Below are 56511 nucleotides of genomic sequence, written 5' to 3'. Positions count from 1 at the left end.
GGTCGGCCTTGTTGACGACGTAGACGTCGCCGATCTCCAGGATTCCGGCCTTGGCCGCCTGGATGCCGTCGCCCATGCCGGGGGCGAGGAGGACGACGGAGGTGTCGGCCTGGGAGGCGATCTCGACCTCCGACTGGCCGACGCCCACCGTCTCCACGAGGATGACGTCGCACCCGGCCGCGTCCAGCACGCGGATGGCCTGCGGCGCGGCCCAGGCGAGGCCGCCGAGGTGGCCGCGGGTCGCCATCGAGCGGATGTAGACGCCCGGGTCGGAGGCGTGCTCCGACATCCGGACGCGGTCGCCGAGCAGCGCGCCGCCGGAGAAGGGGGAGGACGGGTCGACGGCGAGGACACCGACCCGCTTGCCCTGCTTGCGGTACGCCGTCACCAGCGCCGAGGTGGACGTCGACTTGCCGACGCCCGGCGAGCCGGTCAGTCCGACCACGTACGCCCCGCCGGTCAGCGGCGCGAGCGCCTCCATGACCTCCCTGAGCTGCGGAGACGCCCCCTCCACCAGGGAGATCAGCCGGGCCACGGCCCGCGGCCGGCCTTCCCTGGCCTGGGCCACCAGTGAGGAGACGTCCTGCATCACAGCTCCGTTCAGTGAGAAGTCGCAACCCGAGTCGTCGGCCGGTGACCCGAGGTCAGGCCCCGGGTACCCGCAGGATCAGCGCGTCGCCCTGGCCGCCGCCGCCGCACAGCGCCGCCGCTCCGACTCCGCCGCCACGCCGCTTCAGCTCCAGCGCCAGGTGCAGCACCAGACGGGCACCGGACATGCCGATCGGGTGGCCCAGGGCGATGGCGCCGCCGTTGACGTTCACCTTTTCGGTGGACACGCCCAGGTCCTTCATTGACTGGACGGCGACGGCCGCGAACGCCTCGTTGATCTCGATCAGGTCGAGGTCGCCGACCTCCAGGCCCTCCTTCTTCAGGGCGTGCTGGATGGCATGGGAGGGCTGCGACTGCAAAGAGTTGTCCGGGCCCGCGACGTTGCCGTGGGCGCCGATCTCCGCGAGCCACTCCAGGCCCAGCTCCTCGGCCTTGGCCCTGCTCATGACGACCACGGCCGCCGCGCCGTCGGAGATCTGCGAGGCGGAGCCCGCGGTGATCGTGCCGTCCTTGGAGAAGGCCGGGCGGAGCTTGCCCAGAGACTCGGCGGTGGTGTCGCCGCGGATGCCCTCGTCCTTGCTGAACAGCACCGGGTCGCCCTTGCGCTGCGGGATCCCGACCGGGGTGATCTCGGCGTCGAAGACACCGTTCTTCTGGGCGGCGGCGGCGCGCTGGTGGGACTGGGCGGCGATCTCGTCCTGGGCGGCGCGCCCGATACCGAGGCGCGTGTTGTGCTTCTCGGTCGACTCGCCCATGGCGATGTTCTCGAAGGAGTCGGTCAGACCGTCGTACGCCATGGCGTCGATCATCTCGACCGCGCCGTACTTGTAGCCCTCGCGGGACTTCGGCAGCAGGTGCGGGGCGTTGGTCATGGACTCCTGGCCGCCGGCGACGACCACGTCGAATTCACCCGCGCGAATGAGCTGGTCGGCGAGCGCGATGGCGTCGAGGCCGGAGAGGCAGACCTTGTTGACCGTGAGCGCCGGGACGCTCATGGGGATGCCGGCCTTCACGGCGGCCTGGCGGGCGGGGATCTGCCCGGCACCGGCCTGGAGCACCTGCCCCATGATCACGTACTGGACCTGGTCGCCGCCGATCCCCGCCCGGTCGAGGGCGGCCTTGATCGCGAAGCCGCCGAGGTCGGCCCCCGAGAAGGGCTTCAGTGAGCCGAGCAGCCGTCCCACCGGGGTGCGGGCACCCGCGACGATGACGGAGGTCGTGCCGTTCGTACCGTTCGTACCGGAAGTTCCGGGAGTTACAGGAGTTCCAGAAGACATGGGCTGCGGTCCCCTTTTCCGGCCCGCACAGGCCGAGGAGTGAACGAGGGTTTACTCGAATGTACTGAGCGGTATCCCGCCCGTCACCGGGCTGTCGGTGTGATCGCGCGCACGTTGCGTAACCACCTCCGGAGCGCTGCACTGAATTCATGCTGACGCGAATCGACCACATCGGAATCGCCTGCCGCGACCTCGACGCGACCGTCGCCTTCTACCGTGCCACCTACGGCTTCGAGGTGTTCCACACCGAGGTCAACGAGGAGCAGGGGGTCCGTGAGGCCATGCTCAAGATCAACGATACGTCGGACGGAGGAGCCTCGTACCTCCAGCTCCTGGAACCCACCCGCGAGGACTCCGCGGTCGGGAAGTGGCTGGCGAAGAACGGCGAGGGCGTCCACCACATCGCCTTCGGCACGGCGGACGTGGACGCGGACGCCGCGGACGTCCGCGAGAAGGGCGTACGCGTTCTGTACGACGAGCCCCGGCGGGGCTCCATGGGATCGCGGATCACCTTCCTGCACCCCAAGGACTGCCATGGCGTACTGACAGAACTGGTCACTTCGGCGGCCGTTGAGTCGTCTGAGCACTGACCCTCGTACATATGGGCCGGTAGGGTTGGGTGCGGTCGCCGCTCAGTCCAGGGTGACCCGGTCCCGTCGTCCGCGACGACGGGATCGCCGGGGTCGTGTTTCGGGGGGCTGACGACGGGGCAGCAGCACATGCTCCGCCGTTGATCTGACACCATTCCCCGGGGGCCCCGTTCGGCGGACGGACGGAGCTCGTTCGGGAAGATTTGCGACCAGGGGACGGATGGGACCGCGCAGTGCGGGGCTACGAGAGCCAGGAGCGAGAGCCGGCGGCTGACGTCGACCACCTCTCTCGGTTCGAGGCCGAGATGAAGCGGCTGAAGACCGAGCGGGAAAAGGCGATCCAGCACGCCGAGGACCTCGGCTACCAGGTCGAGGTGCTGCGCGCCAAGTTGCACGAGGCGCGGCGCACCATCATGTCCCGGCCCGCCTTCGACGGCGGCGACATCGGGTACCAGGCCGAGCAGTTGCTGCGCAACGCGCAGACGCAGGCCGACCAGCTGCGCGCCGACGCGGAGCGGGAGCTGAGCCAGGCCCGGGCGCAGACCCAGCGCATCCTGCAGGAGCACGCCGAGCAGGCCGCCCGGCTCCAGGCCGAGCTGCACCAGGAGGCGGTGACCCGCCGCCAGCAGCTCGACCAGGAGCTGGCCGAGCGCAGGCAGACCGTCGAGTCGCACGTCAACGAGAACGTGTCCTGGGCGGAGCAGCTGCGTGCCCGCACCGAGCAGCAGGCCCGCCGGCTGCTCGACGAGTCCCGCGCCGAGGCCGAGCAGGCCCTGGCCGCGGCCCGCACCGAGGCGGAGCGGCTGACCTCCGAGGCCCGCCGGCGGCTGCAGAGCGACGCGGAGAGCGCCCGGGCGGAGGCCGAGCAGATCCTGCGCCGGGCCCGCACCGACGCGGAGCGGCTGCTGAACGCCGCCTCCTCGCAGGCCCAGGAGGCCACCGACCACGCCGAGCGGCTGCGCACCTCCACCGCCACCGAGTCGGAGTCCACCCGCCGCGAGGTCCAGGAGCTGAGCCGGGCCGCCGAGCAGCGCATGTCCGAGGCCGAGGAGGCGCTGCGCAAGGCGCAGACCGAGGCCGAGAAGGTCGTCGCCGAAGCCAAGGAGGCCGCCGCCAAGGCCCTGTCGGGTGCCGAGGCGACCAACGAGCAGCGCACCCGCACCGCCAAGGAGCAGGTGGCCCGGCTGGTGGGCGAGGCCACCAAGGACGCCGAGAACACCAGGTCCGAGGCCGAGCAGGTGGTCGCGGACGCCCGCGCCGAGGCCGAGAAGATCGTCGCCGAGGCCGCCGAGAAGGCCCGCACGATCACCGCCGAGGAGTCGGCCACCCAGCTGTCCAAGGCGGCCAAGACCGCCGAGGACGTGCTGAACAAGGCGTCTGAGGACGCCAAGCGGACCACGAAGGCCGCCACCGAGGAGGCCGAGCGGATCCGCACCGAGGCCGAGGCCGAGGCGGACCGGCTGCGCGCCGAGGCGCACGACATCGCCGAGGAGCTCAAGGGCGCGGCGAAGGACGACACCAAGGAGTACCGCGCCAAGACGGTCGAGCTGCAGGAGGAGGCGCGCCGGCTGCGCGGCGAGGCCGAACAGCTGCGGGCCGACGCGGTCGCCGAGGGCGAGAAGATCCGTGCCGAGGCCCGCAAGGAGGCCGTGGCGCAGATCGAGGAGGCGGCGAAGACCGCCGAGGAGCTGCTCGCCAAGGCCAAGGCGGACGCGGACGAGCTCAGGCAGACCGCGACGGCGGACAGCGAGAAGGTCCGCACCGAGGCCATCGAGCGGGCGACGACCCTGCGCCGGCAGGCCGAGGAGACCCTGGAGCGCACCCGTGCGGAGGCCGAGCGGCACCGCGCGGAGGCCGCCGAGCGCGCCGACGAGCTCCAGGCGGAAGCCGAACGGGCCGCCCGCGAGCTGCGCGAGGAGACCGAGCGCGCCGTCGAGGCCCGGCAGGCGGAGGCCGCAGAGGAGCTGACGCGGCTGCACACGGAGGCGGAGGAGCGCCGCACCGCCGCCGGCGAGGCGCTGAGCGAGGCCCGCGAGGAGGGCGAGCGGATTCGCCGCGAGGCCGCCGAGGAGATCGAGCGGCTGCGCACCGAGGCCGCCGAGCGGGTCCGCGCACTCCAGCAGCAGGCCGAGACGGAGGCCGAGCGGCTGCGCACCGAGGCCGCCGCCGACGCGTCCGCCTCCCGCGCGGAGGGCGAGGCCGTCGCCGTACGCCTGCGGTCCGAGGCGGCGAGCGAGGCGGAGCGGCTGAAGTCGGAGGCGCAGGACAGCGCCGACCGGGTGCGGGCGGAGGCGCAGACCGCCGCCGAGCGCATCGCCGCCGAGGCGTCCGAAGCGCTGGCCGCCGCCCAGGAGGAGGCCGCCCGGCGCCGCCGCGAGGCGGAGGAGACGCTCGGCTCCGCCCGGCAGGAGGCCGACCAGGAACGCGAGCGGGCCCGCGAGCAGAGCGAGGAGCTGCTGGCCTCGGCGCGCAACCGCGTGGAGGAGGCGCAGGCCGAGGCGACCCGGCTGGTCGAGGAGGCCGACCGGCGCGCCACCGAGATGGTGTCGGCCGCCGAGCAGCACGCGCAGCAGGTCCGGGAGTCGGTCGCCGGTCTGCACGAGCAGGCCCAGGAGGAGATCACCGGACTGCGCAGTGCCGCCGAGCACGCGGCGGAGCGCACCCGGCGCGAGGCCGAGGAGGAGGCGGACCGGGTCCGCGCCGACGCCTACGCGGAGCGGGAGCGGGCGAGCGAGGACGCCGGACGGCTCAGGCACGAGGCGCGGGAGGAGACGGAGACCGCCAAGGCGCTGGCCGAGCGGACCGTGTCCGAGGCCGTCACGGAGGCCGACCGGATCCGCACGGACGTCTCCGAGCACGCCCAGCGGGTGCGCACGGAGGCCTCCGACGCCATCGCCGAGGCCGAGCAGTCCGCGGCGCGCACCAGGGCGGACGCCCGCGAGGACGCCAACCGCATCCGGTCCGACGCGGCGACGCAGGCGGACACCCTGATCACCGAGGCACGTGCCGAGGCGGAGCGGCTGACCACGCGGACGGCGGCCGAGACCGACCGGATCCGCACGGAGACCCTCGCGGAGGCGGAGCGCGTCACCGCCGAGGCGTCGAGCGAGGCCGAGCGGGTGCTGACCGAGGCGGCCACCGAGGCGGAGCGCCTGCGGACCGAGACGATCGCCGAGGCCGAGCGGGTGCGGACCGAGGCGAGCGCCCGGGCCGAGCAGCTGGTCTCGGACGCCACCGGGGAGGCGGAGCGGCTGCGGGCCGAGGCCGCCGACACCGTCGGTTCCGCCCGGCAGCACGCCGAGCGGACCCGCACCGAGGCCGAGCGGGTGCGGACCGAGGCGGCGGCGGAGGCCGAGCGGGTCACCACGGCCGCCCGCGAGGAGGCCGAGCGCACCCTCGACGAGGCCCGCAAGGACGCCAACAAGCGGCGCACGGAGGCGGCCGAGCAGGTCGACACGCTCATCACGGAGACCACGGCGGAGGCCGACAAGCTGCTCACCGAGGCGCAGCAGCAGGCCCAGAAGGCCACCGCGGACGCCGAGTCGCAGGCCGACACGATGGTCGGCGCGGCCCGCACGGAGGCCGACCGGATCGTCTCGGAGGCGACCGTCGAGGGCAACACCCGGGTGGAGAAGGCCCGTACGGACGCGGACGAGCTGCTGGTCGGCGCCCGCCGGGACGCGACCGCCATAAGGGAGCGCGCGGAGGAGCTGCGCGAGCGCCTCACCTCCGAGATCGAGGAGCTGCACGAGCGGGCCCGCCGCGAGGCCGCCGAGACGATGAAGTCGGCCGGCGACCGCTGCGACGCGCTCATCAAGGCCGCCGAGGAACAGCTCGCCAAGGCGGAGGCGAAGGCCAAGGAGCTGGTGTCGGAGGCCAACTCCGAAGCCGGCAAGGTGCGCATCGCCGCCGTCAAGAAGGCCGAGGGGCTGCTGAAGGAGGCCGAGCAGAAGAAGGCCACCCTGGTCCGCGAGGCCGAGGAGCTGAAGGCCGAGGCGGTCAGGGAGGCCCGGCACACGGTCGACGAGGGCAAGCGCGAGCTGGAGGTCCTGGTGCGGCGCCGCGAGGACATCAACGCGGAGATCTCCCGGGTGCAGGACGTGCTGGAGGCGTTGGAGTCCTTCGAGGCGCCCGGGAGCGCGAAGGACAACGGAGTGAAGGCCGGAGCGACGGTGGGCGCCCCACGTTCGGGTGGCAAGTCGTCAGACGGCTAGCTTCTGGGGCGGATTCGGTGTCTCCTGGAGACCTTTGGCCGAGTCCCGCCCGGAGCGTTGACCAGAACTTTGGCAAGCCATCCGCGGGTCAGCCACTCAAAAGAGGTGTCATTCTCCGTATCAAACGTGCATCCGCTCGATGACACACCGCATTGGCGCCTAGGATTCCCTCTATCACCTCACCCGGTCTCTTTCGACAGGAACCCCATGAGCGACACTTCCCCCTACGGCTTCGAGCTTGTGCGGCGTGGGTACGACCGCGCTCAGGTGGACGAACGCATCTCCAAGCTCGTCTCCGACCGTGACAGCGCTCTCGCCCGCATCACCGCTCTGGAAAAGCGCATCGAGGAGCTCCACCTCGAGACCCAGAACGCCCAGGCCCAGGTCAACGACGCCGAGCCGTCGTACGCCGGCCTCGGTGCCCGGGTCGAGAAGATCCTGCGCCTCGCCGAGGAAGAGGCGAAGGACCTGCGCGAGGAGGCCCGGCGCGCTGCCGAGCAGCACCGCGAGCTGGCCGAGTCGGCCGCCCAGCAGGTGCGCAACGACGCGGAGTCGTACGCCGCGGAGCGCAAGGCCAAGTCCGAGGACGAGGGCGTCCGGATCGTCGAGAAGGCCAAGAGCGACGCCTCCCAGCTGCGCAGCGAGGCGCAGAAGGACGCGCAGTCCAAGCGCGACGAGGCGGACGCGCTCTTCGAGGAGACCCGCGCTAAGGCCGCGCAGGCCGCCGCCGACTTCGAGACGAACCTCGCCAAGCGCCGCGAGCAGTCCGAGCGCGACCTGGCCTCCCGTCAGGCCAAGGCCGAGAAGCGGCTCGCGGAGATCGAGCACCGCGCGGAGCAGCTGCGCCTGGAGGCGGAGAAGCTGCGCACGGACGCCGAGCGCCGGGCCCGCCAGACCGTCGAGACGGCGCAGCGCCAGTCCGAGGACATCGTGGCCGACGCCAACGCCAAGGCCGACCGGATCCGTTCGGAATCGGAGCGCGAGCTGGCCGCCCTCACGAACCGCCGCGACTCCATCAACGCGCAGCTGACCAACGTGCGCGAGATGCTGGCGTCCCTCACGGGCGCCGCGGTGGCCGCCGGTTCGTCGGCCGAGGACGAGTCGGTCTCCCGCGGCGTCCCGGCCCAGCAGTCCCGCTGACGCGGTCGCACGCCGGGCGAGCACCCTGCGGAACGAGTGCGAGGCCTTCTGTCACCGGGGTGGCAGAAGGCCTCGTCACGTTCTAGCGTGGGCGCCATGATCGAGCTCGAGGGGCTGACCAAGCGGTACGGCGAGAAGGTGGCGGTCAACAATCTCTCATTCACCGTCAGACCCGGCATCATCACGGGGTTTCTCGGCCCCAACGGCGCGGGCAAGTCGACCACCATGCGGATGGTGCTGGGCCTGGACCGGCCCAGCGCCGGGGACGTCCGGATCGACGGCAAGCACTACGAGCAGCTCAAGGACCCGCTGACGTACATCGGCGCGCTGCTTGAGGCCAAGGCCTGGCACGGCGGGCGCAGTGCCTACAACCACCTGCTGTGCCTCGCGCAGAGCAACGGCATCCCGGCGAGCCGGGTACGCGAGGTCCTGGACACGGTCGGGCTGTCGGCGGTGGCCCGGAAGAAGACCAAGGGCTTCTCCCTCGGCATGGGCCAGCGGCTCGGCATCGCCGGCGCGCTGCTCGGCGACCCGCGGATCCTGATGTTCGACGAGCCGGTCAACGGCCTCGACCCCGAGGGCATCCACTGGATCCGCAACCTGATGAAGACGCTGGCCTCCCAGGGCCGCACGGTCTTCGTCTCCTCCCATCTGATGAGCGAGATGGCGCTGACCGCCGACCACCTGGTGGTCATCGGCCAGGGCAGGCTGCTGGCGGACACGTCGATGGCCGAGTTCATCGAGGAGAACTCGCGCAGTTACGTCCGGATCCGTACCCCGCAGCGCGAACAGCTGCTCGACGCGCTGCACGATGACGGTGTCACGGTCGTCGAGAGGGGTGACGGGGTCCTGGAGGTGGACGGCGACAAGTCGGAGGCCGTCGGCGAGCTGGCGGCGCGGCACCGGATCGTGCTGCACGAGCTGAGCCCGCAGCGAGCCTCGCTGGAGGAGGCGTTCATGCAGCTGACCGCGGAGTCCGTCGAGTATCACGCCCACGGCGGACAGCCGCCCGGCGCGGTGCAGCAGCAACCGCAGCAACCGCCTCCGCGGCAGCAGTGGGGCAGCGACTGGAAGAGGGGATGAGCATGGCGGCGACACAGGTCGTCCGGTCCGAGTGGACCAAGATCCGGTCGGTCGCGTCCACGGTGTGGACGCTGAGCCTCGCCGTGGTCGTCACCATCGCCCTCGGCATGCTGATCTCGGCGCTGTCGAAGAACGAGTTCGGCGACATGAGCGAGCGGGACAGGCTCTCCTTCGACCCGACCTTCATCAGCTTCGCCGGGACCAGCCTCGGCCAGCTGGCGATGATCGTGTTCGGGGTCCTGGTCGTGGGCAACGAGTACAGCTCCGGCATGATCCGCACCTCGCTGGCCGCGGTGCCCCGGCGCGGCACCTTCCTGTTCAGCAAGATCGCGGTGGCCACGGGGCTCGCCCTGGCCGTGGCCATGGTCACGAGCTTCGCCACGTTCTTCCTCGGACAGGCGATGCTCGGCGACCTCAAGGCGTCGATCGGTGATCCGGGAGTGCTCCGCGCGGTGATCGGCGGCGGCCTCTACATGACCCTCATCGCGATGTTCTCGATGGGCGTCGCCGCGATGCTGCGCTCGCCGATGCTGTCGCTGGGCATCCTGATGCCGTTCTTCTTCCTGATCTCCAACATCCTGGGCAACGTCCCGGCGACGGAGAAGGTCGGCCGGTTCCTGCCCGACCAGGCCGGCAGTAAAATTATGCAGGTGGTCACGCCGATCGACGACGACGTGCCGTACGGGCCGTGGGGCGGTCTCGGGATCATGGCCCTGTGGGTGATCGCGGCGCTCCTCGGCGGATACGCGGTCCTGAAGAGGCGGGATGCCTAGGAGGAGCGTTCGGGATCGGATTTTGCCCGGGCTTGAACGGAACCGTCAGCGCCCGGATATCCTCCTAACCCTTACGGGGGCGTGCGCCCTGCTGTCCTGAACCTTCCGATGGGTGCGGAGCATGATCGAGGCTGTCGGCCTGACCAAGCGCTACGGCGACAAGACCGCTGTGTACAACCTCTCCTTCCAGGTGCGGCCGGGCGCCGTCACCGGCTTCCTGGGGCCCAACGGCTCGGGCAAGTCGACGACGATGCGCATGATCCTCGGCCTGGACAACCCCACCGCGGGGCACGTGACGATCGGCGGCCACCCGTACCGCAGGCTGCCGAACGCCGCGCGGCACGTCGGGGCGCTGCTGGACGCCAAGGCGGTGCACGGCGGCCGGTCCGCCCGCAACCACCTGCTGAGCCTCGCCCAGCTCTCCGGCATCCCGGCCCGGCGGGTGGACGAGGTGCTCGGCGTGGTGGGCCTCCAGGACGTGGCCAAGCGGCGCTCCAAGGGCTTCTCCCTCGGCATGGGCCAGCGGCTCGGCATCGCCGCGGCACTGCTCGGCGACCCCCAGGTGCTGCTCTTCGACGAGCCGGTCAACGGCCTCGACCCGGAGGGCATCCACTGGGTCCGCAACCTGATGAAGGCGCTCGCGGCGGAGGGCCGTACCGTCTTCGTCTCCTCGCACCTGATGAGCGAGATGGCGCTGACCGCCGACCACCTGATCGTCATCGGGCGCGGCCGGCTGCTCGCGGACATGAGCGTGACGGACTTCATCTCGGCCAACTCCGCCGACTTCGCCCGCGTGCGGACGCCGGACACCGAGCCGCAGCTGCGCGAGAAGCTGACCTCCGCGCTGACCGAGGCGGGCGGCCACGTGCTGCCCGAGCAGGACGGCGCGCTGCGGGTGACGGGTCTGGCGCTGCCCCGGATCAGCGACATCGCGCACGAGGGCGACGTACGGCTGTGGGAGCTGTCGCCGCACCAGGCCTCGCTGGAGGAGGCGTACATGCGGATGACGCAGGGCGCCGTGGACTACCGGTCGACCGCCGACCAGAAGGCAGGGCTCCAGCAGCCCCTGCCGCCCGGCGCGCAGCCGCCGATGCCGGTGGCCGGTCAGGGCCAGCCCGGCTGGTACGCCCCGCCGCCGCCCCAGCAGGGCGGTCAGCCCTTCGCCGCGCCGCAGGCGCCGCAGGGCGCCCCGGAGCAGGCTCCGGCGGGACCGTACGGCGCCCCGGTGCCCCCCGGCGCGGTACCGGGCGGACAGCCGACGGGCGGGCGGCCGGCCAACCCGTACGCGGCACAGCAGCCGCCGCAGGCCCCGCCGACACCTCAGCCGCCCGCCGCGGCCCCGGCACCGCCCGCCGCGGCCCCCGCGCCCGCCCCCGCGCCCGCCTCCGCGCCCGTCACCGACCCGACCAAGCCCGAGGACGCCCGATGAGCACGCCCCAGCCCCCGACCCAGCAGGCCGCGCCCGACTGGCACGCGGCGCCCGGTTCGCCGCACCCGACCTACACGTCGCCGATCCCGGTGGTGCGCACGAACCTGGTGCACGCGCTGGCCTCGGAGTGGACGAAGATCAAGTCGGTGCGTTCGACGATGTGGACGCTGGGCGTGTTCGTCCTGCTGGTCGTCGGCATCGGGCTGCTGACCGGTGTGATCGTGGCGAACTCGTCCTCCGACCTGGCCGGTGAGAGTGCGCTGAGCCTCGGCTTCTTCGGGCTGCTGCTCGGCAGCATGTGCGTGATCACGCTCGGCGTGCTGACCACCGCCTCGGAGTACGGCACGGGCATGATCCGTCCGACGATGACCGCCTGCCCGAGCCGCGGCCGGGTGCTCGCGGCGAAGGGCGTCGTCTTCTTCCTGGTGGCGTTCGTGGTCACCCTGGTGTCCGCGACGCTGGTCGGGCTGGCCCACGTGTCCATGCTGGAGGGCAACGGGGCGGAGAGCCCGACCGGCGCGGACTGGCTGAAGGGCACCGTCGGCGTCTCGCTCTACGTCGCGCTGCTCGGGCTGCTGTCGCTGGCCATGGGCTCCATCATCCGGCACTCGGCGGGCGCGATCACCATCATGATCGGCATCCTGCTCGCCCCGCTGGTGATCGCGCTGTTCATGTTCTCGGAGTCGCTCAAGGACGTGCAGCAGGCCCTGTTCGAGTACTCGATCCCGAACCAGCTGAGCATCTTCTACGCCAACTCGCTGTCCGATTCCGGGCCCTCGGGCTGGGACCCGCTGTGGATCGTCCTCGGCGTGACGGCGGCCGCGTTCGCCGCCGCCTTCACCCTGCTGGAGAAGCGGGACGTCTGAGCCGCCCGCGACCGGCGCGGTCAGAACCTCGGCGCGTTGCGGGACCGCTGCACCCTGGTGGTGCGGCGGTCCTTCGCGTTCCAGCACGCCTTGTGCCAGTGCCGGCGGTCGTCGACGCCCGAGTGCGCCGGCCAGGCCACCACGTGCGGGACGCCGTCCGGGATCAACTGGTCGCAGCCGGGGCAGCGGTACGACTTCCCCTGCGCGCTCGCACCCGCCACGTGCCGTACGGTCCACTCCTCGCCCCGCCAGCTCTCCGCGGACTGCCAGCCGCCGTAGCGGCCGGAGCCGTCCTCCTCGGCGCTCCGGCCGGACGGGCCGGCTCCCTTCGGTCGGTTGCGACGCGGGGACACGGGACACCTCACGGAGCTATACAGGAAGCAGGGCGGCATCAAGCCTACGCGGCACGGACAGGGGTACCCGTACACCGCCAAACCGCGCAACTCCCCCGTACCGGGGTCCGGGTCCCGGCCCACGCGCCCTCCCACAACGGCCGATTCTGCAGACAATCCGCAAATCTCCCCGCCCGGCCGTGTCCTCGGCACGTGTCAGACGGTTATGCCCTGTGGGGGAGCTCCGCGTCGGGGCCGAGGAAGCAGGAAAAGGCAATGCGCGTAGGAAGTTTCGTGCTGGGGGCCCAGTTCCCGGGGCAGGGTCAGGGGGAGGCGCTGCACCGCGCGGTCCGCTCGGCCGAGGTCGCCGAGGAGGCCGGGCTCGACACGGTCTGGCTGGCCGAACACCACTTCGTGCCGTACGGCACGTGTCCGTCGGCGGTGACGCTGGCCGCGTTGCTGCTGGGCCGCACGCGGCGCATCCGGGTCGGCACCGCGGTCAGCGTGCTGCCCACCGTCCACCCCGTGGCGCTCGGTGAGCAGGCCGCGCTGCTGCACGTCACGAGTGGCGGCCGCTTCTCGCTGGGTGTGGGCCGGGGCGGGCCGTGGGTCGACCTGGAGGTGTTCGGCGCGGGCCTGGAGGCGTACGAGAAGGGGTTTCCCGAGTCACTCGATCTGCTGGTGCGCTGGCTGCGCGAACCGGCCGTCGGCGCTGCGGGGGACCGCTTCCGGTTCCGCGAGGTGCCGGTCGTTCCGCGCCCCTCGGAGTCCCTGTCGGAGGAGCCGGGCCCCGAGGTCGTCGTCGCCTGCACCTCTCCGTCCAGCGTGCGCATGGCGGCCGAGCGGGGACTGCCGATGCTCCTCGGGATGCACGTCGGCGACGAGGAGAAGGCGGAGATGGTCGCCCTGTGGCGGCGGCACGCCCGCGCGGCCGGGCGGACGGCTGCGGAGATCCACGGCGCGGCTCACGTCTCGGCCGGCGTCTGCCAGATCGCGGACCGGCGCACGGAGGCGGTGGAGACCCTGCTCAAGACGATGCCGGGCTGGCTGCGGCAGGGACTGGGCGCCCATGTCACGGTGGACGGCCGGACCCGGCAGACGCGCGACCCGCACGCGTACACCGAGCTGCTCTGCGGGCTGCACCCGGTGGGCACGCCCCGGCTGTGCGCGGACCGGCTGGTGGCGACCGGCGAGCGGACCGGCATCTCCCGGTTCGCCCTGCTCGTCGAGGGGTCCGGAGACCTCGCGGCGACCGTGGAGAACGTGCGACGGCTCGGGGCCGAGGTACTCCCCCAGCTCCGCTGAGGCAGTGGGCGGGGAGCTTGCCGCTCCGGTACAGAACTGCACCTCCCGCGTACGGAGCGGCAAGCGGACGACTCGGGTCAGCAGTCCCGGAATTCGGGAGACTGGTTCAGCACCTGGCTGCGCACCGAGGTGAAGCGGGTCAGCGTCTCGTCGACGGAGGAGTCCAACGGGAACACCGCCACCCGGTGGCAGTTCTGGAAGGCCAGCCGCACCCCGAAGTGCCGCTGCAGTGCACCGCGTATGGCGTCACTCGCGAGCGCACGCAGCAGCTGACCGCGCGCCTGCTCGTCCGGCGGGGGCGTCTGGTTGTCGGCGAACGCTCCGCCGTCGACCTTCAGCTGTGCCACCAGGGAGCTGACCATCTCCCATGCGTAGGGCAGGGAAGTCCGGACGCAGTCGACGAATTCTGCTTCGTCGACCTCGCCTCGCTCGGCCTGTTCGAGTAGGGCCGGTGAGACGTCGAGCGACATGGGTTCTCCTCTCGCACCCCCGACCAGCAGGGGTTGCCGGACAGTTAAGGGAGTGCGCGATGTTGAACACGCTGCGTACACAGTTCACGACCTCCCGTTCAATACCGTAAGCAACCGATCGTGACCGCACCAGGAGAATGCCCAGATGGACACCATCCGGTAGGCCCACAATCGGCCAGTGCGCAAGACGGGGTCATTGGGAGAAGTGGGACAGCCTCGTGGCCGCCCGGGTACGGGCGGATCGCGTGGGGCCGGGCACGTCGAGTAGCGTTGCCGACCATGCGTCTCGTCATTGCCCGCTGCTCCGTCGACTACGCCGGGCGGCTCACCGCCCACCTGCCCTCGGCTCCCCGGCTGATCCTGGTCAAGGCGGACGGCAGCGTCTCGATCCACGCCGACGACCGGGCCTACAAGCCCCTCAACTGGATGTCGCCGCCCTGCACGCTGAAGGAGGGTTCGGGCGAGGAGGAGGGCGTCTGGACCGTCGTCAACAAGGCGGGCGAGAAGCTCATCCTCACGATGGAGGAGATCCTCCACGACTCCTCGCACGAACTGGGCGTCGATCCCGGCCTGATCAAGGACGGCGTGGAAGCACACCTCCAGGAGCTGCTCGCCGACCGCATCGACACCCTGGGCGAGGGTTACACGCTCATCCGCCGCGAGTACATGACCGCCATCGGCCCCGTCGACATCCTGTGCCGTGACGCCCGGGGCGGGACCGTCGCGGTCGAGATCAAGCGGCGCGGTGAGATCGACGGCGTGGAACAACTCACGCGCTACCTGGAGTTGTTGAACCGCGATCCGCATCTCGCCCCGGTACGCGGCGTCTTCGCCGCCCAGGAGATCAAGCCGCAGGCGCGCGTGCTGGCCACGGACCGCGGCATCGGCTGCCAGGTGCTGGACTACAACGCCCTGCGGGGCATCGAGGACGACAAGCTGCGGCTGTTCTGAGGGCGCGTCACGTACGGCGTGGGGAGGGCCGGGGCCGTGTGGCGGACCCGGCCCTCCTTCGCTGTTCGCCGTCCGGCGGGATCAGATGATCTGGCCCGTCGTCGGGTCCGGCTCGGTCGGCCCGCCGGTGCCGGTGCTGCTCTGCGAGGCGGTGGCGGTGCCTGCCGGGGAGCTGGCGGCGGTGGGGGTGGCGGTGCCGCCGGCACTGTTGGAGACGGGCGGCGGTTCGGTGGGCTGCGAGGGCGAGCCGCTCGGGGTGCCGGGGTCCGTGGGCTCCTCGCTGTCGGGGGGAGTCTCCGATTCGGGGTCGCTCGGCTCCGACGGGGACGGAGGATCCGACGGCTCGTGGGACGTGGGCGGTTTGGACGACGAGGACGGGTCGTCCGGTTCGTGCGAGTTCCCCGGGTCGTTCGAGCCGGCGTCGCCGGGCTGCCCGGTCTCGCTCGGCCCGCCCGAAGGCCGCCCCGAATCCGTCGGCGTCGGGTCGTCCGACGTGCCCGGGGTGCCGTCCGGGCCGGAGTCGGTCGGTCTGCCGGTCGTGTCCTGGCCCCGGCCGTCGTCGGAGGGCCGGTCGGCGCCGAGGTCGCCGTCCCCGATGCCCTGGCTGGCCGGCGGGTTGACGCCGACCTCGTTGGAGGGATCACCGGCGTCGTTCTCGGACGTGGCCCCGAGGGTCACGACCGTGCCGAGCACGGCGACGAGCAGCGCGCCCGCCCCGGCGGCCACCAGGTTGCGCCGCGCGAAGCCCTTGAAGCCGCCGTCGGCTGTGCGGGACAGCCCCTGGGCGGGATCGCGTCCGGTGACGAGCGTAGGGGACTGCGGGGACTGCGGGGGCTGCTGGAGCGGCGGGAAGGGCGCGGGAACGCCTGCGGAGAGCGACACCGGCTCCTCGTCGCGGGCGTCGGGCGCCCCCTCCCCCGCGGTGGGCCCGAGTCCGGCGCCCACGACGCCGAATCCGGCGACGGCCCCCGCGGCACCGAACGCGTCCGCGCCGCTGCCCAGGCCGGGAGTGTCCCCGGTGCGGTCGGCGACCAGCGCGAGGGCGCGGCGGCCGGCCACGGCGCCCCGCTTGTCGGAGAGCGCGCCGCGCAGCCCGATGGACGCCTCCAGCTCGGCGCGCGCCCGGTCCAGCTGGTCCTCGCACAGCGCGAGGACGCCGAGTTCGTGGTGGAAGTAGGCCTGCTCGGCGACGTCACCGGCGAGCCGGGAGGCCTCGGTGCCGGAGCGCAGCGCCCGCTTCCAGGCGCTCCAGTGCAGTCCGGCGGCGAACGCGGGCGCCGCGGTGCGGGCCAGCTGGACGGCCGGGCTCTCCTCGTCCTCGGCGGTCGGGCTCGTCGCCGGCACCAGCACGGCCAGGGCGGCCAGCACGGCGTCCGCCTCCGCGCAGACCCGCTCCGGGGTGACCGAGGGGTGCCCGGCCCACCAGGCGTAGTGCTGGGCGGCGGCCTGCGCCTTGTCCGGTACGTCGTCGGCGTAGCCCGCGCTCTCCAGCTGGGTGAGCACCCCGGCGGCCAGCCGGTAGCGGGAACCGACCGGGGAGACCAGCCCGCAGTCGGTCAGCTCGCCGAGGGCGGCGTCCGCGTGGGTGTCGCCGACCAGGGCGGGCAGATGCGCCTGGTGCGGCACCTCGCCGCCGAGCGCGACGGCGAACTGCAGGGTGGCGCGGGCGGAGGCGCTCAGCCGGGAGGCGAGCAGCTGCGCGGGCGCGGCGGCCTCGCCGAGGGACGGCAGGGGTACGTCGTCGGCCTCGGTCGCGTCGTAGGGCGTGTCGTCGGCCGGGCGGGCGTCGGCGAAGACGCCGAACTCGTCGACGGCGTCGGCGCCGGCCCGCTGGCGGTCCCGCCGGCGCAGCAGGGCACCGGCCTGGACGAAGCGCAGCGGCAGGCCCTCGGACTCGAACCAGAGGTCGCCGGCCCAGTTGGCCTCCTCCTCGGTCAGGGACCGGCCGGCGGCGCGCTCCAGCAGCTCCACGCCGTGCGAGCGGTCCAGACCGGTGAGGAAGACCTCCTCGACGGCCGAGTCGGCGGAGGGGGCGGGCACGTCCGGGGTGGCGCCGATGAGGAAGGCGCACTCGGGGGTGGCGTCCAGCAGCTCGTCGAGGGCGGTGCCGCCGAACTCGACGTCGTCCAGGACGACGACCGCTCCGACCTCCCGGAGGCGGTCGAGGAGTTCCGTCCGGCCCGGACGGTGCAGGGGCGCGCGGTGCACGGCGTAGAAGAGGTCGTGGAGCAGGTCGTCGACGGTGCGGCGGAAGCCGCTGAGCCGGACGACGCCGTCGGGCGCGAGGCCCCCGCAGTCCTCGGCGACGACGTCGAGGAGGCTGGTGCGGCCGGAGCCGGCGGGGCCGGTGAGGCGGACGGAACGGCCGCGGGCGAGCAGCCGCACCAGGCGTTCGCGTTCGTCCTCGCGGGCCAGCAGGCCCAGTACCGTGCGGACCGGTCCCGGCGGCGCGGGCGGCTTCACGGCGCGCTCCGCGTCGGCGCGTTCGGCCGCGGTGAGCTTCTCGGGCCGCGCGGGCCGCTCCCCGGGCGGGCAGACCTCGATCTCGCTGCCGTCGACGGGGTTGACGGTGAGCAGGAAGTCGCCGGACACCAGCTGCACCGTGCGGGCGAGCGCGGGCGCGTGCTGTCCGAAGTCGGAGGTGAGGGGATCCCTGGGCGGGCGCGGGCGCGGCGCCTGGTGGTCGCCGTCCCGGCCGTACTCCTCAGGGCCCCGGTTGTTCGGCTCCATAGGTTCAAGCCCCCCAAAAGCGTCGTGTGCAGGGCCCCGGTCGGGGCCACCCTCCCGGCCTTGCCGCACACCGCGCTGTCGCTTCTGGTCCGGGCCCGCCGACGGGTTGCAAGAGGGCGGGCAGCCAGACCCTAAACCTTCGCTCAGTATCTCCGACAGTCCGGGGTGCCGACCCGTCCGAGACGTCACGGTCTCGTGAGGATTGCGTGTGCCGGACGTTCGTCGGGCGGTTCGCCGAGTGGTGTACGGGTCTCCCCGGTCCGCCGAATCACACCGGCCCGCCGCCTCACACCCGGGGCAGGGTCTCCACGCCGATGCCGCCCTCGATGGCGAGGATGCGGTGCAGCCGGGTGGCCACCAGCAGGCGCTGCATCTGCGGCGGTACGCCGCGCAGCACCAGTCGCCTGCCGCAGCGGCCGGCCCGCCGGTGGGCTCCCATGATCACGCCGAGTCCGGTGGCGTCCCAGGAGTCCAGCTCTGACAGGTCCAGCACCAGGTCACCGGCTCCGTCGTCGACGGCCGAGTGCAGGACCGTACGGGCGTCCGCCGCGCTGCGGACGTCGAGGCGGCCCCCGACGACCAGCTCGACGTGGTCGCCCCTGATGTGCATATGCGCTCCCCGGCGTGCGTCTTCCTCGACGTCTGTGCGTTGCTGTCTCGTTGCTGTCCGTGCGGTGTGGTCTCTCGGCGATATCAGGTGTTGCACCCTCTGACTGGCCGAAACGACCGGAGGTTGCCGCCTGTAAGCGAACCGATACCGAATTCACCCCGGCGTGTGATGTCTGCCGGGGCTGGTGCGACCTCAGTGCTTGTAGAAGCCCTGCCCGCTCTTGCGGCCGATGTCACCGGCGTCCACCATCCGGCGCATCAGCTCCGGCGGGGCGAACTTCTCGTCCTGGGACTCGGTGTAGATGTTGCCCGTGGCGTGCAGCAGGATGTCGACGCCCGTCAGGTCGGCGGTGGCCAGCGGTCCCATGGCGTGGCCGAAGCCCAGCTTGCAGGCGAGGTCGATGTCCTCGGCGGTGGCCACGCCCGACTCGTACAGCTTCGCGGCCTCGACGACGAGGGCGGAGACGAGACGGGTGGTCACGAAGCCGGCGACGTCGCGGTTGACGACGATGCAGGTCTTGCCGGCGGACTCGGCGAACTCGCGTGCGGTGGCGAGCGTTTCGTCGCTTGTCTTGTAGCCGCGCACCAGCTCGCACAGCTGCATCATCGGGACCGGCGAGAAGAAGTGGGTGCCGACGACGCGCTCGGGGCGCTCCGTCACCGCCGCGATCTTGGTGATCGGGATGGCGGAGGTGTTGGACGCGAGGATCGCCCCGTCCTTCACCAGTTTGTCGAGGGCGCGGAAGATCTCGTGCTTGACCTCGAGCTTCTCGAAGACGGCCTCGACGACGACGTCCGCGTCGGCGGCGGCGTCCAGGTCGGTGGTCGCGGTGATGCGCGCGAGGGCGGCCTCGGCGTCGTCGGCGGTGAGCTTCCCCTTGGCGACGAACTTGTCGCAGGACGCCCTGATGCCGTCCGTGCCGCGCCGCAGCGCCTCGTCGGTGACGTCCCTCAGGACGACGTCCCAGCCCGCCTGCGCGGAGACCTGGGCGATGCCGGACCCCATGAGACCGGCTCCGATGACGGCGAGCTTCCGTGCCACTGTGCGACTCCCCTGATACGCGCTGATTCTCGTCTCTCGGCCGGAGATTAGCGGGCGTGAGGCGCTGTGTGACCGGTTAGTAACGCGCGTCACGTCTCAGATGACGGACATCACACCGCGGTGTGCCATTCGGGTGTCAGGGCGCGCCCCGTACGGCGTAGTTGAGCACCTTCGCGCTCAGCAGCTCCTCCATCTCGTCAAGCAGCAGGAGCATGTCGCGGGAGACCTCGGACGGCTTGCCGCCGGCCATCATGCGCTGGCCGATGGTCGCGAGGACCGTGCCGTGCAGCCAGTTCATCTGACCTGCCATCAGGGCGGGTGTCAGGTCGTCGTCCGCACTGCCGGTCTCCTCTCGCAGGGTCCGCTCCAGGTCGAGGAGCACCTCCTGGCCGATCGCCCACATCCGTGAGCGCAGGGCGGGCGAGTCCTGGATGACCCTCATGAACTTCGCATAGCCGTCCATCAGGCCGACCCGGGGCGAGACCGTCTCGACCTCCTCGCGCAGCTCGCGCAGGACGGCGTGCGCCGCCGACTCCCCGTCGCGCCGCCCGCGCACCCAGCGGGAGAGCCGGTCGACCACGCCCCTGGAGCGGTCGAGGAAGAGGCTCTCCTTGGCCGGGAAGTAGTTGTAGACGGTGTTGACGGAGACGTTCGCGGCGTCCGCGACCTCCGCCACCGTCACGGCCTCGAAGCCGCGCTCCAGGAACAGCCCCGTGGCGACATCCGAGATGTACTGCCGGGTCTGCCGCTTCTTCCGTTCCCTGAGTCCCTGGGCCATGTCCGCATCCTAGCTTCGCTGGGGCCGGTAGAAATTTGGAGTCGTTGCAAAATTGCAGTGACTCTGTTTTTCTGGGCGCATGGCAATCATCAGTACGGTCGCCCTGTCCCGCACCTTCACGACGAAGCACGGCCCGGTCGAAGCGGTGCGCGGCATCGACCTCACCGTCCGCGAGGGCGAGATCCTGGGCCTCCTCGGCCCCAACGGCGCGGGCAAGACCACCACCCTGCGGATGCTCACCACGCTGCTCGCCCCGACCGGCGGCGCGGCCACCGTCGCCGGTCACGACCTCGCGGCCGACCCGGCGGGGGTGCGCCGGGCCTGCGGCTACGTGGCGCAGGCCGGTGGGGTGGACGCGCAGATCACCGTGCGGGAGGAGCTGGTCACCCAGGGCCGCCTGTACCGGCTGTCCCGGGCGCGGGCCGTCGAGCGCGCCGGGGAGCTGGCCCGCGACCTCGGGCTCACCGGGCTGCTCGACCGCAGGTGCGGCGCGCTCTCCGGCGGGCAGCGGCGCCGGCTGGACATCGCCATGGCGCTCACGCACCGCCCGGAGGTGCTCTTCCTGGACGAGCCGACGACCGGTCTCGACCCGGGCAGCCGTGCCGATCTGTGGGACCTGGTCCGCCGGCTGCGCGACGAACACGGCACCACCGTCCTCCTGACCACCCACTACCTCGACGAGGCCGACGCCCTCTCCGACCGCCTGGTGGTCGTGGACCGGGGCGTGGTGGCGGCCGAGGGCACGCCGGGCGCGCTGAAGCTGGAGTACGGCGGCTCGCTCGACGCCTCCCTCCAGGACACCTTCCTGGCCGTGACCGGCCGCAGCGCCGCACCCGCCGACGCCGCACCCGCGGCCGTCTAGGACCCCGAGACCCGAGGACTTCCGATGCTGCTCCACGACACCGGCCTCATCTACGGCCGCTATCTGCGCCAGTCCCTGCGCTCCCGCTTCGCGCTGCTGTTCGGCGTGCTGATGCCGCTGCTGTACCTGCTCTTCTTCGGTCCGCTGCTGACCGATCTGCCGCTCGGCGGACAGGGCAGCTCCTGGCAGGTGCTCGTGCCCGGACTGCTGCTCCAGCTCGGCCTGTTCGGCGCCTCCTTCGCCGGTTTCTCGGTCATCATCGAGAACGGCCGGGGAGTGGTCGAGCGGATGCGGGTCACGCCGGTGAGCCGGCTGGCACTGCTGCTGGGCCGGGTGCTGCGGGACGCCACGGTGTTCGCCTTCCAGGCGGTGCTGCTGGTGCTGGCGGCCCTGGTGATGGGCCTGCGCGCGCCGCTGCCCGGCGTACTGATCGGGTTCGCGTTCGTCGCCCTGCTCACGGTGTCGCTGGCCTCACTGTCGTACGCGCTGGCGCTGAAGGTCCGTACGCCGCAGGAGTTCGGGCCGGCGGTCAACGCGCTGACGATGCCGTCGATGCTGTTGTCCGGCCTGATGCTCCCGATGACCCTGGGCCCGGCGTGGCTGGACGTGCTGTCGCACCTGATGCCGTTCCGCTACCTGGTGGACGCGGTGCGGGACGCGTACGTCGGCTCCTACGCGACGCCGCACATGCTGTACGGCGTCCTGGTGGCCGGCGCCTTCACCGCGCTGGCCGTGACGGTGGGCACACGCGTGTTCCGTACCGCCGGAGCCTAACTACGCTGGTCCCATGGTCAACCTGACGCGCATCTACACCCGGACCGGCGACCGGGGCACCACCGCCCTCGGCGACATGAGCCGGGTCCCCAAGACCGACCTCAGGATCTCCGCGTACGCCGACGCCAACGAGGCGAACGCGGTGATCGGCACGGCGATCGCGCTGGGCGGTCTGCACGAGGAGGTCGTCCAGGTCCTCGTCCGCGTGCAGAACGACCTGTTCGACGTGGGGGCGGACCTCTCCACACCGGTGGTGGAGAACCCGGAGTTCCCGCCGCTGCGGGTCGAGCAGTTCTACGTCGACAAGCTGGAGGCGGACTGCGACCGCTTCCTGGCCGAGGTGGAGAAACTCCGCTCCTTCATCCTGCCCGGCGGCACCCCCGGCGCGGCCCTGCTGCACCAGGCGTGCACGGTGGTCCGCCGGGCCGAGCGCTCCACGTGGGCGGCGCTGGAGGCCCACGGCGAGACCATGAACCCCCTGACGGCGACCTACCTGAACCGCCTCTCGGACCTGCTCTTCATCCTGGCCCGCGCGGCCAACAAGGAGGTCGGCGACGTGCTGTGGGTGCCGGGCGGGGAGCGCTAGGCCGACCGGCGCGCGGCCCCGTACAGACCCCGCGCGCTCTGCGCGCCGCCGACGCACATCAGCACCATGCCGACCTTGGCCGGAGTGACCACGGGGACCTCCACGTCGCCGGCGAGCAGCCACAGTGCCAGGCCGACGAGCAGGGTGACGAGGCCCTCCAGCAGGTACTTCGACGCCCGGCTCACCGGCGTGCCTCCTGCCGCCGCCGCTCGGCCGTACCCTCCCGCGCCCCGGCCGGCGCCTTCTTCGGAAAGATCAGGTACGCGAGGGCGACGAGGCCGTGGATGCCGGCGACCCTGAGCGCCGTCCACTGGAAGGCACGCAGGGACGAGACGTCGCCCGCGTCACCGACGTACCAGACCGCGCCCTGGAGCAGTGCGCAGGCCACGGCCGCGCCGAGCAGCGTGCGCAGCCACAGCCGGCCCTCGTGCCGGGCCCGGGGCATGCCGTGGCGCGGGGGCCTGGCCGGGGGCGGGCCGCCGGCCAGGCGGTGGGCGGCGTGGCCGTCGAGCCGGCGGATCGTGTAGTGGCCGTAGGCGACCGTGTAACCGATGTAGAGCGCCGCCAGGCCGTGCTCCCAGCCCGGCTCGGCGCCGTTCTTGAGGTCGTACGCCGTCACGGCGAACAGCACCAGCTCCAGCACGGGCTCGCACAGCAGCAGGAACACACTGGTGCGGCGCAGGTTCAAGAGGTAGCGGGCACCGAGCCCGAGCGCCAGCAGCACCCAGAACCCGATCTCGCAGGCGATGATCAACGCGACGACCACGACGCACTCCCTTCGTTCACCCCTCCAGGATCCCGTCGGAATCCGTCGCGTTCGTCGTCGCCGGTGACGAACCTCCGGTACATCGAAAGATGCAGTGCGGGACCGTTCCGCGGGACCGGGCGAGCGGGGCGTGCGCCGTGTTGGATGGTGTCATGACCCTCCGCCTCCCCCGCCCGCGCCGCTTCGACGTGTACGCCGCGTCGGCCGGTCTGCTCGGCGGGGTGCTGCTGTGGGGCATCGGACTGGGGGTGCGGCCCGCCGACGAGCCGATCGTGCTCTTCGACGGCCGCTGGCCGCCGCTGGTGCCGCTCGCCGTCATGGCGGGCTGCGAGCTGCTGCGCCGGGCCGCGCCACGCACCGGGCTGCTGACCGGTACCGCCGCGCTGATCGCGGACACGCTCACGCAGGGCAGCCTGGTCACGGTGATCATGTACACCGACGTGATGTACGCCGCCGTGCTGTACGGTTCGCCCGCCTCGGCCCGCCGCATTCCGTGGATCACCGGGCTGCTCACCGTGGCCGGGACCCTCGTGCCGTTCGCGCTGTGGCGGGTGCCCGAGGCGCTGCTCATCGGTGTCGCCGTCGGCATCGTGTCGTTCGCGCCCGCCTCCACGGGGCTCATCGTGCGCAACCACCGCGAGGCCGCCGACGCCGCCCTGCTCAGGGCCCAGCAGACCGCACTGCTGGCCGAGATGGACCGCGTCCAGGCGGTGACGGCGGAACGCTCCCGGATGGCCCGCGAGCTGCACGACCTGGTCGCGGGCCACCTCTCCGCGATCGCCGTCCACTCCACGGCCGCGCTCTCCCTGGACGACGCGGCGACCACCCGGCAGGCGCTCGGCGTGATCCGCGAGAACAGCGTGGCGGGACTGGCCGAGATGCGACGCCTGATCGGCATCCTGCGGGACGACGGCGGGGACACCGAGCCGGCCGCCGCCCCCACCCTCGACGGGCTCGGCGCGCTGGTCGAGGGCGCCCGTGCCAACGGACTCGACGTCACCCTGGACGCGGCGCCCGGCGAGAACCTGCCCGCGCCGGTCGAGCTGGCCGCGTACCGGATCGTGCAGGAGTCGCTCACCAACGCGCTCAAGCACGCCTCGAAGGGCACGGTCCGGGTCCGGCTCACCCGGCGGGACGACGCCCTGCGGGTCCGGGTGACCAGCCCGTACTGCGACCGGGGCACCCCGCGCGCCCCCGGTTCCGGCGCCGGTCTGGTGGGGATGCGGGAGCGGGCCGCGCTGCTGCACGGCACGTTCGAGGCCGGGCCGGTGGCGGAGCCCGGCTGGGTGGGCGACAGGATCTGGGCGGTACACGCCACCCTGCCCCTGACCGGAGGAGACGTCACATGATCCGCGTCCTCGTCGCCGAGGACCAGTCCGCCGTCCGCGCGGGGCTGGTGCTGATCCTGGGCAGCGCACCGGACATCGAGGTGGCAGGCGAGGCCGCGGACGGCGAGCGGGCGGTGGCCCTCGCCCGCGAGCTGCGGCCGGACGTGGTGCTGATGGACGTACAGATGCCCCGCCTGGACGGCGTGTCGGCGACCCGGGCGGTGGTCGGGGAGGGCCTCGCCGACGTGCTGGTGCTGACCACCTTCGATCTGGACGAGTACGTCTTCGGGGCGCTGCGGGCGGGAGCCGCCGGATTCCTGCTGAAGAACACCGACGCGAAGGACCTGCTGACCGCCGTGCGCACGGTGGCGGGCGGCGAGGGCATCGTGGCGCCGGCCGTCACCCGGCGGCTGATCGCCGAGTTCGCCACGGCGCCGGTCCGGAAGCCGGCCGCCGGTCCGGCGGTGCTGCGGGACCTGACCCGGCGTGAGCGCGAGGTCCTGTCCTGTCTCGGCGAGGGACTGTCCAACGCCGCGGTCGCCGAGCGGCTGGACATGGCGGAGGCCACGGTGAAGACGCACGTCAGCCGACTGCTGGGGAAGCTGGGGCTGCGCAGCCGGGTGCAAGCGGCGGTGCTCGCTCAGGAGTTGGGGATCTAGTCTCCGTCCCGACTACAGGCCGTGGCAGTGGTCCAGACCTATTGACCTATGGTCCAGACCTTTCTATCCTCGCGGCACTGCGGGTATGAGGCTCAGTCATGCCCACAACACAACCCCACATAAGGAGGCGCAGCATGCGCTTCAGACACAGAGTCGCGGCACTGGTCGCGACGCTGTCCCTCCCGCTGGCCGGTCTGGTCGGTCTCGCGAGTCCGGCCCAGGCCGCGACCAGCGCGACGGCCACCTTCGCCAAGACCTCGGACTGGGGCACGGGCTTCGGCGGCAGCTGGACGGTGAAGAACACCGGCACCACGTCCCTCAGCTCCTGGACCGTCGAGTGGGACTTCCCCACCGGCACCAAGGTCACCTCTGCCTGGGACGCCACCGTCACCAACTCCGGCGACCACTGGACGGCCAAGAACGTCGGCTGGAACGGGACGCTCGCCCCCGGCGCCTCGGTCTCCTTCGGCTTCAACGGCAGCGGCCCCGGCTCCCCGTCCAACTGCCGGCTCAACGGCGGCAGCTGCGACGGCACCTCCGTCCCCGGCGACGAGGCCCCCTCGGCGCCCGGCACGCCCACCGCCTCCGGCATCACCGACACCTCGGTGAAGCTGTCCTGGTCGGCGGCCACCGACGACAAGGGCATCAAGAACTACGACGTGCTGCGTGACGGCGCGAAGGTCGCCACGGTCACCGGCACCACCTACACCAACACGGGCCTGACCGCCGGCACCGACTACTCCTACACCGTCAAGGCCCGCGACACCGCCGACCAGACCGGCCCGGCCAGCGGCGCGGTCAGGGTCCGCACCACCGGCGGCGACGACGGCGGCAACCCGGGCGGCGGCGACGCGGTCAAGCTCGGCTACTTCACCAACTGGGGCGTCTACGGGCGCAACTACCACGTGAAGAACCTGGTCACCTCCGGCTCCGCCGAGAAGATCACGCACATCAACTACGCCTTCGGCAACGTCCAGGGCGGCAAGTGCACCATCGGCGACGCCTACGCCGACTACGACAAGGCGTACACGGCCGACCAGTCCGTCGACGGCGTCGCCGACACCTGGGACCAGCCGCTGCGCGGCAACTTCAACCAGCTGCGCAAGCTGAAGGCCAAGTACCCGAACATCAAGGTCATCTGGTCCTTCGGCGGCTGGACCTGGTCCGGCGGCTTCCCCGACGCGGTCAAGAACCCGGCCGCCTTCGCGAAGTCCTGCCACGACCTGGTCGAGGACCCGCGCTGGGCCGACGTCTTCGACGGCATCGACCTGGACTGGGAGTACCCCAACGCCTGTGGTCTCAGCTGTGACACCACCAGCGGCAAGACCGCCTTCAGCTCCATGATGAAGGCCATGCGCGCCGAGTTCGGCAACGACCTGGTCACCGCGGCCGTCACCGCCGACGCCTCCGACGGCGGCAAGATCGAGGCCGCCGACTACGGCACCGCCGCGCAGTACATCGACTGGTACAACGTGATGACGTACGACTTCTTCGGCGCCTGGGCGAAGAACGGCCCGACCGCTCCGCACTCGCCGCTGACCTCGTACGACGGGATCCCGCAGCAGGGCTTCAACTCCGCGGAGGCGATCGCCGGGTTCAAGGCGGCGGGCGTGCCCTCCGACAAGCTGCTGCTCGGCATCGGCTTCTACGGCCGCGGCTGGACCGGCGTCACGCAGTCCGCGCCCGGCGGCACCGCGACCGGCCCGGCGACCGGCACGTACGAGGCGGGCATCGAGGACTACAAGGTCCTCAGGAACAGCTGCCCGGCCACCGGCACCGTCGCCGGCACCGCGTACGCGCACTGCGGCACCGACTGGTGGTCCTACGACACCCCGGCGACCGTCAGGTCCAAGATGGACTGGGCCCAGCAGCAGAAGCTCGGCGGAGCCTTCTTCTGGGAGTTCAGCGGCGACACCGCGAACGGCGAACTGGTGAGCGCCATCGACGGCGGCCTCAAGTAGTACGGGCCGCGCGACACTGACGCTCCCCCGGACTGGTCCGGGGACCTCCCGCCCGGACAGCGCGGTGAAGGTGGCTACGCCACGTTCACCCGCTGTCCGGGCGGGGCTGCTTCCAGCCACGCCAGGAATCCGGTCAGCGCGTCTTCGCTCATCGCCAGTTCGAGCCGTGTGCCCCGGTGCAGACAGGCCAGGACCACGGCGTCGGAGAGCAACGCGAGCTCCTCCTCGCCGTCGGGCAACCGGCGGCCGGCCACCTCGATCGCGGAGCGTTCGAGCACGCGGCGCGGGCGGGGGGAGTACGAGAAGACGCGGTACCACTCGACCCGGTCGCCGTTGTAGCGGGCCACCCCGTAGGCCCAGCCCTTGCCGCCGGCGTCGCCCTCCTTGGGGGCGTCCCAGCGCACCGAACAGTCGAAGGTGCCGCCAGATCGCTGGATCAGCCGGCGGCGCAGACCGAAGACGAAGAGCCCGATGACCACCAGGGCGACGACAATCCCGCACACGGTCAGAGCGAGGGCCATCGACACCGACCTCCTCGTCTCCTAGGTAACGGAACGGAAAAAACACCCGGATCTGCCTCAGCCGCGGCCGGGTCCGGATGGCTCCGGTCCCAGCCGCGGCTGAGTGACGTCATGGCACGACGCTATCGCACAGTGCTGTGGATCAGTGTCCCGCCGCCGCACGCAGTCGGACGTCCGCGCGGCGCTCGGCGTGGGCGTCGCCCTCCGCCTTCGCGCGCTCGAGCTCCCGCTCGGCGCTCTGGACGTCGATCTCGTCCGACAGCTCGGCGATCTCGGCCAGCAGCGACAGCTTGTCGTCGGCGAACGAGATGAAACCGCCGTGCACCGCGGCGACGACCGTCCCGCCGTCACTCGTACGAATGGTCACCGGGCCCGACTCCAGCACACCGAGCAGCGGCTGGTGACCGGGCATGACGCCGATGTCGCCGGACGTGGTGCGCGCGACGACCAGGGTGGCCTCGCCGGACCAGACCTCTCGGTCGGCCGCGACCAACGCGACGTGCAGCTCAGCAGCCAAGGTGGCTCCTCGGGTCACCACCCGGCGGGAGAGCCGGGTGTTGGTTACAAGTCTAAGGGGCGTGACGGAGGGGACGGGGCGCGCCCGCCCCCTCCGGTGTGAGCCCTGGGGCTCACGGTGAGCGCGAGGCTCAGGAGACGCCGAGCTCCTTGGCGTTGTTCTTCAGGTCCTCGATGCCACCGCACATGAAGAACGCCTGCTCCGGGAAGTGGTCGTACTCACCGTCGCAGATCGAGTTGAACGCGGCGATCGACTCCTCCAGCGGCACGTCCGAACCGTCCACGCCGGTGAACTGCTTGGCGACGTGGGTGTTCTGGGACAGGAAGCGCTCCACGCGACGGGCACGGTGGACGACGAGCTTGTCCTCCTCGCCGAGCTCGTCGATGCCGAGGATCGCGATGATGTCCTGCAGGTCCTTGTACTTCTGCAGGATGTTCTTCACGCGCATCGCGGCGTTGTAGTGGTCCGCCGCGATGTACCGCGGGTCGAGGATGCGGGACGTCGAGTCCAGCGGGTCCACGGCCGGGTAGATGCCCTTCTCGGAGATCGGACGGGACAGCACCGTCGTCGCGTCGAGGTGGGCGAAGGTGGTGGCCGGGGCCGGGTCGGTCAGGTCGTCCGCGGGGACGTAGATCGCCTGCATCGAGGTGATCGAGTGACCACGGGTCGAGGTGATGCGCTCCTGGAGGAGACCCATCTCGTCGGCCAGGTTCGGCTGGTAGCCCACCGCGGAGGGCATGCGGCCGAGCAGCGTCGACACCTCGGAACCCGCCTGGGTGAAGCGGAAGATGTTGTCGATGAAGAACAGCACGTCCTGCTTCTGGACGTCACGGAAGTACTCGGCCATGGTCAGGCCGGCCAGCGCGACGCGCAGACGGGTGCCCGGCGGCTCGTCCATCTGACCGAAGACCAGCGCGGTCTTGTCGATCACGCCGGACTCGCTCATCTCGTCGATGAGGTCGTTGCCCTCACGGGTGCGCTCACCGACACCGGCGAACACCGAGACACCGTCGTGGTTGTTGGCGACGCGGTAGATCATCTCCTGGATGAGCACCGTCTTGCCGACACCGGCACCACCGAACAGACCGATCTTGCCGCCCTTGACGTACGGGGTCAGCAGGTCGATGACCTTGACGCCGGTCTCGAACATCTCGGTCTTCGACTCGAGCTCGTCGAAGTTCGGCGCCTTGCGGTGGATCGGCCAGCGCTCACCGGTGTACTGCTCGTCGACGTTCAGGACCTCGCCGAGGGTGTTGAACACCTTGCCCTTGGTGAAGTCGCCGACGGGGACGGAGATGGCCGCGCCCGTGTCGGTCACCGCGGCCTGGCGGACCAGGCCGTCGGTGGGCTGCATGGAGATGGTGCGGACCAGGCCGCCACCGAGGTGCTGGGCGACCTCGAGGGTCAGCGTCTTGAGCTCGCCCTCCTTGGCCGGGTCGGCGACCTCGACGTGCAGCGCGTTGTAGATCTCCGGCATCGCGTCGACGGGGAACTCCACGTCGACGACCGGGCCGATGACCCGGGCGACGCGGCCCGTGGCCGTCGCGGTCTCAACAGTGGTGGTCATTAGTTGTCACTCCCCGCGTTCGCGTCGGCCAGGGCACTGGCGCCACCGACGATCTCGCTGATTTCCTGGGTGATTTCGGCCTGGCGGGCCGCGTTGGCAAGACGGGAGAGCGTGTTGATCAGCTCGCCCGCGTTGTCGGTGGCCGACTTCATCGCGCGACGCGTGGCGGCGTGCTTGGAAGCGGCCGACTGCAGCAGCGCGTTGTAGATACGGCTCTCGACGTAGCGCGGCAGCAGGGCGTCTAGGACGTCCTCCGCCGACGGCTCGAAGTCGAACAGCGGAAGGATCTCGTCCTTCGTCGTCCCCCCGGCGGCAGCCGCGGACGTCCCGGTCGCGGCCACCTCTTCGAGGCGCAGCGGAAGCAGCCGGGAGTCGACCGCCGTCTGCGTCATCATCGAGACGAACTCGGTGTAGACGATGTGGAGCTCGTCCACGCCGCCCTCGGCCGTGTCCTTCTCGATGGCCTCGATGAGCGGCGCCGCGACCTTCTTGGCGTCCGCGTACGCCGGCTCGTCGGTGAAGCCCGTGAACGACTCCGCGACCTTGCGCTCGCGGAAGTTGTAGTGGGCAAGACCGCGCCGGCCGACGATGTACGTGTCGACCTGCCGGCCCTCACGCTCGAGGCGCTCGGTCAGCTGCTCCGCCGCCTTGATGGCGTTGGAGTTGAAGGCGCCGGCCAGACCGCGGTCGCTCGTGAGGAGCAGGACCGCGGCACGGGCCGGGTTCTCCGCCTCCGTGGTGAGCGGGTGCTTCGTGTTCGACCCGGTCCCGACCGCCGTGACCGCGCGGGTGAGCTCCTGCGCGTACGGCGTGGAGGCCGCCACCTTGCGCTGCGCCTTGACGACGCGCGAGGCGGCGATCATCTCCATCGCCTTGGTGATCTTCTTGGTCGCGGTGACGGATCGGATGCGACGCTTGTAGACCCGGAGCTGGGCTCCCATGAGTCAGGTCCCTTCCTTACGTCACTTGGCGGCGGACGGGGCGTCCTCGCCGAGCAGCCTGCCGTCCGAGGTCTCGAACTGCTTCTTGAACGCCGCGATCGCCTCGGCGATGGCCTGCAGGGTGTCGTCGGACATCTTGCCGCCCTCGCGGATGGAGGTCATCAGGCCCTGCTCCTGGCGGTGCAGGTACTCGAGGAGCTCCTTCTCGAAGCGGCGGATGTCGCCGACCGGCACCTCGTCCATCTTGCCGGTGGTGCCGGCCCAGACGGAGACGACCTGGTCCTCGGTGGACATCGGCTGGTACTGGTTCTGCTTCAGCAGCTCGACCATGCGCTGACCGCGCTCCAGCTGCGACTTCGAGGCGGCGTCCAGGTCCGAACCGAAGGCGGCGAACGCCTCCAGCTCGCGGAACTGGGCGAGGTCGACACGAAGGCGGCCGGAGACCTGCTTCATGGCCTTGTGCTGGGCGGAGCCACCGACGCGGGAGACCGAGATACCGACGTTCAGGGCCGGACGCTGACCGGCGTTGAACAGGTCGGACTCCAGGAAGCACTGGCCGTCGGTGATGGAGATGACGTTGGTCGGGATGAACGCCGACACGTCGTTGGCCTTGGTCTCGACGATCGGCAGACCCGTCATCGAACCGGCGCCCTCGGCGTCGGAGAGCTTCGCACAGCGCTCCAGCAGACGGGAGTGCAGGTAGAAGACGTCACCCGGGTAGGCCTCGCGGCCCGGCGGGCGGCGCAGCAGCAGCGACACGGCGCGGTAGGCGTCGGCCTGCTTCGACAGGTCGTCGAAGATGATCAGGACGTGCTTGCCCTCGTACATCCACTGCTGGCCGATGGCCGAGCCGGTGTACGGCGCCAGGTACTTGAAGCCGGCCGGGTCGGACGCCGGGGCGGCCACGATGGTCGTGTACTCCAGCGCGCCGTTCTCCTCCAGCGCACCGCGCACGGACGCGATGGTGGAGCCCTTCTGGCCGATGGCGACGTAGATGCAGCGGACCTGCTTGCTCGGGTCGCCGGTGCGCCAGTTGTCACGCTGGTTGATGATCGTGTCGACGGCCAGCGCGGTCTTGCCGGTCTGGCGGTCGCCGATGATCAGCTGACGCTGACCACGGCCGATCGGGGTCATGGCGTCGACGGCCTTGTAGCCCGTCTCCATCGGCTCGTGCACCGACTTGCGCTGCATGACCGTGGGGGCCTGCAGTTCGAGGGCGCGGCGGCCCTCCGTCTCGATCTCGCCGAGGCCGTCGATCGGGTTGCCGAGGGGGTCGACGACGCGGCCGAGGTAGCCCTCGCCCACGGCGACCGACAGCACCTCACCGGTGCGGGTGACCGGCTGGCCCTCCTCGATGCCGCTGAACTCACCGAGGACGACGCAACCGATCTCGCGCTCCTCGAGGTTGAGGGCGAGGCCGAGGGTGCCGTCCTCGAACTTCAGCAGTTCGTTGGCCATGGCCGAGGGAAGACCCTCGACCTTCGCGATGCCGTCGCCGGCAAGGGTGACCGTACCGACCTCCTCGCGCGAGGCCGCGTCCGGCTTGTACGACTGGACGAAGTTCTCCAGCGCGTCCCGGATCTCCTCCGGCCGGATCGTGAGCTCCGCCATCTGAGTTCCCTGCTCTCCTTGTTGGGCCCGAAGTTTCACTTGGGGGGTATTCCACGAGTCGGGGACTCCCCCCAATAAGAGGTGAATCCTCTGCACGGCCCAACCAGGGCCGTCGTAAGTACGTACTGCTTGCTGTGCTGTTGTCGCGCGGGGCGTCAGCTCGCCATCCGGCGGCCGGCGTCCTCCAGGCGGTCCGCGATGGAGCCGTTGATGACCTCGTCACCGACCTGCACCCGGACGCCTCCGACGACCTCGGGGTCGACGTCGAGGTTGAGGTGCATGGGGCGGCCGTAGAGCTTCGCGAGGGCCGCACCGAGGCGCTGCTTCTGCGTGTCGCTCAGCGGCACCGCCGAGGTGACGACGGCGACCATGCGGTCCCGCCGGTCGGCGGCGAGCTTGGACAGGGATTCGAGTCCCGACTCCAGGCTACGTCCCCGCGGCGCGGCCACAAGACGCGTGACCAGACGCTCGGTGGTCGCGTCCGCCCGCCCGCCGAGCAGGCTGCGCAGCAGCTCGCCCTTGGCCGCGGTGGTGGCCGAGGCGTTGGTGAGCGCGGCGCGCAGCTCGGTGTTGGAGGCGACGATCCGGCCGAACCGGAACAGCTCGTCCTCCACGTTGTCCAGCCGGCCCCGCTTCTGGGCGGCGGTGAGGTCGGCGGTACTCGCCAGCTCCTCCAGGGCGTCCACCAGGTCGCGCGACCGCGACCAGCGGGTGCGCACCATTCCGGCCACCAGGTCGACGGCGGTGCCGCTGACCTGGGTGCCGAGGAGACGCTGGGCGAGTTCGGCCTTGGCCTCACCGGACTGCGCCGGGTCGGTGAGGACCCGACGCAGCGACACCTCGCGGTGGAGCAGCGCGGTGACGGCGGCCAGCTCGTCGGCGAGCGAGCCGGCGTCCACGGACGTGGAGTCCGTCAGCGCGTCGAGACGCTCACGTGCGGCGGCGAAGGCCTCGCGGCTCGCTCCGTGCATCCCACTCATCGGGTTGCCTCGGCCGTCGTCGCCTTGTCGTCCAGCTCGTCCAGGAAGCGGTCGATGACGCGGCTCTGGCGGGCGTGGTCCTCCAGGGACTCGCCGACGAGCTTGCCGGCCAGGTCGGTGGCCAGCTTGCCGACGTCCTGGCGCAGCGCGGACGCGGCGGCCTTGCGGTCGGCCTGGATCTGGGCGTGACCGGCGGCGATGATCTCCTCACGCTGCCGCTGGCCTTCCGCGCGCATCTCGGCGATGAGCGTGGCGCCCTGCTCCTGCGCCTCCTGGCGCAGTCGCGCGGCCTCGTGCCGGGCCTCGGCGAGCTGTGCCTTGTACTGCTCGAGGACGCTCTGGGCCTCGGTCTGCGCGGCCTCGGCCTTCTCGATACCGCCCTCGATGGCCTCGCGGCGCTCTTCCAGAACCTTGTTGATGTTCGGGAGGAGCTTCTTGGCGAGGAAGCCGAAGACGATGACGAAGGCGATCAGACCGATGATGAGCTCGGGGATCGGCGGAACGAGAGGGTTCTCCGTCTCCGCCGCGAGCTGAACCAAGGGGTTCACATCAGTGCCTTTCGTCTAATTGGCTTGTGGTCAGCCTGAGATCAGGAGCCGTAAACGAACGGCATGACCAGACCGATCAGGGCGAGCGCCTCACAGAAGGCGAAGCCGAGGATCTGGTTGGCGCGGATCAGGCCGGCCGCCTCGGGCTGACGAGCGAGGGCCTGGGTGCCGTTGCCGAAGATGATGCCGACGCCGACGCCGGGGCCGATGGCAGCGAGGCCGTAACCGATGGAGCCGAGGGCCTTCAGGTCACCGGTAACAGCGGCAAGGGTCTGGGACATGCCAGTTCTTCCTTTTCTTTACGGACCGGTGGGGGTTGGCCACCGGACGACCAGGTGTTCGGGAGTGCGGGACACTCAGTGGTGCTCGGCGAGTGCGCCCTGGATGTAGGTGCAGGTCAGGAGAACGAAGACGTATGCCTGCAGTGCCTGGATGAAGAGCTCGAAGGCCGTCATCACGACCGTCATGATGAACGAGACACCGGCGTAGGCGAAGCCGATGCCGTTCAGCAGGTACCAGCTGGCGATCGTGAAGAGCAGCAGCAGGGTGTGGCCGGCGAACATGTTGGCGAAGAGCCGCACTGCGTGCGTGAACGGTCGGACCAGCAGGTTCGAGAAGAACTCGATGGTCATGGAGAGCGGCAGCACGGCACCGAGCGACTTGTCGTAGCCCGTGACGTTCTTGAAGAAGCCGACGAATCCGTGACGCTTGAAGGTGAGCGAGACCCACAGGATGTAGACGATCAGGGCCAGCACGAGCGGGTACGAGATGATGCCGGTGACCGGGAACTGAGCGACCGGGATGATCGACCAGAGGTTCATCATCCAGACGAAGAAGAAGAGCGCGACGACCAGCGGGACGTACTTCTCTCCTTCCTTCTTGCCGATGGTCTCGTAGACGACACCGCGGCGGATGAAGTCGTAACCGGCCTCGGCGACCATCTGGAGCTTGCCCGGGACGACCTTCGGCTTGCGGAAGGCCGCCCAGAAGAACCCGACGATGACGATCGAGCCGAGCAGCGCCAGCAACATCGTCTTGTTGAAGTAGACGTTGCTGTCCGCGTCGCCCCAGAGCGGCTCGAAGAGGAACGAGTGCAGGCCGGGAGCCGGGAAGCCACATCCGTCGAAAATGTGGCAGTCGGTCTCGAAGGCGAGCACCTGCGTCGGGTCAGCACTCACCGCGGGCTCCTTCATCGTGGCGCATGGGTACGGCAACCTCGTTGTGTCGGCGCGGCGCGGGGCCGCTGTTCGGCACGGGACTGGTGTTACGGGTGTGGGGGCGGCTGGGGGGCATCTCGCCTCGCGAATGAGCAGGCGTCAGCTGGGATGCCCGCGCCCGCGATGCCGCAGTTGGCACCGGACGATAGCAGGACTGCACATGCGCATTTATCCCGGCCCTACCCCTCACGACGAGTGCCCGGTCTTCTCGGGCTTTTCGCTCGACGAATCGGGTTCGACGTAGAGAATCTTGGCCTTCATGTGCGCACGCGCCTGCGCGGCGATCCACGCGAGCGTGACGGCGACCAAAGTGATCGCGAAGGACCGGGGGTTGAACAACGTCGTGTTCTTGAACGCGGCGAGGAAGACGAACAACAGCAGGATCTGTGCCGCGTAGAGCATCAGGCCCATCGCCTGGAAAAGGTGCGGTAGCGATTTGGCGGTGCGCTGCAGGACGTAGAGGCCGATTCCCATGAAGAGCATCGCCACCACCGTCGCGACGACGGCTCCGACCGCCCCCTTGCCGCCGGCCACCACAGCGCTGACGACGGCGGCGACAGCGCCGACGGCAGCCGTGGGCACGGCGGCCTGAAGCAGGATCCGGACGTCATTGGACGGCATGGCGGCAACTCCGCTTTTCACAGGGGGCAGGGTGTCGTCATGGACGAGCGTAGTCCCGGGCCGGACGGGGTCCTCACGCCCAAGAGACCGTCGCACTACGGTCCTTAGGCTCTACCCGGGGGTTCTCGTGAACCGTATCACAAACTATTTGATGAGGTCTTTACCTGCGGGTGTGCTTGCTGTCACACATGAGAGTGACCGTGCGCGTCTGTGCAATTACTGCACCCAGTTGTCTGGTAATGGGGTACTTCGTTCCCCCACGAGTTGGCAATGCTCTAGTCAGATTCTTACCTTGCCCGCGAACGGGGTCCGACGGCGGTCGCCCCGTTGGCGCCCGAGGCACCCACGGTGACGGGCACCCGGCCCTCGCCCTCCTCGGCCACCGCCGAGGGTTCTTCCCCCGCCCCGGCGTCGGCGGCGGCGGCCGCCCTGCGGCGCCGGTAGCGGGGCGGCACGAAGTGCTCGGCCCAGCGCGGGGCGCGCGGGGTGAAGCGCGGCAGCAGGAGCAGGACCAGCCCGATCGCGCTGAGGAAGACGACGCCGAGCACGATCCACATGGACGCGGCGTTCACGGAGTAGGCGAGCGCGCCGAAGGCGATCAGCGCCGAGAAGAAGTACATGATCAGCACCGCGCGGCTGTGCGAGTGCCCGATCTCCAGCAGCCGGTGGTGCAGGTGCCCCCGGTCCGCGGCGAACGGCGACTGGCCCCGCCAGGTGCGCCGGACGATCGCCAGGATCAGGTCGGCGGCCGGGATGGCGATGATGGTCAGCGGCATCAGCAGCGGGATGTAGACCGGCACCATCTGGTGCACGGCGTTGCGCTCCGAGCCGGAGAACAGCTTCATCACGTCCGGGTCGACCTGCCCGGTGACGGAGATGGCGCCGGCCGCCAGGACGAGCCCGATCAGCATCGAGCCGGAGTCACCCATGAAGATTCTGGCCGGGTGCATGTTGTGCGGGAGGAAGCCCAGGCACATGCCCATGAGAATGGCCGCGAACAGCGAGGCGGGCGCCGCGGCCTCGATGCCGTACGAGTACCAGATCCGGTAGGCGTACATGAAGAACGCCGCCGCCGCGATGCACACCATGCCGGCCGCGAGCCCGTCGAGGCCGTCCACGAAGTTGACCGCGTTGATGGTGATGACGACGAGCGCCACCGTCAGCAGGGTGCCCTGCCACTGGGTGAGCGCCACCGTGCCGACGCCCGGCAGCGGGATCCACAGGATGGTCAGACCCTGGACCACCATCACACCGGCGGCGATCATCTGGCCGCCCAGCTTGATCAGGGCGTCGATCTCGAACTTGTCGTCCAGGACGCCGATCAGCCAGATCAGGGCCGCCCCGGAGAGCAGGGCGCGCGGCTCGTTGGACTTCTCGAAGACCTCGCTGAGGTTGGTGAGGTGGTCGGCGACCAGCAGGCCCGCGCACAGTCCGAAGAACATCGCGATCCCGCCGAGCCGCGGAGTGGGTTCCCGGTGCACGTCACGTGCCCGGATCTCCGGCATGGCCCCCGCCACGATCGCGAACTTGCGTACCGGCCCCGTCAGCAGATACGTCACCGCGGCCGTGACGCAGAGCGTCAGCAGGTATTCACGCACGGGCTTCCCCACAGGTCTCGCTGGCCATCCTCAGCCTCACACCCTAGCGATGTGCGCATATGGCTGAGGACTTCCGGGTAGCGACGATGGTTGCACGTGTGGTTGTGCCCGCGCGTGCGCCCACCCGCCTCAGTCCTGATACGGCGGGAACTGCGCGACCAGATCCCGTACGTCGTCCCGCGCCGCGGCGGCGTCCGTGCCGCCCCTGAGCACCCCCGCGAGCAGCGTGGCCACCGCCCGCATCTCCCGCTCCCCCATGCCCTGCGTGGTGACGGCGGCCGTGCCCAGGCGCAGCCCGCGGGCGTCCGCGTGCGGCAGCGCGCAGCAGTCCAGGACGATCCCGGCCGCCGCGAGCCGGCCCCGCGCGGTCCGCCCGTCGACGCCGAGCGGGGCCGGGTCGACGGTGAGCAGGTGGGTGTCGGTGCCGCCGGTGGTGACGACCAGGCCCTCGGCGGCCAGGTGCGCGGCCAGGGTCCGGGCGTTGGCGATCACCTGACGGGCGTACGCCGCGAAGGCCGGGGTGGCCGCCTCCCCGAAGGCGACGGCCTTGGCGGCGATGGTGTGCATCTGGGCGCCGCCCTGGGTGAACGGGAAGACGGCGCGGTCCACCCGCTCGGCCAGTTCGCTCCCGCACAGCACCATGCCGCCGCGCGGGCCGCGCAGCACCTTGTGCGTGGTGGCGCAGACGATGTCCGCGTACGGCACCGGACTGGGCGCCGCTCCCCCGGCGACCAGCCCGATCGGGTGGGCGGCGTCCGCGATGAGGTAGGCGCCCACCTCGTCGGCGACCTCGCGGAAGAAGGCGTAGTCGAGGTGGCGGGGGTAGGCGATGGACCCGCACACGATCGCCTTGGGGCGGCGCGCGCGGGCCAGGGTGCGCACCTGGTCGTGGTCGACGAGCCCGGTCTCCGCGTCCACGCCGTAGCCGACGAAGTCGAACCAGCGGCCGGAGAAGTTGGCGGGCGATCCGTGCGTGAGGTGGCCGCCGTAGTGCAGGCCGAGGGCCAGGACGGTGTCGCCGGGGCGCAGCAGGGCGGCGTAGGCGGCCAGGACGGCGGAGGACCCGGAATGGGACTGCACGTTGGCGTGCTCGGCGCCGAAGAGGTCCTGGGCCCGCTCGACGGCGAGCCGCTCGGCGACGTCGACGATCTCGCAGCCGCCGTGGTGCCGGGCGCCCGGGTAGCCCTCGGCGTACTTGTTGGCCAGCGGGGAGCCGAGGGCGGCCAGCACGGCGGGGGACGTGAAGTTCTCGGCGGCGATCAGCTGGAGGGTCGTCGACTGCCGGCGGCGTTCGGCGATGAGGATCTCGGCCAGCTCGGGGTCCTGGCGCAGCAGGACCCCTGGCATGCTGTCATCGGCCTCGAGGATGTCGTGGGTGACCGACATGGTGCGCTCCGGGCGTGCGTCGACGGTGCCGTAGGACCAATGTAGGCCCGTCGCGGCGAAGGCGCCCGGCGTGCCCCGCATCCGCGTCGGGACCGGTCGGCGCCGTCACCACCGGGCCCGGCACCCGCTGCACCCCCTCACCCACCGACCCGAAGAACGCCGGCGGCCCGCTGCCCGCCTCACGCCCGCGCGGAAACCCCGGTCAGCGCCGTCACCACCGGATCCAGCACCCGCTGCACCCCCTCACCCACCGACCCGAAGAACGCCGGCGGCCCGCTGCCCGCCTCACGCCCGCGCGGGAACCCCGGTCAGCGCCGTCACCACCGGATCCAGCACCCGCTGCACCCCCTCACCCACCGACCCGAAGAACCCCGGCGGCCCGCTGCCCGCCTCACGCCCGCGCGGAAACTCCGGTCAGCGCCGTCACCACCGGATCCAGCGCCTGGTGTATCTCGTCACCGACCGACTGGAAGAACGTCAGCGGCGCCCCGTAAGGGTCGTAGACCTCGTCCGCCTCCACCGTCGGCGCCAGCAGCCACCCGCGTAGCGCGGCGGCCGCCCGGACCAGGGCCCGCGCGCGGAGGACCACGCCGTCCTCCAGGGGCGGCAGCGTCGCCGGGTCGATGGCGTTGACGAGGCGGGTGAACTCCTTGAGGGTGAAGGTGCGCAGGCCCGCCGAGTGACCCATGGAGATGACCTGTGCCCGGTGGTCCCGGGTCGCGGTGAGCACCAGGTCGGCCCGGATCACGTGCTCGTCGAGCAGTTCGCGCCCGGTGAACCCGGCTGCGTCGGCGCCGAAGTCCGCGAGGACCGTCTCGGCGTTCGCCTCCATGGGCGCGCCCTCGTGGCCCCAGGTGCCGGCGCTCTCCACGACCAGGCCGCCGCCCAGCACGCCCAACCGCTCCGTCAAGAAATGCCGGGTCAGCCGCTCGGTGATGGGCGAGCGGCAGACGTTGCCGGTGCTGACGTGGAGGATGCGGAAGCTGTCGCGCGGAAGCCCGACGAACGTCGTCGTGATCTCCGCGGCACGTTCCCCGTTGCCTATGCCACGCCCCGTCCCAGGGGCCGTCAATTCGCCACCTCGAGGTCGGGTACCACCTTGCGCAGCTCCTCGGCCGACAACGCGCCGGCGCGCAGCAGCACGGGCACCTCGCGGGTGACGTCGACGATGGACGACGGGACGTTGCCGGGGGTGGGCCCGCCGTCGAGGTAGACGGAGACGGAGTCGCCGAGCATCTGCTGGGCGGCGTCGCAGTCCTCCGGCGCCGGGTGGCCGGTCAGGTTGGCGGAGGAGACGGCCATGGGGCCGACCTCGGTGAGCAGCTCGATGGCGACGGGGTGCAGCGGCATGCGGACGGCGACCGTGCCGCGGGTGTCGCCGAGGTCCCAGTGGAGGGACGGCTGGTGCTTGGCGACCAGTGTCAGCGCGCCCGGCCAGAAGGCGTCGACCAGTTCCCAGGCCATCTCGGAGAAGTCGGTGACCAGGCCGTGCAGGGTGTTGGGCGAGCCGATGAGGACCGGGGAGGGCATGTTGCGGCCCCGCCCCTTGGCCTCCAGCAGGTCGCCGACGGCCTCCGCGGTGAAGGCGTCGGCGCCGATGCCGTACACGGTGTCCGTCGGCAGCACCACCAGCTCGCCTCGGCGGACGGCGGACGCGGCCTCGCGCAGACCGGTCACTCGGTCGGTCGCGTCGTTGGTGTCGTATCGCCGTGCCATTTAGCGGGCCTCCTCGTACACGTACTGCGGGGTCGAAGTCGGGGCGGTGCTCGGAGCGGTGCTCACGGCATCGCCTTGCGGGCGGTCGCGAACCTGGGGCGGTTGTTGAGGTCGGGGTGGTCGGCCGCGTCGGCCCAGCCCCGCTCCTCGGTGAAGATCCACGGGACCTGTCCGCCCTGGGTGTCGGCGTGCTCGACGACGACCACGCCGCCGGGGCGCAGCAGGCGGTGCGCGGTGCGTTCCAGACCGCGGATCAGGTCGAGGCCGTCCTCGCCGGAGAACAGGGCCAGCTGCGGGTCGTGGTCGCGGGCCTCGGGGGCGACGTACTCCCATTCGGTGAGCGGGATGTACGGCGGGTTCGAGACGACCAGGTCGACGTGACCGTCGAGGTCGGGGAAGGCCGTCAGGGCGTCGCCCTGGCGCAGGTCGACCCTGGATCCCTCCATGTTCTTGCGCGTCCACACCAGGGCGTCCTCGGACAGCTCCACGGCGTGCACGCGCGAGCGCGGCACCTCCTGGGCCAGCGCGAGCGCGATGGCGCCGGAGCCGGTGCACAGGTCGACGATGCGGGGCTCGACGACGTCCATGGCGCGTACCGCGTCTATGGCCCAGCCGACGACCGACTCGGTCTCGGGGCGGGGCACGAAGACGCCGGGGCCGACCTGGAGCTCCAGGTAGCGGAAGTAGGCGCGGCCGGTGATGTGCTGGAGCGGCTCGCGCGCCTCGCGGCGGGCGACGACCTCCCAGTACCGGGCGTCGAAGTCCGCGTCCGGCACGGTGTGCAGCTCGCCCCGCTTGACGCCGTGCAGATACGCGGCGAGCTCCTCCGCGTCGGTGCGCGGCGAGGGCACGCCGGCGTCGGCCAGCCGCTGGGTGGCCTGGGCCACCTCCGCGAGCAGCAGGTTCACGCTGGTCCTCCGGGGCTGAGCTGATCGTCCGGTACGGGGGGTGCGGGTGCTGTTACGGAGCTAGGCGGCGGCGAGCTTGGCCGCCGAGTCCGCGTCGACGCAGGCCTGGATCACCGAGTCGAGGTCGCCGTCCAGGACCTGGTCCAGGTTGTACGCCTTGAAGCCGACGCGGTGGTCCGAGATGCGGTTCTCCGGGTAGTTGTACGTGCGGATCTTCTCGGAGCGGTCGACGGTGCGGACCTGGCTGCGCCGGGCGTCCGCGGCCTCCTTCTCCGCCTCCTCCTGTGCCGCCGCGAGCAGCCTGGAGCGCAGGATACGCATCGCCTGCTCCTTGTTCTGCAGCTGGCTCTTCTCGTTCTGGCAGGAGGCGACGACTCCGGTCGGGAGATGCGTGATGCGCACGGCGGAGTCGGTGGTGTTGACGGACTGGCCGCCGGGTCCCGATGACCGGTAGACGTCGATGCGCAGGTCGTTCGGGTTGATCTCGACGTCGATCTCCTCGGCCTCGGGCGTGACCAGCACGCCGGCCGCGGAGGTGTGGATCCGGCCCTGCGACTCGGTCGCGGGGACGCGCTGCACGCGGTGCACGCCGCCCTCGTACTTCAGCCGCGCCCAGACGCCCTGCCCGGGCTCGGTGGCGCCCTGGCCGCCCTTGGTCTTGACGGCGACCTGGACGTCCTTGTAGCCGCCCAGCTCGGACTCGGTGGCGTCGATGATCTCGGTCTTCCAGCCGACCCGCTCGGCGTACCGCAGGTACATGCGCAGCAGGTCGCCGGCGAACAGGGCCGACTCGTCGCCGCCCGCGCCGGCCTTGATCTCCAGGATGACGTCCTTGTCGTCGCTGGGGTCGCGGGGGACGAGCAGCAGGCGCAGCTTCTCGGTGAGCACGTCGCGCTGCTTGTCAAGATCCTTGACCTCGGCGGCGAAGTCCGGGTCGTCCGCGGCGAACTCGCGCGCGGTCTCGACGTCGTCACCCGTCTGCTTCCAGGAGCGGTACGTGGCGACGATCGGGGTCAGCTCGGCGTACCGCTTGTTCAGCTTGCGCGCGTTGGCCTGGTCGGAGTGGACCGACGGGTCGGCGAGCTTCTTCTCCAGGACGGCGTGCTCGGCGACGAGTTCCTCGACGGCCTCGAACATCTGGGGCTCCTGCTACTGCTTGGGAAGGGGAGGGCGGGCGACCAAAAACGCCGGTCCCGGCGCTCCCCGGGGAGGGGATGCGGCCGTGGACCGGCGGTTGGAGGCTCGCTACTTCTTGGAGCCGGCGGGAGCCTTGCCGAAGCGGGCCTCGAAGCGGGCCACGCGGCCACCGGTGTCGAGGATCTTCTGCTTGCCCGTGTAGAACGGGTGGCACTCGGAGCAGACCTCGGCCCGGATGGTGCCGGACTGGATGGTGCTGCGGGTCGTGAACGACGCGCCACAGGTGCAGCTGACCTGCGTATCGACGTACTCGGGGTGGATGTCGCGCTTCAAGGTGTCTCCTACTGTTCCGGGAGGGCGCCGGGTCGCAGCCGCGGGATGCGGGAGCGTGAACCGGAGCCGACGTACCAGTCTGCCAGGACTGGCGCCATCACCCAAAACCGGGGGTTGCCCTCGTCTATTCCCCGCGGGCCGGCAAGGCTGGCCGGACGGCTCCCCGCGCTCGTTACGGGGCGCTGTTTACCACGCCCCTCGCTTCACCCGTTGCCGTTCCCTCAGTGGCCGACTCCGGGATCGGCCGGTCGTTCTTCAGGGCCGTCCAGACCTGCTCGGCCTTGGTCTTCTCCACCAGGACCCGGTTGGCGTCGGCGGGGTCGTAGATCACCGGCATGGTGACCATGCGCATGTTGCCCGGACCGATGTCCCGCAGGCCGCTCGCGAAGGACATCAGTGAGTTGACCGAGCCCAGGCCGGAGTCGGTGGTCACGGTCCTGGTGGCCGTGTCGGCGATGTCGTACAGCTTCTTGGGGTTGCCGAGCAGGCCGATGTCCTTGACCTGGTCGGCCAGGGCCTTGACGAAGGCCTGCTGGAGCTGGATGCGGCCGAGGTCGGAGCCGTCGCCGACGCCGTGCCGGGTACGGACCAGACCGAGGGCCTGTTCGCCGTCGAGCCGGTGGGTGCCGGCCTGGAGGTCGAGGTGGCTGTCGGGGTCCTTGATGGCCTCGGTGGTGGTGATCCGCACGCCGCCGAGGTCGTCGATGAGGTTCTGGAAGCCGCTGAAGTCGACCTCCAGGTAGTGGTCCATGCGCAGACCGCTGATCGACTCGACGGTCTTCACGGCACAGGCGGCGCCGCCTGTGGAGTAGGCGGAGTTGAACATCACGTTCTCGGCGGCCGGGTGCTCGCGGCCGTCGGTGTCGGCGCAGTCGGGGCGGTCGACGAGGGTGTCGCGCGGGATGGAGACCACGTCGGCCTTCTTGTGGCCCTCGTGGACGTGCACGATCATCGCGGTGTCCGAGCGGGCGGTGCCGTCGTCGGTGCCGCCGCCGAGCTTCCTGTTGCCGCCGGAGCGGGTGTCGGAGCCGAGTACCAGGATGTTCTCGGAGCCGTTGTCGGCCTTCTCCGGCCGGTCGGCGCCGAGCGCCTGGTCGATGTCGACGCTCGAGAGGTTGCCGTTGAGCTTGAAGTACAGGACTCCGGCTCCGGTGCCTCCCAGGACCACGATGCCGGCTGCGCTCCACGCCGCGACGAGCAGGGCCCTGCGCCGCTTGGCCCGGGGCCTGCGGCGGCGGCCCTTGGCCCGGCGGGCCGGTCCGGTGGTGCCGGACTCCCCGGGGCCGGGTATCGCGGGATCCGGCGTGCTTTCGGCGGACATGTGCTCCTCGGTGGTCGTCCGGTCGGTTGCCCCCTGCGCTCAGCGTCGGGTCGGTCGGCTCCGGCGGGTTCGCGCCGGTACCTGACCATCGTCCCTCCGTAACCCGGACGGCGGAACTCGGGACAGGGTCGCACGGCGTTCTGTGCCCGGCGCGTGGCACGCCGGGCACGGAGCGTTGCCTGACGGACCGCGAATCGGGCGGTCACCTGCGGATTCAGCCGGGATGTCGTAGCTGCCGTAGCCGCTGCCGCTCGTCAGCGGTGTGGCGAAGGTCGCGGAAGTGGTCCTGCCCGTGCCCGGGGTACAGGTACAGGTTCCCGGCCTCGGAGAGGGCCGGGAAGCCGGCCTGCCGTCACCTGGGAGCGACGATGCCCAAACGGCTGTCCCGGCTGTGCGCGACGGCCTCGTAGGCCCCTGGCCACGTGCGGTTCTGGACGAGGCGTGCCCTGTCCCGGCGCACGCACCTCGGGACGCGCACAGGTCCGCCCCCGTCACCGGTGTGACGGGGGCGGACCTGTGCGGACGCGAAGACGTCAGTCGCCGTTGCCCGGCGTCGGGGTCGTCTTCTGGATCTGCATCAGGAACTCGCCGTTCGACTTGGTCTGCTTCATCTTGTCGAGGAGCAGCTCGATCGCCTGCTGCTGGTCGAGGGCGTGCAGCACCCGGCGCAGCTTCCAGGTGACGGCCAGTTCCTCGCTGCCGAGCAGGATCTCCTCCTTGCGGGTGCCGGACGCGTCGACGTCCACCGCGGGGAAGATGCGCTTGTCGGAGAGCTTCCGGTCGAGCTTGAGCTCGGCGTTGCCGGTGCCCTTGAACTCCTCGAAGATGACCTCGTCCATGCGGGACCCGGTGTCCACCAGGGCGGTGGCGAGGATGGTGAGCGAGCCGCCGTCCTCGATGTTGCGGGCCGCGCCGAAGAAGCGCTTCGGCGGGTACAGGGCGGTCGAGTCGACACCACCGGACAGGATGCGGCCGGAGGCCGGGGCGGCGAGGTTGTACGCACGGCCCAGACGCGTGATCGAGTCGAGCAGCACGACGACGTCGTGGCCCAGCTCCACCAGGCGCTTGGCGCGCTCGATCGCGAGCTCCGCGACCGTGGTGTGGTCCTCGGCCGGGCGGTCGAAGGTCGAGGAGATGACCTCGCCCTTCACCGACCGCTGCATGTCGGTGACCTCTTCCGGACGCTCGTCGACCAGGACGACCATCAGGTGGCACTCGGGGTTGTTGTGCGTGATCGCGTTGGCGATCGCCTGCATGATCATGGTCTTGCCGGTCTTCGGCGGGGCCACGATCAGCCCGCGCTGGCCCTTTCCGATGGGCGCGACCAGGTCGATGATGCGGGTGGTGAGGATGCCGGGGTCCGTCTCCAGGCGGAGGCGGTCCTGCGGGTACAGCGGCGTCAGCTTGTTGAACTCCGGCCGTCCGCGCCCTGATTCGGGCGCCATGCCGTTCTGGGAGTCCAGGCGGACCAGCGCGTTGAACTTCTCGCGACGCTCCCCGTCCTTGGGCTGGCGCACGGCGCCGGTGATGTGGTCGCCCTTGCGCAGGCCGTTCTTGCGGACCTGGGCGAGGGAGACGTACACGTCGTTGGGGCCGGGCAGGTAGCCGGAGGTCCGGATGAACGCGTAGTTGTCGAGGATGTCGAGGATGCCGGCGACCGGGATGAGGACGTCGTCCTCGTTGATCTGCGGCTCCTGGATCTCGTCGCGCCCGCGACGGCCCCGGCGGTCCCGGTAGCGGCCCCGGCGGCCACGGCGGCCCCCGCCGTCGTCGTCGTAGCCGTCGTCCTGCTGGCGGTCCTGGCGGCCGCCGCCCTGCTGCTGGCGCTGACCGCCGCCCTGGTTCTGGTCGTCGCCCTTGTTGCGCCGGTCGCGGTCGCGTCCCCGGTCACCGCGGTCGCCCCGGTCACCGCGGTCGCCCCGGTCACCGCGGTCACCGCGGTCGCCACGGTCACCGCGATCGCCCCGGTCACGGCGGTCGCGACGGCGGCCCTCGCCGCCCTCGCCGTCGGACCGGGCGTCGCCCTGACCCTGCTGGTGGCCCTGGCCCTGCTGCTGGGCCGACGCGTCGGCCTTCGGCTCGCCGCGGGTCTCGACCGCCACCGTCTCGGTGGCGGAGGGGCTGCCCGCGTCCGCGGTGGCCCTGCGACGACGGCGCTCGGAGGGGGCGTCGTCACCGGGGGCGCCGGCCTGCTCGGCCGAGGCGTTGACCGCGGGGGACGGCTGGCCGGGGATCTCGATCTGCTGCTGGGCGGCGGCCTCGTCGGCGGTCGCCTTGCCCGCCTTCCTCCCGGCCTTGCCTGCCTTCTCCGCCTTCTCGGCGGGTGCCTCGTCGCCCGTACGGGTCCGGGAGGTGCTGCGGCGCTTCGGCTTGGTCTCGCCGGCGGTGTCCGCGGCGGCGGGCGCGGCCTTGGCGGGAGCGCTCCCCGCGGCCTGCGCCTCCTTGATGACCTCGATCAGCTGGCTCTTGCGCATACGCGCGGTGCCCCTGATGCCGAGGCCGGATGCGACCTGCTGCAGCTCGGCCAGCACCATGCCCTCGAGGCCGGTACCGCGGCGCCGCCGGGAGCCGGCACCGGTGGCAGGCGCGGAGGCGTCCGTGGCGGGCGCGGCAGCGGTCTCCTCGACACGTGCGCCCATCAGATCGGTGGTGTCGCTCACGAAGGGTCCTTCCCTGGAGCGGACGTCGGCCTGTCTGGCTCGGCGACCGGTTGTGCTGTCCGGCTTCGGTCCTTGCTGTGTGAACCGTGCCGGGGCGGTGGTCCGCCTGAACGGCGGAAGAGATATCTGGTGATGGCGCTTCCCCTAGCCGTGGCACCCAGTGTCTGTGTCATGCGGCGTGGTGGCACCGGTTCCGAAACCCCCCAGAGGGGGTGCCCCCACCGGTGGGCCGCTCAGCGCCCGTGTCGGCCGTACTGATCACGTACGACATCCACTGCACAATGCGGCTTGGGGGGCTCCCGGAAGAATGTCTGTCCCGGACGGGGACACGAGGCACCTCGCCATGGTGGGGTCGGGTGCAGACTTGAGGTTAACACTACCGGATCCAACAAACATTCCCCCTCTCGAAATCCGGCAACCGTACGCGTCTAAATGTCGCCGGGGGTGGCCAGCGGCAGGACGCTCGCGCCCTGCTGGTCCAGGCTGAGCCGGTTGGCCGCCCACTCCGTTCCGGCCAGCGCCTCGACCTTGTCGGCCGTGTCGGCGTCGGCCAGCGCCATCACCGTAGGTCCGGCGCCCGAGATGACCGCGGGGATGCCGTCGCCGCGCAGCCTTTCCACCAGCGCCGCGCTCTCCGGCATGGCCGGTGCGCGGTACTCCTGGTGCAGGCGGTCCTCGGTGGCCGGCAGCAGCAGCTCGGGGCGCCTGGTGAGGGCCTCCACGAGCAGCGCGGCGCGGCCGGCGTTGGTGGCGGCGTCGACGTGCGGGACGCTGCGCGGGAGCAGTCCGCGCGCGGTCTCCGTCAGTACCGGCTTTCCGGGCACGAAAACCACCGGAACGATGGAATCGGAGGGAGCCATCCTGATCGCCCGGGCGGCGCCGGACTCCATCCAGGACAGAGTGAAACCGCCGAGCAGACAGGCCGCCACGTTGTCGGGGTGGCCCTCGATCTCGGTGGCGAGGTCGAGCAGCGCGGCGTCGTCGAGGCGGGACTCGCCGCCTATGGTCACCGCGCGCGCGGCGACGATGCCGGCGCAGATGGCGGCGGAGGAGGAGCCGAGGCCGCGGCCGTGCGGGATGCGGTTGGCGCAGACGATCTCCAGGCCGCGCGGCTGTCCGCCCAGGAGGTCGAAGGCGGTGCGCAGGGAGCGGACGAGGAGGTGCTTCTCGTCGCGCGGCAGCGTCTCGCCGCCCTCACCCGCGATGTCGATGTGCAGCCCGGAGTCGGCCACCCGGACGACCACGTCGTCGTACAGCCCCAGCGCGAGGCCGAGGGCGTCGAAGCCCGGGCCGAGGTTTGCGCTGGTGGCGGGGACGCGCACCCGGACGGCGGCGGCGCGGAACGCTGGACCGGCCATCGCTCGTTGACTCTCCTTGAGCTGCGTGACTGTCGGAACTGCCGAAACTGTCGAAACTGTCGAATGACAGTCGATGACGTACAGAACCCCGGGGTTCGCCGCTGCCTGCCCAACGGCCGACCGCTGCCAACCGCGCTTGCGGCCGCTTTCGACCGCGGAGACGGCGCGGCACCGCGGCATATGCGGCAGGCGGGTTCGGTACAGCCTATCGAAGGAAGGTTCTGCGGCGACATAGGGCGCACAGGAGGCGCACGATGCGTGTCGCAAGCCCCCTGTGCACCCCCCGTCAGGGGCTTTCCCGGCCGGGCGTCGCTTACGCCCCCATACGCTGGGCGCGTTCCCGGCGAGGCCGCTCAGACCAGGCCGAGCCGCTCGGCCGCGGTCGCCGCGTCGACCGGGACCGTGACCGGCTGCGGGGCACCGGCGACGGCCCAGTCCGGGTCCTTGAGACCGTTGCCGGTGACCGTGCACACGATGCGCTGGCCCGGGTCCACCTTGCCCTGCTCGGCGGCCTTCAGCAGGCCGGCCACCGACGCGGCGGACGCGGGCTCCACGAAGACGCCCTCCTGGGAGGCCAACAGGCGGTAGGCGCGCAGGATCTCACGGTCCGTCACCTCGTCGATGGCGCCGCCCGACTCGTCCCGCGCGGCGAGCGCGAAGTCCCAGGAGGCGGGGTTGCCGATCCGGATGGCGGTGGCGATGGTCGACGGGTCCTTGACGACCTCGCCGCGCACGATCGGGGCACTGCCGGAGGCCTGGAACCCCCACATGCGCGGCGTCCCGGTGGCCACCTTGTCGGCGGCGTACTCCTTGTAGCCCTTCCAGTACGCGGTGATGTTGCCCGCGTTGCCCACCGGAAGGACATGGATGTCGGGCGCGTCGCCGAGCATGTCCACGATCTCGAAGGCGGCCGTCTTCTGCCCCTCGATACGCGCCGGGTTGACCGAATTGACCAGCGCCACCGGGTAGTTGTCGCTGAGCGCGCGGGCCAGTGTGAGGCAGTCGTCGAAGTTGCCGTCGACCTGGAGGATCTTCGCGCCGTGCACGAGGGCCTGGCCCATCTTGCCGAGCGCGATCTTGCCCTGCGGCACGAGCACGGCGGACACCATGCCCGCGCGCACCGCGTACGCGGCGGCGGAGGCGGAGGTGTTGCCGGTGGACGCGCAGATGACGGCCTGCGCGCCCTCCTCCTTCGCCTTGCTGATGGCCATGGTCATGCCGCGGTCCTTGAAGGACCCGGTCGGGTTCGCGCCCTCCACCTTGAGGTGGACCTCGCAGCCCGTGCGCTCGGAGAGCACCCGCGCGGGCACGAGCGGCGTGCCGCCCTCGCGGAGCGTCACGACGGGCGTGCTGTCGGAGACGGGCAGCCGGTCCCGGTACTCCTCGATGATTCCGCGCCACTGGTGGGTCATTGCTGGTTACTCTCCTTCAACCCGCATGATGCTGGCGACACCCCGCACGGTGTCGAGCTTGCGCAGCGCCTCGACCGTACCGCCGAGGGCGGCGTCGGACGCGCGATGGGTGACGACGACGAGGGATGCCTCGCCGTCCTTGCCGGACTGCCGCACGGTGTCGATGGAGACACCGTGCTCCGCGAACACGGTCGCGACCTGGGCGAGCACGCCCGGTTTGTCGGCCACGTCGAGGCTGATGTGGTAGCGCGTGACGACGTCGCCCATCGGCGAGACGGGCAGGGCGGCGTACGCGGACTCACCGGGCCCGGTCGCCCCGCCCAGCCGGTTGCGGCACACGGCCACGAGGTCGCCGAGCACGGCGGACGCGGTCGGCGAACCGCCGGCACCGGGCCCGTAGAACATGAGCTGCCCGGCGGCCTCGGACTCCACGAAGACGGCGTTGTAGGCCTCGCGCACATTGGCCAGCGGATGGCTGAGCGGAATCATCGCGGGGTGCACGCGCGCGGTGACCGAGCCGCCGTCGGCCGCCCGCTCGCAGATGGCGAGCAGCTTGATGGTGCAGCCCATCTCCTTGGCGGAGGCGAAGTCGGCGGCGGTGACCTCGGCCATGCCCTCGCGGTAGACGTCGTCGAGGCGCACGCGCGTGTGGAAGGCGATGCCGGCGAGGATGGCGGCCTTGGCCGCGGCGTCGAAGCCCTCGACGTCGGCGGTCGGATCGGCCTCCGCGTACCCGAGGGCGGTGGCCTCGTCGAGCGCCTCCTGGTACCCGGCGCCGGTGGTGTCCATGGCGTCGAGGATGAAGTTGGTCGTCCCGTTGACGATGCCGAGCACCCGGTTGACCTTGTCGCCGGCGAGGGACTCGCGCAGCGGCCGGATCAGCGGGATGGCACCGGCGACGGCGGCCTCGTAGTACAGGTCCCGGTCGTGGTCGTCGGCCACGGCGTGCAGTGCGGCGCCGTCCTGGGCGATGAGCGCCTTGTTGGCGGACACCACGGAGGCGCCGTGCCCGAAGGCGGTGGTGATGAGCGTCCGAGCGGGCTCGATGCCGCCGATGACCTCGACGACGACGTCGAGGTCCCCGCGCTTGACCAGCGCGGTGGCGTCGGTGGTGACGAGGGCGGGGTCGATCCCTTCGCGCACCTTGTCGGGCCGCCGTACGGCCACGCCCGCGAGCTCCACCGGGGCCCCGATCCGGGCGGCGAGGTCGTCGGCGTGCGTCGTCATGATGCGCGCCACCTCTGAGCCGACCACTCCACAGCCCAGCAGCGCCACCTTCAGCGGACGCGTACGCATCATCCGACCTCGTTTCCTCTTACTGTCTACCGTTGGACCAGTCTCATGCACCGGACGGGATTTTCTGCCTTTCGTCCGGATCGTGAGACGTTTATTTCACTTCGAGAAGGGGTACGAGCCGGAGGATCTTCGCCTGCGCCCCCTCCTCTTCCGTCGCGCCTCACCCGACGTCGAGACGCAGCAGGTCCTCCTCGGTCTCCCGCCGGACGATGACCCGCGCCGCCCCGTCCCGCACGGAGACCACCGGCGGACGCAGCACGTGGTTGTAGTTGCTGGCCATGGAACGGCAGTACGCCCCCGTCGCCGGTACGGCGATGAGGTCACCGGGTGCCAGGTCGCCCGGCAGGAAGGCGTCCTTGACCACGATGTCCCCGCTCTCGCAGTGCTTGCCGACGACGCGCACGAGCATCGGCTCGGCGTCGGAGGCGCGGGAGACGAGGGCGACGCTGTACTCGGCGTCGTACAGCGAGGTGCGGATGTTGTCCGACATCCCGCCGTCCACGGAGACGTACGTCCGCAGCCCGTCGAGCGGCTTGACCGTGCCGACCTCGTACAGCGTGAAGGCGGTGGGCCCGACGATGGCGCGCCCGGGCTCGACGGAGATACGGGGCGTGCGCAGCCGCGCGCCCTCGCACTCCCGCGTCACGATCTCGGTCAGCGCCTTGGCGACCTCGTGCGGTTCACGGGGATCGTCGTCGCTGGTGTACGCGATGCCCAGCCCGCCCCCGAGGTCGATCTCGGGCAGTTCGACCCCGTGCTCGTCACGGATGTCCTTGAGCAGCCCGACGACCCGGTGTGCCGCGACCTCGAACCCCGACATGTCGAAGATCTGCGAGCCGATGTGGGAGTGGATCCCGATGACCTCGAGCCCGTCGAGCTGCAGGGCCCGCCGCACGGCCTCCGCCGCCTGCCCGCCGGCGAGCGGGATGCCGAACTTCTGGTCCTCGTGGGCGGTGGCGATGAACTCGTGCGTGTGCGCCTCGACCCCGACGGTGATACGGATCTGCACCCGCTGCCGCCTGCCCAGCGACTGCGCGGTGTGAGCGACGCGCACGATCTCCTGGAAGGAGTCGAGCACGATCCGCCCGACCCCGGCGCGGACGGCGCGCTCGATCTCCTCCGGAGACTTGTTGTTGCCGTGGAAGGCGATCCGCTCGGCGGGCATCCCGGCGGAGAGAGCGGTGGCCAGCTCCCCGCCGGAGCACACGTCGAGGTTGAGCCCTTCTTCGTCCAGCCACCGCACCACCGCCCGCGACAGGAACGCCTTGCCGGCGTAGAAGACGTCGGCGTCGGTCCCGAAGGCGGTGCGCCAGGCCCGCGCCCGGTCCCGGAAGTCGGCCTCGTCGAGGATGTAGGCGGGGGTGCCGTACTCCTCGGCGAGCTGGGTGACGGGCATCCCGCCGACGGTGACGACACCGTCCGCGTCCCGCCCGACGGTGTGGGCCCAGACCCTGGGATCGAGGGCGTTCAGGTCGGCCGCCGGAGCGGAGTAGTGCCCCTCGGGAAGGACATCGGCGTGACGGGGCCCGGCGGGGTGTGCGGAACGGCTCATGGCGTCTTCTGTGCTCTCTCAGAGGTGGTCGGGTGCGTCGATACCGAGGAGGGACAGGCCGCCGGCCAGCACCGTCCCGACGGCTTCGGCGAGGGCCAGCCGGGCACGGTGGGCGGCCGAGGGTTTCTCCCCACCGCGCGGCAGCACGGTGGGCAGGAAGGGCAGCGCGGCGTCGGCGACCGTGACGAGATGCCGGGCGAGCCGGTCCGGGGCGCGGTGGGCCGCGGCGGCGGCGAGGACCCGGGGATGGTCCGCGAGGGCGGCGAGCAGCTCGTGCTCCGTGCCGGTGAGGGGGCCGGGGGCGGCGCCGAATCCGAGCTCGGCGGCGTTGCGGCCGGCGGCGCGGGCACGGGCGTGTGCGTACCGCACGCGGAAGAGCGGATTGCCCTCCCGCTGCACGAGGTGCTCGTCGCCGGTCCGGGGCAGGTCGTGGGCCGCGGGACGGAGCAGGGCCCAGCGGCCGGCGTCCCGCCCGAGCGTCAGGGGATCGCCCGGCGCGGGCACGGGGCGGACGTTGACGGGCAGCTCGGCGGGCGCGGGCCCGGCCGCGTCGACACGCACCCCGAGCACGGTGGTCCATACGGGATCGAAGCCCTCGGCGGTCACCCGCACCAGCGCACCCTGGGACCGCAGGACGCGTCCGGCGGCCTCGGCGACGACGACGGCACGCAGCTCGTGGGGGGAGTGCAGCTGCACGATGCGCCCGTCGGGGCCGGCTGGCCCCTCTGGCCCGTCTGGCCTCTCTGGTCCCTCTGGCCCTTCTGGCCCGTCGAGGTACCCGTACCGCGTCCCGCGCCGCAGTATCTCGGCGACGAGCCCGCCGGAGACGCCGCCGTGAAGGCTGATGTTGAGAAACCCGGGCCCGGTGAGGACCACATCGGCGATCCCGTCGACGCCGACGAGGTACGGCCGCAGCACCTCGGCCACCCGACGCGGGGGCTGCCCGGCCGGCCGGGCCAGCTGGAGGGCGACGTTCGTTGCGTAGTCGCCGCACCCTCCCGGCCCCGGCGGCGCGACCACTGCCCGCTCCGGCACGGCCACGCTCAGCTCCCCCGCGTCGACGGCGCGACGCACCGCGTGCAGCACGGTGCGGGAGAGCTCTACGGGGGTCACAGGTCAAGCGTATGGGAGGAGGGGGGTGGGTGGGCGAACCGGTTTGCGGCAGTCCCGGGATGTGGACGGGAACGCGGCGGGACGCCGACCCGCCCGGGACCGAGCCCCACTCGGGCGTCCGGTGCTCACGTGGGAGGGTGACGCACACCCCTCTGAGTGGACGGCTTACTCACGCCTTGGAGCAGACGGCTTACTCAGGGCCGAGCAGACGAGTCGGTCACGCCTGGCGAACGAGTCGGCCATGCTCCGGCGGGCGAGTCGGTCACGCCTGAGCGGACGGCTCACTCTCGCCCGCGACACCGAGTGCCCTCGGCAGTGAGGCCGACGAAGCCGAACCGGACGCGGCAGCGGAGGCCGCCCCGACCCCACCGACCTTCCGCTCGGCCAACTGCCGTACCAGAGCGATGAGTTCGGCGGGCTCGAAAGGCTTGGACAGAAAGGCATCGGCCCCGGCGGCGAACCCGGCGTCGACCTCGTACTGCGTACAGGCGCTGACGATCGCGATCGGAAGGTTTCGGGTACGTGGGTCGGCACGCAGCCGGGTGGCGGTCCTGAGCCCGTCGAGCCGGGGCATGACCACGTCGAGAGTGACGACGTCGGGCCGCACCTGATGAACGACTTCCAGACACTCGGCACCATCGCCCGCGGTCACGACCTCGAAGCCCTCCAGCTCGAGATTGACCCTGATCAGCTGCCGGATGACCTTGTTGTCGTCTACAACAAGAACCCGGCCGGACGCCCTAGGCACAACTCGAGAGTAGGTCCGGACCGGCCACCGCGTCCGGGTTTTCCCCACTTCCATCCCGTGCGGGGGACAACACCCCCACGACCGACGCCCGCACACGCGGCACGCCCCGCGAAAACCCGTTCATGACCACCCCGGGCGAGCTGGTAGTGTTCTACCCGTCGCCGCGAGCAACACCCACCGCGCGACGGACACGCCCCCGTAGCTCAGGGGATAGAGCAACGGCCTCCGGAGCCGTGTGCGCAGGTTCGAATCCTGCCGGGGGCACTTCGCCTCAACCAGCACGCTAGTGCGGTTGACCAGCGCAAATGCCATGCATGAAGAGCGGGAACCAGTCTCACTGGGTCCCGCTCTTTGTCGTTGGTTCGCACTGATCGCGAGTGAGGAGCGAGTGAGCGGTGCAGTGCCTCCCCACTGATTGCACGCGGGACCTCCCCTCCGCCGCACTCGAGCCGGTCACGGCCTCTCATCCCCGAGCCCGCGAAAAGCCGGTGCGCTGACACCCCAGCCGCCATACTGCTCGCATGGCCTCGACGCAGCAGACGGAACTCTTCAACACGTTTTACCATTACCGCCTTGGCGAAGGCGAGATAGCCACCCTCTTCGACATCGCAAGCGAGGGAATCCCTGCTTCGGAAATTTCCATATCTACCTTGATCGACAGTATTCGATTCAGTGAAGAATCCTTTACCGATCTAAAGTCTGCTGTACAGGGATCCACTCTCGCCAACCGCAATAAGCCGTGGCCGAATGTTGAACTAGAAGCCGGATCTGTAGCCTCAGGGCACCTGGTGAAGATCACACTGAATTCCGATGTTGCCCACATAAACGTTGCCGGCGCTGACACGAACTGGGTTCACGGCCGAACCGCCCGCCTGAGTGAGTACCTTGAATCACATGCGGGCAGCAAAACGTCACGCAAGGATGAGCCGAAGATTCTCTTTCTCTTCCTCATCATGTTTCTTGTTATCGCAGGATTCTGGATCTTCAAAACTCAGGATGCAGATACCGTGCGAGAATGCCTAGCGCGAGCAAAGAAGTCGGAGGAAACGAAACTCTTCCTCAACTGGTCGATGGCGATCATGCTGGGAGGCGGACTGATAGCCGTTCTTGTCATGTGGCTTCGGTATCGTGATTCGAAGACCCAGTTGCGCACAAACGGAGTGGTAACCACTGGCTCATGGTGGTCGCGGGCGAGCATCGGTGATCGCATCGCCGCTATCGGAGTACCCATAGCAGCAATTGCAGCCATCGCCACTGTAATGTCCGCCCTTAGTGATACGTTCGGGAAAAAATGACCGCAAATAAACAAATCTCACATTGCTCTTCCGGCGGATGCGAGCGACGCGTTTACGCGCTCGGATTGTGCAATTCATGCTATGAAAAGGATCGAAAAAGTCGCCTGTATAAGAAATGCGAAGAGGGCGACTGCACCGGGAATCAGCACGGAAATGGGTTGTGCAGCAAGCACTATCAGCGCTGGCGCAACGCGAACAGGGGCAAGATTTGTGAAATAGAATATTGCGCGCAAATGCTGTGGGCTGCTGGGCTCTGCCGCGGGCACTACAAGCAAAAACAGAAAGGAACTACGTTCACGCCTTTGCAGGACCGCAAAGGAAGGACCCGCCCCTGCAAACACGAAGGATGCACGGGGACTCCCGTCGCAATGGGGTATTGCAATCTGCACTACATCCAGTGGAGCAAGACCGGGAGTACTAGCAATCGCCGAAGGCGGGCGCGTTCACGGGCAGCGCTCAGCGCCCTTCTGGCTGAGGGCCTGTGGGAATGCTGCCTGTGTAACCACCGCGCACCTGTCGAAGAATTTGCAATGAATGCGAGCGGCTCACCAATATCTTATTGTCGACCTTGCCTGGCCATGCAAGGTCGACTGCGTCGATTTCAGTTGTCAGAAACTTCCTACGCCGAATTGCTCAAAACGCAGGGCAGCCGATGCGCCATATGCCGGACCGAACAGCCAGAAGACTTTACGTGGCATATCGATCACGACCACTCTTGCTGCCCAGTAGACTCGGTCACTATGTGCGGCAAGTGCATCAGAGGTCTACTTTGCCCTCCTTGCAATACAAGGGGTTTAGCGTGGTACGAGAGGCTTCCCACCTCACTCCAGACCTTCGGCTTGCTTAATAACTATCTGACCGATCCACCCTACAGGAGATATCTGTTGTCGAAACAGGAAGGTTGAGGACATCGAGATGTCCTCAACGGGACTGCTGCATGATCGGGTGACAGCGGGGTTTATGCAGCCAGGGCTGCGGCTGGGGTCATGATGGTCTCGTACTCGACGGGGGTCAATCGGGC

The 56511-nt window shown here is 70.7% G+C and carries 52 protein-coding genes and 1 tRNA gene (1 of these 53 only partly in view); 18 read left to right on the top strand and 35 right to left on the bottom strand.

The features are described 5' to 3' along the window. Positions 1-589, bottom strand: the 5' portion of a protein-coding gene (gene meaB / locus ACGFYH_RS28075) for a methylmalonyl Co-A mutase-associated GTPase MeaB (RefSeq protein ID WP_393805968.1). Its footprint begins 368 nt before the window's first position; the window shows 589 of its 957 coding nt (coding positions 1-589); it begins with the start codon at positions 587-589; its stop codon lies beyond the left edge, outside the window. 55 nt (positions 590-644) lie between these two features. Then, a complete protein-coding gene (locus ACGFYH_RS28070; RefSeq protein ID WP_393805967.1) occupies positions 645-1886 on the bottom strand; it encodes an acetyl-CoA C-acetyltransferase in 1242 nt (413 codons plus the stop codon). Between the two features lie 149 nt (positions 1887-2035). On the opposite strand from ACGFYH_RS28070, the gene mce reads away from it, so the two are divergent. The 7 genes from mce to ACGFYH_RS28035 all read left to right on the top strand — a co-directional run bounded on the left by mce (position 2036) and on the right by ACGFYH_RS28035 (position 11981). After that, positions 2036-2476: a methylmalonyl-CoA epimerase gene (gene mce / locus ACGFYH_RS28065; RefSeq protein ID WP_393805966.1), complete on the top strand. Its 441-nt coding sequence runs from the start codon at positions 2036-2038 to the stop codon at positions 2474-2476. Between the two features lie 233 nt (positions 2477-2709). Further along, complete coding sequence (scy, locus tag ACGFYH_RS28060) at positions 2710-6690, top strand: polarized growth protein Scy (RefSeq protein WP_393805965.1); 3981 nt, start codon at positions 2710-2712, stop codon at positions 6688-6690. Between the two features lie 207 nt (positions 6691-6897). Further along, the gene (locus ACGFYH_RS28055) at positions 6898-7830 is read left to right on the top strand and encodes a cellulose-binding protein (RefSeq protein WP_393805964.1); all 933 of its coding nucleotides are present in this window, start codon (positions 6898-6900) and stop codon (positions 7828-7830) included. Between the two features lie 96 nt (positions 7831-7926). Next, positions 7927-8913 carry an ABC transporter ATP-binding protein gene (locus tag ACGFYH_RS28050; RefSeq protein ID WP_393805963.1) on the top strand — a complete coding sequence of 329 codons (987 nt, stop codon included), beginning with the start codon at positions 7927-7929 and terminating at the stop codon, positions 8911-8913. Next, a complete protein-coding gene (locus ACGFYH_RS28045; RefSeq protein ID WP_393805962.1) occupies positions 8910-9686 on the top strand; it encodes an ABC transporter permease in 777 nt (258 codons plus the stop codon). Before ACGFYH_RS28050 ends, ACGFYH_RS28045 begins: the two co-directional genes overlap by 4 nt. Positions 9687-9807: 121 nt before the next feature. After that, complete coding sequence (locus ACGFYH_RS28040) at positions 9808-11115, top strand: ABC transporter ATP-binding protein (RefSeq protein WP_393805961.1); 1308 nt, start codon at positions 9808-9810, stop codon at positions 11113-11115. Beyond that, the gene (locus tag ACGFYH_RS28035; protein WP_393805960.1) at positions 11112-11981 is read left to right on the top strand and encodes an ABC transporter permease; all 870 of its coding nucleotides are present in this window, start codon (positions 11112-11114) and stop codon (positions 11979-11981) included. The genes ACGFYH_RS28040 and ACGFYH_RS28035 overlap by 4 nt, the downstream gene beginning before the upstream one ends. A gap of 20 nt (positions 11982-12001) precedes the next feature. On the opposite strand, the gene ACGFYH_RS28030 is transcribed toward ACGFYH_RS28035, so the two are convergent. Further along, the gene (locus tag ACGFYH_RS28030) at positions 12002-12334 is read right to left on the bottom strand and encodes an ATP/GTP-binding protein (protein ID WP_393805959.1); all 333 of its coding nucleotides are present in this window, start codon (positions 12332-12334) and stop codon (positions 12002-12004) included. A 255-nt stretch (positions 12335-12589) separates the two neighbouring features. Between ACGFYH_RS28030 and ACGFYH_RS28025 the strand changes: the two genes are divergently transcribed. Then, positions 12590-13618: an LLM class flavin-dependent oxidoreductase gene (locus tag ACGFYH_RS28025; protein WP_393805958.1), complete on the top strand. Its 1029-nt coding sequence runs from the start codon at positions 12590-12592 to the stop codon at positions 13616-13618. A gap of 77 nt (positions 13619-13695) precedes the next feature. Here the strand turns inward: ACGFYH_RS28025 and ACGFYH_RS28020 are convergent, their stop codons facing one another. Then, a complete protein-coding gene (locus ACGFYH_RS28020) occupies positions 13696-14088 on the bottom strand; it encodes an SCO5389 family protein (RefSeq protein WP_393805957.1) in 393 nt (130 codons plus the stop codon). Positions 14089-14367: 279 nt separating this feature from the next. On the opposite strand from ACGFYH_RS28020, the gene nucS reads away from it, so the two are divergent. After that, on the top strand, positions 14368-15039 hold the full coding sequence (gene nucS, locus ACGFYH_RS28015; RefSeq protein WP_393805956.1) for an endonuclease NucS: 672 nt from the start codon (positions 14368-14370) through the stop codon (positions 15037-15039). A gap of 81 nt (positions 15040-15120) precedes the next feature. On the opposite strand, the gene ACGFYH_RS28010 is transcribed toward nucS, so the two are convergent. From ACGFYH_RS28010 to ACGFYH_RS27995, 4 genes are all read right to left on the bottom strand, one after another. Next, positions 15121-17769 carry an ATP-binding protein gene (locus ACGFYH_RS28010; protein ID WP_393805955.1) on the bottom strand — a complete coding sequence of 883 codons (2649 nt, stop codon included), beginning with the start codon at positions 17767-17769 and terminating at the stop codon, positions 15121-15123. Positions 17770-18055: 286 nt separating this feature from the next. After that, complete coding sequence (locus ACGFYH_RS28005; RefSeq protein WP_087807203.1) at positions 18056-18379, bottom strand: STAS domain-containing protein; 324 nt, start codon at positions 18377-18379, stop codon at positions 18056-18058. Between the two features lie 192 nt (positions 18380-18571). Then, positions 18572-19420, bottom strand: a complete 849-nt coding sequence (locus tag ACGFYH_RS28000; RefSeq protein WP_393805954.1) for a 3-hydroxyacyl-CoA dehydrogenase family protein — start codon at positions 19418-19420, stop codon at positions 18572-18574. 136 nt (positions 19421-19556) lie between these two features. After that, positions 19557-20198, bottom strand: a complete 642-nt coding sequence (locus ACGFYH_RS27995) for a TetR/AcrR family transcriptional regulator (RefSeq protein WP_393805953.1) — start codon at positions 20196-20198, stop codon at positions 19557-19559. Between the two features lie 79 nt (positions 20199-20277). Here ACGFYH_RS27995 and ACGFYH_RS27990 point away from each other — a divergent pair, with 79 nt between their 5' ends. From ACGFYH_RS27990 to ACGFYH_RS27980, 3 genes are read left to right on the top strand one after another with little or no spacing between them, the layout of a single operon-like run. Beyond that, a complete protein-coding gene (locus tag ACGFYH_RS27990; RefSeq protein WP_393805952.1) occupies positions 20278-21060 on the top strand; it encodes an ABC transporter ATP-binding protein in 783 nt (260 codons plus the stop codon). 24 nt (positions 21061-21084) lie between these two features. Next, complete coding sequence (locus tag ACGFYH_RS27985; protein WP_393805951.1) at positions 21085-21834, top strand: ABC transporter permease; 750 nt, start codon at positions 21085-21087, stop codon at positions 21832-21834. Positions 21835-21847: 13 nt separating this feature from the next. Continuing rightward, complete coding sequence (locus tag ACGFYH_RS27980; RefSeq protein WP_393805950.1) at positions 21848-22420, top strand: cob(I)yrinic acid a,c-diamide adenosyltransferase; 573 nt, start codon at positions 21848-21850, stop codon at positions 22418-22420. On the opposite strand, the gene ACGFYH_RS27975 is transcribed toward ACGFYH_RS27980, so the two are convergent. Together ACGFYH_RS27975 and ACGFYH_RS27970 are read right to left on the bottom strand one after the other, a co-directional pair. Then, complete coding sequence (locus tag ACGFYH_RS27975; RefSeq protein WP_393805949.1) at positions 22417-22605, bottom strand: DUF5708 family protein; 189 nt, start codon at positions 22603-22605, stop codon at positions 22417-22419. The two genes, ACGFYH_RS27980 and ACGFYH_RS27975, sit on opposite strands and share 4 nt — an antisense overlap. Then, complete coding sequence (locus ACGFYH_RS27970; RefSeq protein ID WP_393805948.1) at positions 22602-23186, bottom strand: hypothetical protein; 585 nt, start codon at positions 23184-23186, stop codon at positions 22602-22604. Before ACGFYH_RS27970 ends, ACGFYH_RS27975 begins: the two co-directional genes overlap by 4 nt. A 152-nt stretch (positions 23187-23338) precedes the next feature. Here ACGFYH_RS27970 and ACGFYH_RS27965 point away from each other — a divergent pair, with 152 nt between their 5' ends. The 3 genes from ACGFYH_RS27965 (at position 23339) to ACGFYH_RS27955 (ending at position 27134) form a co-directional block, all read left to right on the top strand. Further along, positions 23339-24535, top strand: a complete 1197-nt coding sequence (locus ACGFYH_RS27965; protein WP_393805947.1) for a sensor histidine kinase — start codon at positions 23339-23341, stop codon at positions 24533-24535. Next, positions 24532-25173 (top strand): response regulator, encoded by a 642-nt coding sequence (locus ACGFYH_RS27960; RefSeq protein ID WP_393805946.1) that lies wholly within the window; start codon positions 24532-24534, stop codon positions 25171-25173. The genes ACGFYH_RS27965 and ACGFYH_RS27960 overlap by 4 nt, the downstream gene beginning before the upstream one ends. A gap of 134 nt (positions 25174-25307) precedes the next feature. Beyond that, the gene (locus tag ACGFYH_RS27955; protein ID WP_393805945.1) at positions 25308-27134 is read left to right on the top strand and encodes a glycosyl hydrolase family 18 protein; all 1827 of its coding nucleotides are present in this window, start codon (positions 25308-25310) and stop codon (positions 27132-27134) included. 74 nt (positions 27135-27208) lie between these two features. Here the strand turns inward: ACGFYH_RS27955 and ACGFYH_RS27950 are convergent, their stop codons facing one another. The 25 genes from ACGFYH_RS27950 to ACGFYH_RS27830 all read right to left on the bottom strand — a co-directional run bounded on the left by ACGFYH_RS27950 (position 27209) and on the right by ACGFYH_RS27830 (position 54249). Further along, complete coding sequence (locus ACGFYH_RS27950; protein ID WP_393805944.1) at positions 27209-27655, bottom strand: DUF2550 domain-containing protein; 447 nt, start codon at positions 27653-27655, stop codon at positions 27209-27211. A 142-nt stretch (positions 27656-27797) separates the two neighbouring features. Then, complete coding sequence (locus tag ACGFYH_RS27945; protein WP_393805943.1) at positions 27798-28172, bottom strand: F0F1 ATP synthase subunit epsilon; 375 nt, start codon at positions 28170-28172, stop codon at positions 27798-27800. 130 nt (positions 28173-28302) lie between these two features. Then, the gene (gene atpD / locus ACGFYH_RS27940; RefSeq protein ID WP_393805942.1) at positions 28303-29739 is read right to left on the bottom strand and encodes a F0F1 ATP synthase subunit beta; all 1437 of its coding nucleotides are present in this window, start codon (positions 29737-29739) and stop codon (positions 28303-28305) included. Then, positions 29739-30680, bottom strand: a complete 942-nt coding sequence (locus ACGFYH_RS27935) for a F0F1 ATP synthase subunit gamma (protein WP_393805941.1) — start codon at positions 30678-30680, stop codon at positions 29739-29741. The genes atpD and ACGFYH_RS27935 overlap by 1 nt, the downstream gene beginning before the upstream one ends. Positions 30681-30701: 21 nt before the next feature. Next, positions 30702-32291, bottom strand: a complete 1590-nt coding sequence (atpA, locus tag ACGFYH_RS27930; RefSeq protein WP_393805940.1) for a F0F1 ATP synthase subunit alpha — start codon at positions 32289-32291, stop codon at positions 30702-30704. 155 nt (positions 32292-32446) lie between these two features. Further along, a complete protein-coding gene (locus tag ACGFYH_RS27925; protein ID WP_393805939.1) occupies positions 32447-33262 on the bottom strand; it encodes a F0F1 ATP synthase subunit delta in 816 nt (271 codons plus the stop codon). 5 nt (positions 33263-33267) lie between these two features. Beyond that, positions 33268-33819, bottom strand: coding sequence for a F0F1 ATP synthase subunit B (locus ACGFYH_RS27920; protein WP_393805938.1), 552 nt, complete (start codon positions 33817-33819; stop codon positions 33268-33270). A 41-nt stretch (positions 33820-33860) separates the two neighbouring features. Next, positions 33861-34100 (bottom strand): ATP synthase subunit C, encoded by a 240-nt coding sequence (locus ACGFYH_RS27915; RefSeq protein ID WP_005311859.1) that lies wholly within the window; start codon positions 34098-34100, stop codon positions 33861-33863. A 75-nt stretch (positions 34101-34175) separates the two neighbouring features. Beyond that, positions 34176-35012, bottom strand: a complete 837-nt coding sequence (gene atpB / locus ACGFYH_RS27910) for a F0F1 ATP synthase subunit A (RefSeq protein ID WP_393805937.1) — start codon at positions 35010-35012, stop codon at positions 34176-34178. Positions 35013-35222: 210 nt separating this feature from the next. Further along, positions 35223-35657 carry a hypothetical protein gene (locus ACGFYH_RS27905; RefSeq protein ID WP_393805936.1) on the bottom strand — a complete coding sequence of 145 codons (435 nt, stop codon included), beginning with the start codon at positions 35655-35657 and terminating at the stop codon, positions 35223-35225. Between the two features lie 287 nt (positions 35658-35944). Continuing rightward, entirely contained in the window at positions 35945-37255 is a 1311-nt protein-coding gene (locus ACGFYH_RS27900; RefSeq protein ID WP_393805935.1) for an MraY family glycosyltransferase, read from the bottom strand. A 129-nt stretch (positions 37256-37384) separates the two neighbouring features. Beyond that, positions 37385-38641 carry a serine hydroxymethyltransferase gene (gene glyA, locus ACGFYH_RS27895; protein ID WP_393805934.1) on the bottom strand — a complete coding sequence of 419 codons (1257 nt, stop codon included), beginning with the start codon at positions 38639-38641 and terminating at the stop codon, positions 37385-37387. A gap of 391 nt (positions 38642-39032) precedes the next feature. Next, the gene (locus ACGFYH_RS27890; protein WP_393805933.1) at positions 39033-39713 is read right to left on the bottom strand and encodes a protein-tyrosine-phosphatase; all 681 of its coding nucleotides are present in this window, start codon (positions 39711-39713) and stop codon (positions 39033-39035) included. Then, entirely contained in the window at positions 39710-40357 is a 648-nt protein-coding gene (locus tag ACGFYH_RS27885) for an L-threonylcarbamoyladenylate synthase (protein WP_393805932.1), read from the bottom strand. The genes ACGFYH_RS27890 and ACGFYH_RS27885 overlap by 4 nt, the downstream gene beginning before the upstream one ends. A gap of 62 nt (positions 40358-40419) precedes the next feature. Further along, complete coding sequence (gene prmC, locus ACGFYH_RS27880; RefSeq protein WP_393805931.1) at positions 40420-41265, bottom strand: peptide chain release factor N(5)-glutamine methyltransferase; 846 nt, start codon at positions 41263-41265, stop codon at positions 40420-40422. Positions 41266-41325: 60 nt separating this feature from the next. Beyond that, on the bottom strand, positions 41326-42402 hold the full coding sequence (gene prfA / locus ACGFYH_RS27875) for a peptide chain release factor 1 (RefSeq protein WP_393805930.1): 1077 nt from the start codon (positions 42400-42402) through the stop codon (positions 41326-41328). A 108-nt stretch (positions 42403-42510) separates the two neighbouring features. Then, on the bottom strand, positions 42511-42735 hold the full coding sequence (gene rpmE / locus ACGFYH_RS27870) for a 50S ribosomal protein L31 (protein WP_393805929.1): 225 nt from the start codon (positions 42733-42735) through the stop codon (positions 42511-42513). Positions 42736-42907: 172 nt separating this feature from the next. After that, positions 42908-44056 (bottom strand): LCP family protein, encoded by a 1149-nt coding sequence (locus ACGFYH_RS27865; protein ID WP_393805928.1) that lies wholly within the window; start codon positions 44054-44056, stop codon positions 42908-42910. A 533-nt stretch (positions 44057-44589) separates the two neighbouring features. Then, positions 44590-46716 carry a transcription termination factor Rho gene (gene rho, locus ACGFYH_RS27860; RefSeq protein ID WP_393805927.1) on the bottom strand — a complete coding sequence of 709 codons (2127 nt, stop codon included), beginning with the start codon at positions 46714-46716 and terminating at the stop codon, positions 44590-44592. A 428-nt stretch (positions 46717-47144) separates the two neighbouring features. Further along, on the bottom strand, positions 47145-48074 hold the full coding sequence (thrB, locus tag ACGFYH_RS27855) for a homoserine kinase (RefSeq protein WP_393805926.1): 930 nt from the start codon (positions 48072-48074) through the stop codon (positions 47145-47147). Between the two features lie 353 nt (positions 48075-48427). Then, on the bottom strand, positions 48428-49486 hold the full coding sequence (gene thrC, locus ACGFYH_RS27850; protein ID WP_393805925.1) for a threonine synthase: 1059 nt from the start codon (positions 49484-49486) through the stop codon (positions 48428-48430). 6 nt (positions 49487-49492) lie between these two features. Next, complete coding sequence (locus tag ACGFYH_RS27845; protein ID WP_393805924.1) at positions 49493-50785, bottom strand: homoserine dehydrogenase; 1293 nt, start codon at positions 50783-50785, stop codon at positions 49493-49495. Positions 50786-50942: 157 nt separating this feature from the next. Further along, positions 50943-52334: a diaminopimelate decarboxylase gene (lysA, locus tag ACGFYH_RS27840; RefSeq protein WP_393805923.1), complete on the bottom strand. Its 1392-nt coding sequence runs from the start codon at positions 52332-52334 to the stop codon at positions 50943-50945. An 18-nt stretch (positions 52335-52352) separates the two neighbouring features. After that, on the bottom strand, positions 52353-53447 hold the full coding sequence (nrtL, locus tag ACGFYH_RS27835; RefSeq protein WP_393805922.1) for an ArgS-related anticodon-binding protein NrtL: 1095 nt from the start codon (positions 53445-53447) through the stop codon (positions 52353-52355). Between the two features lie 262 nt (positions 53448-53709). Next, positions 53710-54249 carry a response regulator gene (locus ACGFYH_RS27830; protein ID WP_393805921.1) on the bottom strand — a complete coding sequence of 180 codons (540 nt, stop codon included), beginning with the start codon at positions 54247-54249 and terminating at the stop codon, positions 53710-53712. 138 nt (positions 54250-54387) lie between these two features. Between ACGFYH_RS27830 and ACGFYH_RS27825 the strand changes: the two genes are divergently transcribed. From ACGFYH_RS27825 to ACGFYH_RS27815, 3 genes are all read left to right on the top strand, one after another. Next, positions 54388-54459: transfer RNA gene (locus ACGFYH_RS27825), tRNA-Arg, on the top strand. Positions 54460-54716: 257 nt separating this feature from the next. Next, positions 54717-55490, top strand: a complete 774-nt coding sequence (locus tag ACGFYH_RS27820; RefSeq protein WP_393805920.1) for a hypothetical protein — start codon at positions 54717-54719, stop codon at positions 55488-55490. Continuing rightward, positions 55487-56395: an endonuclease domain-containing protein gene (locus ACGFYH_RS27815; RefSeq protein ID WP_393805919.1), complete on the top strand. Its 909-nt coding sequence runs from the start codon at positions 55487-55489 to the stop codon at positions 56393-56395. The genes ACGFYH_RS27820 and ACGFYH_RS27815 overlap by 4 nt, the downstream gene beginning before the upstream one ends. Positions 56396-56511: the final 116 nt, after the last annotated feature.

The organism is Streptomyces sp. NPDC048392 (genome assembly GCF_043200575.1).
Classification (GTDB): Bacteria; Actinomycetota; Actinomycetes; order Streptomycetales; family Streptomycetaceae; genus Streptomyces.
Note: the sequence above shows the minus strand (reverse complement) of the source record. Positions and strands in the feature narration are given on the sequence as shown.

Bases quoted from the DNA above. Each gene is read 5' to 3' on its own strand.
- ACGFYH_RS28070 (WP_393805967.1), bottom strand. From the start codon at position 1,886: ATGTCTTCTGGAACTCCTGTAACTCCCGGAACTTCCGGTACGAACGGT.
- mce (WP_393805966.1), top strand. From the start codon at position 2,036: ATGCTGACGCGAATCGACCACATCGGAATCGCCTGCCGCGACCTCGAC.
- ACGFYH_RS28055 (WP_393805964.1), top strand. From the start codon at position 6,898: ATGAGCGACACTTCCCCCTACGGCTTCGAGCTTGTGCGGCGTGGGTAC.
- ACGFYH_RS28050 (WP_393805963.1), top strand. From the start codon at position 7,927: ATGATCGAGCTCGAGGGGCTGACCAAGCGGTACGGCGAGAAGGTGGCG.
- ACGFYH_RS28045 (WP_393805962.1), top strand. From the start codon at position 8,910: ATGAGCATGGCGGCGACACAGGTCGTCCGGTCCGAGTGGACCAAGATC.
- ACGFYH_RS28040 (WP_393805961.1), top strand. From the start codon at position 9,808: ATGATCGAGGCTGTCGGCCTGACCAAGCGCTACGGCGACAAGACCGCT.
- ACGFYH_RS28035 (WP_393805960.1), top strand. From the start codon at position 11,112: ATGAGCACGCCCCAGCCCCCGACCCAGCAGGCCGCGCCCGACTGGCAC.
- ACGFYH_RS28025 (WP_393805958.1), top strand. From the start codon at position 12,590: ATGCGCGTAGGAAGTTTCGTGCTGGGGGCCCAGTTCCCGGGGCAGGGT.
- ACGFYH_RS28020 (WP_393805957.1), bottom strand. From the start codon at position 14,088: ATGTCGCTCGACGTCTCACCGGCCCTACTCGAACAGGCCGAGCGAGGC.
- nucS (WP_393805956.1), top strand. From the start codon at position 14,368: ATGCGTCTCGTCATTGCCCGCTGCTCCGTCGACTACGCCGGGCGGCTC.
- ACGFYH_RS28010 (WP_393805955.1), bottom strand. From the start codon at position 17,769: ATGGAGCCGAACAACCGGGGCCCTGAGGAGTACGGCCGGGACGGCGAC.
- ACGFYH_RS28005 (WP_087807203.1), bottom strand. From the start codon at position 18,379: ATGCACATCAGGGGCGACCACGTCGAGCTGGTCGTCGGGGGCCGCCTC.
- ACGFYH_RS27995 (WP_393805953.1), bottom strand. From the start codon at position 20,198: ATGGCCCAGGGACTCAGGGAACGGAAGAAGCGGCAGACCCGGCAGTAC.
- ACGFYH_RS27990 (WP_393805952.1), top strand. From the start codon at position 20,278: ATGGCAATCATCAGTACGGTCGCCCTGTCCCGCACCTTCACGACGAAG.
- ACGFYH_RS27985 (WP_393805951.1), top strand. From the start codon at position 21,085: ATGCTGCTCCACGACACCGGCCTCATCTACGGCCGCTATCTGCGCCAG.
- ACGFYH_RS27980 (WP_393805950.1), top strand. From the start codon at position 21,848: ATGGTCAACCTGACGCGCATCTACACCCGGACCGGCGACCGGGGCACC.
- ACGFYH_RS27965 (WP_393805947.1), top strand. From the start codon at position 23,339: ATGACCCTCCGCCTCCCCCGCCCGCGCCGCTTCGACGTGTACGCCGCG.
- ACGFYH_RS27960 (WP_393805946.1), top strand. From the start codon at position 24,532: ATGATCCGCGTCCTCGTCGCCGAGGACCAGTCCGCCGTCCGCGCGGGG.
- ACGFYH_RS27955 (WP_393805945.1), top strand. From the start codon at position 25,308: ATGCGCTTCAGACACAGAGTCGCGGCACTGGTCGCGACGCTGTCCCTC.
- ACGFYH_RS27950 (WP_393805944.1), bottom strand. From the start codon at position 27,655: ATGGCCCTCGCTCTGACCGTGTGCGGGATTGTCGTCGCCCTGGTGGTC.
- atpD (WP_393805942.1), bottom strand. From the start codon at position 29,739: ATGACCACCACTGTTGAGACCGCGACGGCCACGGGCCGCGTCGCCCGG.
- ACGFYH_RS27935 (WP_393805941.1), bottom strand. From the start codon at position 30,680: ATGGGAGCCCAGCTCCGGGTCTACAAGCGTCGCATCCGATCCGTCACC.
- atpA (WP_393805940.1), bottom strand. From the start codon at position 32,291: ATGGCGGAGCTCACGATCCGGCCGGAGGAGATCCGGGACGCGCTGGAG.
- ACGFYH_RS27925 (WP_393805939.1), bottom strand. From the start codon at position 33,262: ATGCACGGAGCGAGCCGCGAGGCCTTCGCCGCCGCACGTGAGCGTCTC.
- ACGFYH_RS27915 (WP_005311859.1), bottom strand. From the start codon at position 34,100: ATGTCCCAGACCCTTGCCGCTGTTACCGGTGACCTGAAGGCCCTCGGC.
- atpB (WP_393805937.1), bottom strand. From the start codon at position 35,012: ATGAAGGAGCCCGCGGTGAGTGCTGACCCGACGCAGGTGCTCGCCTTC.
- ACGFYH_RS27905 (WP_393805936.1), bottom strand. From the start codon at position 35,657: ATGCCGTCCAATGACGTCCGGATCCTGCTTCAGGCCGCCGTGCCCACG.
- glyA (WP_393805934.1), bottom strand. From the start codon at position 38,641: ATGTCGGTCACCCACGACATCCTCGAGGCCGATGACAGCATGCCAGGG.
- ACGFYH_RS27885 (WP_393805932.1), bottom strand. From the start codon at position 40,357: ATGGCACGGCGATACGACACCAACGACGCGACCGACCGAGTGACCGGT.
- prfA (WP_393805930.1), bottom strand. From the start codon at position 42,402: ATGTTCGAGGCCGTCGAGGAACTCGTCGCCGAGCACGCCGTCCTGGAG.
- ACGFYH_RS27865 (WP_393805928.1), bottom strand. From the start codon at position 44,056: ATGTCCGCCGAAAGCACGCCGGATCCCGCGATACCCGGCCCCGGGGAG.
- thrB (WP_393805926.1), bottom strand. From the start codon at position 48,074: ATGGCCGGTCCAGCGTTCCGCGCCGCCGCCGTCCGGGTGCGCGTCCCC.
- thrC (WP_393805925.1), bottom strand. From the start codon at position 49,486: ATGACCCACCAGTGGCGCGGAATCATCGAGGAGTACCGGGACCGGCTG.
- ACGFYH_RS27845 (WP_393805924.1), bottom strand. From the start codon at position 50,785: ATGATGCGTACGCGTCCGCTGAAGGTGGCGCTGCTGGGCTGTGGAGTG.
- lysA (WP_393805923.1), bottom strand. From the start codon at position 52,334: ATGAGCCGTTCCGCACACCCCGCCGGGCCCCGTCACGCCGATGTCCTT.
- ACGFYH_RS27830 (WP_393805921.1), bottom strand. From the start codon at position 54,249: ATGGAAGTGGGGAAAACCCGGACGCGGTGGCCGGTCCGGACCTACTCT.
- ACGFYH_RS27820 (WP_393805920.1), top strand. From the start codon at position 54,717: ATGGCCTCGACGCAGCAGACGGAACTCTTCAACACGTTTTACCATTAC.
- ACGFYH_RS27815 (WP_393805919.1), top strand. From the start codon at position 55,487: ATGACCGCAAATAAACAAATCTCACATTGCTCTTCCGGCGGATGCGAG.